Genomic DNA, 56,651 nt, shown 5'->3' with positions numbered 1-56,651 from the left:
GACCATCCTGAAGAGCCCCGATGCCGGCTACGACATCGTCTCCTCGGGAGCGTACGAGTTTGTTGAATCCGTCGAGGCGGGCAGCAGCGACAAGGAAGTCATCGTCAAGACCAGCCGGCCGGTGTACCCGCTGGAGGACCTGTTCTTCGGCCTGATCCACCCCGCTGTCAACACTCCGCAGATCTTCAACGAAGGCTTTAACGGGGAATTGCACCCGGAGTGGATGGCAGGCCCGTTTAAGCTGGACCAGTACGATACCGCAGCCAAGACGGTAACCCTGGTGCCCAACGAGAAGTGGTGGGGCAACAAGCCGGTCCTGGAAAGCGTGGTGTTCCGCCAGCTCGAGACCAGCGCCCAGATCGCTGCCTTCAAAAACGGCGAGATCGACGCGATGTCAGCCAACACCATCGCCCTCTACAAACAGCTCGAAGGCACCAAGGACTCCGAGGTCCGCCGCGGCCAGCGTCTCTTCGCCGGCGGCATGAACATCAACGCCCAGAAAATCACCGATGTCGCAGTCCGCAAGGCGATCTTCGCGGCAGTGGACCGAGAAGCACTCCGCAAGGTGCGCTTTAACGGCCTGAACTGGGAAGAGCCCAGCTCCGGCTCCATGATGCTCCTGCCCTTCTCCGAGTACTACCAGGACAACTACCCCGTGAAGGAAACCGGTCCCGATGCTGCCAAGAAGGTGCTGACCGACGCCGGCTACACCGCGAACGCCAACGGCATCATGGAGAAGGACGGCAAGCCCGCCGCCTTCAAGATCAGCAACTTCGGTGACGATCCCACCACCCTCGCCTTCACCCAGACCCTGCAGAAGCAGCTCCAAGCCGGCGGCATGGATGTTGGCATCGACCAGCGCGCCTCCGCCGACTTCGGCAAGGTGATTGGTGGCCGCGACTTCGACATGAGCGTTTCCGGCTACACAGTCGGTCCGGACGCCACGTCCGCCGTCAAGCAGTACTACGACTCCAAGACCAACGAAAACCAGCTGGGCGATGCCGAACTGGACAAGAAGATCGCCGATCTGGCATCCATCGAGGACAACGCCGAGCGCAACAAGGCGGCAATGGAAGTTGAAAAGGAGCACATGGCGAAGTACTTCTCCATGGGCGTAGTGATGAACGGTCCGCAGATCTCCTTCGTCCGCACTGGCCTGGCCAACTACGGCCCGTCCCTGTTCCAGAGCCTGTCCCAGGTTCCGGACTGGACCACCCTCGGCTGGGAAAAGAAGTAAAACCCCGCCTCAGCTGAAGAGCAACTGACTACGGCAAATACGGCAACACGGCGAGGCCGGCATCTCCTGGAAAATCGGGGGTGCCGGCCTTAACCGTGCCCGAACCGCCGCCCCCCTTTCCGAACGCTCCATCACTTACCGCGGCTTTTCCCGGAACGCTCCATCACGTCCCGCGGCTTTCCAGGGACGCTCCATCACGTCCCGCGGCTTTTTCCGGAACGCTCTCTCACCTTTGAACACTTCGGGGACCGGCGCACACGTGCCGGAGTACCGTAGCCCTATGACTGACTCCGCCGCTCCACGCACCATCCGCACGGCCGTCGTCGGCTACGGCCTGTCCGGCAGCGTCTTCCACGCGCCCTTGATCGGGACGGACGCGCGTTACTCGTTGGACGTCATCGCCACGTCCAACGTGGAGCGGCAGAAGGCAGCCACTGCCCGCTACCCCGGCGTGAGGACAGTGCACGACGGCGATGCTGTCCTGGCGCGCGCTGCTGACCTTGACCTCGTGGTCCTGGGCACCCCGCCAGCCACGCACTACCCGCTCGCCAAGTCAGCGCTCGAGGCCGGCCTGGATGTGGTGGTGGATAAGCCGTTCGCGGTGACCAGCGAGGAAGGACAGGTGCTTGTTGCCCTCGCCCAACAACTGGGCCGGGTGTTGACGGTGTTCCAGAACAGGCGGTGGGACGGGGACTTCCTAACGCTCCGGAAACTCCTGGCGGCGGACGCCGTGGGGAAGGTGACCAGGTTTGAGTCGCGGTTCGAGCGGTGGTCTCCCGCCATCGCCAAAGCGTGGAAGGCGCACGCCACCGTCTCGGACGGGGGCGGCGTCTTGTTCGACCTCGGCAGCCACCTGATCGACCAGGCGCTCCTGCTGTTTGGTCCCGCGACGGTGGTCCACGCCGAGCTGAGGGCCCGGCGCGCGGACGAGCGGGCGGACGACGACGTCTTCCTGGTGCTGCGGCACACCTCAGGAGTGCTGAGCCACCTCACAATGAATATGCTCTGCGCGCAGCAGGGCCCGCGGTTCCGTGTGTTGGGTTCCGTCGGCGGCTACACCAAGAACGGTGTGGATCCGCAGGAGCCGTACATCGTTGCTGGCGGCAGCCCCTTGGACGCGGAGTACGGCGAGGAGGCACCGGAGTGGGCAGGGCTCCTGGGCCGCGACGGCCACCTGGATGCCCTCCCCACCGAGCGGGGCGCCTACCCTGAGTTCTACCGGCTCCTGGCGGACAAAATCCTCGACGGCGGAGCCACCTCACCCCTGCCGCTCCCGGTAGACCCCGCAGACGCCGTCGAGTCCCTCAAACTAATAGAAGAGGCGCGCGAACTGGCCCGCGGCAGGGTTTAAACGACAACGCTGGACCACAGACATCCGGCAGCGTGCCCCCCACCAGCTCCCTAACCTCACAAGCTCAGCCAGGGAACCCTGCTGGCGTGGGCCCAGGCGACGAAGGAGCCAGCACGCAGAGGATGTGTGTCGTCCAGCGCAGCGGGTCGAGTCAAGACTTACGCAGAAACCAGTTCGTGCCAGTCCGCTACGAGGGGCAGGTTGTGCGCTTCGGACACGGAGTGGTGTGCCACGTGGCCTGCGGCTATGTTGAGGCCGGCGGCGAGGGCGGGGTCGCGGTCGAAGGCGGCCTTGACGCCGAGGTTGGCCAGGGACACGGCGTACCGCAGGGTCACGTTGGTCAGGGCGTAGGTGGAGGTGTTGGGGACGGCGCCGGGCATGTTGGCCACGCAGTAGAAGATGGTGTTGTGGACCTTGTAGGTGGGTTCCTGGTGCGTGGTGGGGCGGGTGTCCTCAAAGCAGCCGCCCTGGTCCACGGCGATATCCACCAGGACTGAACCGGGCTTCATGCGGGCCACCAGCTCGTTGGTTACCAGCTTGGGGGCCTTGGCGCCCGGGATGAGGACGGAGCCGATTACCAGGTCGGCGTCCACCACGGACTTTTCGATCTCGTAGGAGTTCGATGCCACCGTCTTCAGCCGGCCCTGGTACTGGGCGTCCAGCTCGCGCAGGCGGTTGATGTTGATGTCCATGATGGTGACGTCGGCACCCAGGCCCAGCGCCATGGCGGCTGCGTTGGTTCCGGCAACGCCGGCGCCCAGGACAACCACCTTTGCGGGCCGGACGCCGGGCACGCCGCCCAGCAGCACGCCCTTGCCACCGGCGGGGGCCATCAGGGAAGCGGCGCCCACCTGCACAGAGAGCCGGCCGGCTACCTCGGACATGGGGGCCAGCAGCGGGAGGGTGCGGCCTTCCTGGACGGTCTCGTAGGCGATGGCGGTGACGCCGGAGTTGATGAGCTCACGGGTAAGTTCCGGCTCGGCGGCGAGGTGGAGGTAGGTGAAGAGGATCAAGCCCTTGCGGAAGCGGTGGTACTCGGCGTTGATGGGTTCCTTGACCTTCATCACCATGTCCGCACGTGCCCAGACGTCGTCGGCGTCGTTGACAATCTCGGCGCCGGCGATGGCGTATTCCTCGTCTGTGATCCCTGAGCCCAGTCCCGCGCCGCGTTCCACCAGCACGGTGTGGCCGTGGGTGCGGAACTCGTGGACGCCGGCGGCGGTGATGGCCACCCGGAATTCGTTGTTCTTGATTTCTTTGGGGACACCGATGATCATCGTGGGCTCCAGGTTCTCGGCTGGTAAGCCGGAAAGTGCGGAAGATTCTGTGTTTCCACGATAAATCCGATTGTGAGCCAGCCGACATGTGAAGCAAGGGTCGGTGAATTAAGAACCCCGCCATTCCGCGGATTACAGCACAAGAGAATCGACATTTGTTTAGCCTCTGGGCGTCATGTGTCGCCTCATGTCCGTTCGTGCAAGCAGGCGGAAAAGCAGTAGTGTTGGGCCATGCAGCAGCAGGGCGTGGAGCAACTGGTCGAGCAGGTGGCGCAGAAACTGGGCCGCGGCTTGTCCCTGGAAGACCTGGACGGCGTGCTGCTGGCGTACAGCTCCAACCAGTCCCACGCCGACCGGGTCCGCGTGAACTTCCTGCTCAGCAAGAAGGTACCGGCCGATGTCAGCGCCTGGCAGCTGTCCCACGGTATTGCCACGGCCGTCCGCCCCGTCGCGGTTCCCGCAAACCCTGACCTTGGAATGCTGGGCCGCGTCTGTGTCCCGCTGATGGTCCGCGGCTTCCGGGTGGGTTACCTCTGGGTGCAGCAGGACTCTGTGGAGGAGAATCCGACGTCGATCCTCACGCAACTGCCAACGGTCACCAACGAGCTCGAGATGCTCTCCGGTTTGCTCCTCGATTCGAACACCGCCGAGTCCGAATTCCGGCGCGGGCGGGAGCGGGAATTCCTTTCAGCTTGTGCGGGGGAAGCAAATGCGGTGGCGGCGGTGGCCGGCTGGAAAGAGGTTCAGGGCCGCGGGCCGTGGCAGATGGTTACAGTGCTCGACGCCGACGGGTGGGCGGGTGGGCCGGATCCCATCGCCTCAACCCTGATCCACCGTTCGGCAGCACTCCAGGCAACGGTGGGTGTTGATGCCGCCCTTTTCAGCGCCGGAACGGAGACCCACTCCGTGGTGCTGTTCCGCGAGTCATCGGGCCGCGCAAACCACGCCCAGGTCCTGGTCCACTACCAGCTGGAACTGGCAAAGCGCTCCGGCCGGCCGGTTCACCGCATCATCTTAGGTATCAGTGAAGGGTTTGCCCGGCCGCGGGAGCTCGCCGAGGCCTACCGGCAATCCAAGCTCGCTGCACAGGCCGCCGCAGTGGACGCCCAGCTCGGGGAGCTCGTGGACTGCCGGTCCACCGGCGTCTATCAGCTGCTGGCCTCTGCCGGGGGAGGGGCCGGCGCCTGGGCTGACTCCGGGTCCGTCTACTTCCGAACCCTTGAGGACCACGACCGCAACGGTGAACTGATCCCGGTCCTGGAACTGCTGTACGACAACGACGGTTCCGTCCAGGATGTTGCCGCCAAACTCCACCTGCACCGCAGCAGCATCTACAACAGGCTGGGCCGGATCCGGCAACTGCTGGGGGTGGATCCGCTGAAAGGGATGCCCCGCCTGGAACTGCATGCTGCCCTTAAGATGCGGCGCTGGGCCCTTCGGCCCCGAATCTGAGGTCCCCGTCAGCCTGGTCCGCAACCGCCTTTTTCTGCCGGTCCTTCTTCTGCCCCTCCAGCCACGCCATGATCGCCGCCAGGGGAATGCGCCGGTGGCTGCCCCGGTACTCCACGGGAATCTCGCCGCGGTCCGTCATGTTGCGCAGGTAGGTGTGCGAGATTCCCGCGAGTTCTGCAGCCTTTGACGTGGTCAGCATTTCCTCCACGCTGCTGACGGTCACAGCCTCGCCGCGGCTGAACCGCTGCAGGAGGTCTACCACGGCGTCCCTCGCCAGGGGCGGCAGGCGGTGGACAGTGCCGTCCACAAAAACGGTGATGTCGTCGCTGCCGGCCAGGGCCTGCTGCAGCTTTACGGCGTCGTCGGGCGGAAGGGCGCCGGCCATCCTGGGAGCAATCAGTGCCATGGCCCCAGCCTACCGGTGGATCACCGGCCTGCCGATGTGACAGGTTCACTCGTGCGTCCCGGCCTGCCGGTGGCTTTCCAGCTCCGGCGGTATGCTCGGCTGATGGCATTAACTGGTGGCCGGGACGTTGAATCCGGCGGTTTGCAGGGAAGGCTCTACGCCTCCGTCCAACCGGCAGAGATGGGAGCCCGGCCCACTTATGTGCTGCTGCACGGCATCGGTGTCTCCCACCGCTACCTGGCCCGGCTTCACGAGGAACTGGCAGAAGCAGCGGACGTCTATTCCTTCGACCTGCCCGGCTTCGGGAAGTCGTCAAACCCCGGGCGCCAACTGCAGGTTGAGGAATTTGCTGCCTTCGTAGGGGACGTCCTGACGGAGGCCGGGGTGGACAATTACGTGCCCGTGGGCCACTCGATGGGCACGCAGTTCGCGGTGGAACTGGCGCTGCAGGAACCTGAGCGGGTATCCGGCGCAGTCCTGATGGGGCCAGTGGTGGAATCGAGCAGAAAATCGGTGATCCGGCAGGCGATGGCGCTGACGCGGGACGCGATGTTCAGCGAGTCCCTGGCCTCCAACGCCATCGTGTTCGGCGACTACTTCCGGGCGGGCCCGCGCTGGTACCTGACCGAACTGCCGGTGATGATGGAATACCCGCTGGAGGAACGGCTGGCCGCGGTCAGCCAGCCCGTGCTGGTGCTTCGTGGAACCAAAGATCCCATTGCCCGCCGGCCCTGGTGCGTGCGTCTCGCAGAGGTGGCCCAGCAGGGAACGGTGGCCGAAATTCTGGGCCAGGGCCACGTCTTCCAGCACACTGCACCGGAAATCGCGGCCCAGGCCATCAGCGGCTGGGTCCGGGCCGTGAACGGGTTCGGCGTTACTGCCTGACGGACCCCCGCCGGCAGGGCGGGGGCCGGCAGCGTCAGAGTCCCAGTTCCTCCAGGACGGGCAGCCTTTCGCGCACCCACGCCCGGGCCTCCGTGGCGCTGGGCGCGGACAGGGCGAGCTTGGCGAGCTGCTGCGCTTCCTCGAGGGTCACCGTCTTAAGCACCGCAGCGACGGCGGCGAGGGAGCGGGCGGTCATGGACAGCGTGCTCACGCCGAGGCCGGTAAGGACGACGGCGAGCGCCGGGTCCGCAGCTGCCTCACCGCAGACGCCGACGGGTTTGTTGCTGCCCTCGGCGCGTGATCCCTCCACCGTCAGCCCCACCAGGCGCAGGACGGCCGGCTGCCAGGGGGTATTGAGGTTGGCGAGCGGGCCGAGCTGGCGGTCGGCGGCCATGGCGTACTGGGTGAGGTCGTTGGTGCCAAGGCTCGCGAAACCCACTTCGCGGAGGATGGCTTCCGCAGTAAGGGCAGCAGAAGGAACCTCCACCATGACGCCGGGGGTCTTGATGCCGGCATCGGCACACATGGAGGCGAAACGGGCTGCCTCTTCCGCCGTCGAGATCATCGGGGCCATGACCCACACGTCCGCTTCGGACTGCTTTTCGGCCAGCGCGATGGCTTCCAGTTGACGGTCCAGGACGCCGGGGGTGGTGAAGTCGGTGCGGTAGCCGCGGACGCCGAGGGCGGGATTGGGTTCGGTTGAGTCGGTGAGGAAGGGGAGCGGCTTGTCGGCGCCGGCATCGAGGGTGCGCAGGACCACTTTCTTGCCCGGGAAGGCATCAAAGACCTTCTTGTAGGCAAGGGCCTGCTCTTCAACACTGGGTTCGGTGTCACGTTCCAGGAAGCAGAACTCCGTGCGGAACAGGCCCACGCCCTGGGCGCCGAGCTTGGCGGCCGCCTCCGCGTCCTTGCCGCCGCCCACGTTGGCGAGCAGGGGGACCAGGTGGCCATCCGCCGTCGAGCCCGTGCCGCTGAACTCGGCCAGCAGCGAAGCCGTGGCCGCCCACGCCTCTGCGGCCGCGCGCAAGGCTTCGTCCGGCTCGGAGGTGACAGCGCCGGCGGCGCCGTCCAAGTACACTTCCGTGCCGTCCGGGAGTTCGTCCACCCCTACTGCCGCGACGACGGCGGGCAGGCCGAGGGAACGGGCGATGATGGCGGTGTGGGACTGGGGTCCGCCGCCTGAGGTCACCAGGGCCAAAACCTTGTTCGGGTCCAGGGTGGCGGTATCGGCCGGGGCCAGGTCCTCGGCCACCAGGACAAAGGGGGTGCTGGACGCCGGGATGCCGGGTGCGGGGACTCCGCGCAGTGCGGCGACGATCCGGGCGCGCACGTCCAGGACGTCGGTGGCGCGCTCGGCCATGTAGCCCCCCAGGTTGTGGAGCATTTCGGAAACGGAGGAGCCGGACTCCCAGATGGCGCGTTCGGCCGATGTTCCGCGGGCAACGAGTTTGGCGGCACCCTTGATCAGCATGGTGTCCTTGGCCATCAGTGCCGTGGCTTCCAGGACTGCCTTGCCGTCGCCGGTGGCATGGGCGGCGCGCGCTTTGAGCTCATCGTGCACGGCCTGCGAGGCCGCCTTCAGCGCTGCTGTGGCTTCCTCGGCGGTGGTGCCTGCTGCCAGTTGCTCGCCGGCCGGAGGCTCGCTGATGGGTTTGGGCATCTGCCGGACGGTGCCGATAACGCGGCCTGGGCTGACGCCTACTCCTGGGAAGTTCTGCACTGAAGGTCCTCATTCTCTGCCGGTTGCCAGGCCCGCCGGTATTGTCCGGCGCCATGCCGGTCCGCCGGAGGACTGCTACGTCCGGAGGCGGGAAACGTGCCTGAAAAAATTGTATGTGATTCAGTTCATATAGCATTGCTATAGGTGCTAGGGTAGCGGTTATGAGTTTGGATGGCCAGCTTCCCCCCAAGATGCGGCTGCTGCGTGCAGCCGCCGAGCTGCTGGCAAACTCTGCGGGAGCGCCTGTTTCCACCCGCCAAATCACCCAGCTGGCAGGGGTGACGGCTCCCACGCTGTACCACCACTTCGGTGACAAGGAAGGGCTGTTCGACGCCGTCGTCGCCGCAGGGTTTGAAGAGTATGTTGCGGGCGAAAGGGATTTCGCCCCCTCCGGACAGCCGCTCGAAGATATCCGGAGAATGTGGGACAACCACGTGCAGTTCGGGCTCAACCAGCCGGAACTGTACCTGGTGATGTTCGGCAACATCCGCCCGGAAAGCCGCCCCGCCATCGTTGCCGATGCCGAGGCGCTGATGGAGGAGATGCTGAACAAGGCAGCGGTGGCAGGCCAGCTGAATGTCCAGCCCCGGGAAGCGGCCAGGTCCATCCTGGCCGCGAACGTGGGCGTGACGCTGATGCTGATTGCGGAGCCCGCCTCCGACCGGAACCTCGAATTGTCCACCATGACCCGGGACGCCATGATTTTCGCGGTGTCCGCCGAGCCGGCCAGCGGCGCGGCCCCGGACGACACCGGGAAATCATCGGTGGTGGTGGCAGCGATCGCCCTGAACGCCGCACTTCAGGCCTCGCACTCAGACCAGCTCTCCAGCTCGGAACTCAAACTCTTCCTCGAATGGCTTCACCGCATCTCCACCAGCCCGGCGGGCTGAAAAGCGCCAACAGTTCTATCAGTACGTCGTCGTAAGTATCGGACCATCCTGCGGAGCAGCGGGAATGACGGTTAGGAAAGCACATGGCAACAGAGACAGTTGCGAAACCCCGCACCAGTATGCGGGTTGGCGTCCAGAAGTTCGGGACGTTCCTGTCCGGGATGATCATGCCCAACATCGGCGCCTTCATCGCCTGGGGCATCATCACAGCCCTCTTCATTGAGAAGGGCTGGCTGCCTGTTCCACAGCTGGGCGGCTTCGGCGAGACAAACGGGGTGCCGAACACCGGCCTCGTGGGACCAATGATCACTTACCTGCTGCCGCTGCTGATCGGCTATACCGGCGGCAAGATGGTCTACGACGTCCGCGGCGGCGTGGTGGGCGCCATCGGCACCATGGGTGTGATCGTGGGTGCCGGCATCCCCATGTTCATCGGCGCAATGATCATGGGCCCGCTGGGCGGCTGGACCATGAAGAAGATCGACTCGATCTGGGACGGCAAGATCCGCCCCGGCTTCGAGATGCTGGTCAACAACTTCTCCGCCGGCATCTGGGGCGGACTGCTTGCCCTGCTGGGCTTCTACGGCATCTCGCCGCTGGTTTCGGCGTTCAGCACCGGCGCGGGCAACGTGGTGCAGTTCCTGGTCAACAACGGCCTGCTGCCCCTTACCAGCATCTTCATCGAACCGGCCAAGGTACTCTTCCTCAACAACGCCATCAACCACGGCGTGCTCACCCCGCTGGGCGTCCAGCAGTCACTGGAGCAGGGCAAGTCGATCCTGTTCCTGCTGGAAGCCAACCCCGGCCCCGGCTTCGGCATCCTGCTCGCCTACATGTTCTTCGGCCGCGGTGCCGCCAAGGCCTCCGCTCCCGGTGCCGCCATCATCCACTTCCTGGGTGGCATCCACGAGATCTACTTCCCGTACGTGCTGATGCGTCCGCTGCTGATCCTGGCGGCCATTGCCGGCGGCATGACGGGCATCGCCACCCTGGCCATCACCGGTGCAGGCCTGGTGGCTCCGGCCGCGCCGGGGTCCATCATCGCCGTTCTCGCGCAGACTTCGCGCGACAGCTACGTGGGCGTCATCCTGGCGGTCCTCCTGGCCACCGCGGCGTCCTTCCTGGTGGCCTCGGTCATCATGAAGACCACCAAGCACAGCGATGAGGGCGACCTCAGCGCGGCCACGTCCCGCATGGAGCAGATGAAGGGCAAGAAGAGCTCCGTATCCTCCACCCTGACGGGCGCGGGTTCCGCTGCCGGTGGCGGCGGGGTTGCTGTTCTGGCCGGACCTGTGCGGAACATCGTGTTCGCGTGCGACGCCGGCATGGGCTCCAGTGCCATGGGCGCCTCGGTGCTGCGGAACAAGATCAAGGCGGCCGGGTTCCCCGACGTGAAGGTCACCAACGCCTCCATCGCCAACCTCAACGACGACTACGACGTTGTGGTCACCCACCAGGACCTGACCGAACGCGCCAAGCCGGCCACCTCCAGCGCCGTCCACTATTCCGTTGACAACTTCATGAGCAGCCCGCGCTACGACGAAATCGTGGAACTGGTCAGGGAGAGCAACACCGACGGTGCCTCCGTAATGGAAGGTCCGGACGCCGGTGCGGGAACACCGGGCGGAGCGTCCGCATCCGGACCGGCGACGGGACTAGCGGCTGGAACTGCAGCTGGAGGAGCCGCCGGCACCGCCGTCGGAACGTCCGAAGCCGAACCCGCGGGGACCGGAACGTCCGAAATCCTGGCCCGGGAGAGCGTAGTGCTCCGCGGAGCAGCTACCACCCGTGATGCCGCCATCGACGAAGCCGGCCGGCTCCTGCTGGCCCGCGGTGCGGTGGATGAGGACTACGTCAGGGCCATGCACGAGCGGGAACAGTCGGTGTCCACGTACATGGGCAGCTTCCTGGCCATCCCGCACGGCACCAACGCGGCCAAGGACCACATCCGGAAGTCCGCGGTGTCCGTGATCCGTTACCCGGAGGGCATTGACTGGAACGGCAAGCAGGTCAAGTTCGTGGTGGGTGTCGCCGGCATCAACAACGAACACCTGCACATCCTGTCCTCCATCGCGAAGGTCTTCACCAACAAGGAACAGGTGGCCCGGCTGGAGGCCGCCACGTCAGAGGACGAGGTCCTGGAGCTCTTTGGAAAGGTCAACGCATAGTGAAGGCGGTACATTTCGGGGCCGGAAACATCGGGCGCGGCTTTGTGGGCCTGCTCCTGCACAACGCAGGCTATGAGGTGGTGTTTGCCGACGTAGCGGAGGACCTCATCGCCGAACTCGCCAAGGCCGAGAGCTACGCCGTGCATGAAGTAGGGGAGAACCCTGCGGTGCGGACGGTGAACAACTTCCGGGCGTTGAATTCCACTACGCAGGAGGCCGAGCTCGTTGCAGAAATTGCGACGGCGGACATCGTTACCACCGCGGTGGGCCCGCACATCCTGAAGTTCGTGGCGCCTGTAATTGCCAGGGGCATCGTGGCAAGGGGGGCAGAACTGGCTCCGCTACAGGTCATGGCCTGTGAGAATGCCATCAACGCCACCGACATCCTGGCCAAGGAAGTGGCTTCCCAGCCGGGGGCCGCCGCAGGGGCGCTGGACGGCAAAGCGGTGTTCGCGAACACTGCAGTAGACCGGATTGTGCCAAACCAGGAAGCAGGCCAGGGCCTGGATGTCACGGTGGAGACGTTCTACGAATGGGTCATCGACCGTACTGCTTTTGCCGGTGCCGCCCCCCAAATCCCGGGTGCCACGTTTGTGGACGACCTCTCGCCGTATATCGAGCGGAAGCTGTTCACGGTGAACACCGGCCACGCGTCGGCGGCCTACTTCGGGTTCGAGGCGGGCCTGGAGAAGATATCCGACGCCATGGCGGACCAGGACGTTGCCGAGGACGTCCGGGCGGTGCTGGAGGAGACCAAGCAACTCCTGGTCTCCAAACACGGTTTCAGTAACGATGAGCAGGAAGCGTACGTCCAGAAGATCCTGGTCCGGTTCTCCAACCCGTACCTGCCGGACACGGTGAACCGGGTGGGGCGTGCCCCGCTGCGGAAGCTGAGCCGGCACGAGCGGTTCATCGGCCCGGCCGCGGAACTCGCTGAACGCGGGGTGGTGCCTGAGGCACTTCTGGGAGCCATTGCCGCAGCCCTCCGATTCAACGATCCCGCTGATACCGAGGCAACAGAGCTCGCCCAAATCCTCGCTTCCGCCAGCCCGGCTGATGCCACGGCGAGGATTACAGGCCTGGAGCCCGGGCATCCGTTGTTCAACGCCGTCTCCACCCTGGTGGAGGAACGCCAGGCGGAACTCGCCCAAACCCCCGCCTAGACGCTCTCCCAGTTCCTGCGGGTTTTTCGGCAACCCTCTCGCAATTACGACGCCGGCACTTCCCCAAGTGCCGGCGTCGTTGTGTGTGATCTCTCCCACTTATGACTCGATACTGCCACTTCCGTTTTGAAGTTAGCCTTCCCTTACTTATAGGCTCTGGACCATTAGGCAACGAAGTTGTGACGTATTACCCGAGCGGAGAAAACGTGAAGAAGAGGCTGTCGAGCTACCTGGGGGCACTTGCGGCGGGAGCGGCGCTTTTGACCGTCACCGCTTGCGGAGGAAGCGCGACGGCGACTCCCGCTGACGAAGCAACCACCATCACCGTGGAGCACGCCCAGGGCACTACCGCCAACGTCCCGGTGAACCCGGAGAAGGTTTTCACGTTCGACCTCGGCGTCTTGGACACGCTGGATGCCCTCGGTGTTGAGCCCGCAGGCGTGCCGGAAGCTGCCTACCCGGAAGCGCTCAGCAAGTACGCCGATGCGAAGTACAGCAAAATCGGGTCGCTGAAGGAGCCCGACTTCGAGGCCGTCAGCGCCGGCGAACCGGACCTCATCATCATCTCCGGCCGTACCGCGGGAGCCTATGAGGAACTGAGCAAGATCGCCCCCACTATCGACCTGTCCATCGATGCTGCCCAGCCGATGGAAAGCTTCAAGGCGCAGACCGGAAAGCTGGGAACCATCTTCGACAAGGCAGCCGAAGTGGAAGAAAAGCTCGCCGCAGTGGACGCCACCATCTCCGACACGAAGGCCAAGGCCGCCGACGCCGGCAAGGGTTTGATCGTCCTGACCTCCGGCGGAGAGTTGACGGCTTACGGCGCCGGCTCGCGCTTCGGCATCATCCACGACGTCCTGGGCGTCCCCACGGCAGCAGACGTCAAGGTTGACGGCAGCCACGGCGAGGCAATCTCCTTCGAATACATCAAGCAGGCCAACCCGGACATCCTCTACGTCATCAACCGCGACACGGCGGTAGGCACTGAAGCTTCCGCCGCCAACCCCATCCTGGACAACGAGCTCGTCCAGTCCACGAACGCCGCCAAGAACAACAAGGTCATCAACCTTGATCCCGCCGGCTGGTACATCGTGGGTTACGGCCTGAACAACGTCAAGGCAATGGTGGACGCCGTCGCCGAGTCCGTGGCCTAACGCCACCCAACTGAGCACCAAGCTCCATGACCGCCACCGCCGTGCGCCCGCTTGCGCCGGCAACCCGCAGCCTGGCCCGCCGCAGTGCAGGCCTGGCTGCGGCCGCAGTTTCCGTCCTTGCCCTCGCGGCCGCCAGCATGTTTGTGGGCGTCAGCGACGTCTCACTTCCGGCCCTCCTGTCGGGCGAACCGGCCACGGTGGAGGTTTTCTGGATTTCCCGTGTGCCACGGACCCTCGCCGTGGTGCTCGCCGGCATGGCGGTGGCTGTCGCCGGCCTGATCATGCAGCTCATGGCCAGGAACCGCTTTGTGGAGCCCTCAACGGTGGGGACGGTTGAATCAGCCACCCTCGGGATCCTGGTGGTTACCGTCTTCGCCCCGCAGGCCCCGGTGCTGGCCAAGATGCTGGTGGCCAGCGCCTTCGCCATGCTGGGAACCGCGCTCTTTTTGGCCATCCTGCGGCGGCTCCCGGCCCGCAACACCCTGCTCATCCCGCTGGTGGGAATCATGCTGGGTGGGGTGATTGCTGCCGTCACCACGTTCTTCGCCTACCGCTACGACCTGCTGCAGACCCTCAGCAACTGGATGATGGGCGACTTCTCCGGGGTCCTCCGTGGCCGGTACGAGCTGCTCTGGATCGTCGCCGTCCTGATGCTGCTGGGCCTCCTCGCCGCCGACCGTTTCACCGTGGCGGGAATGGGCCAGGACTTCACCACCAACCTGGGACTCAACTACGCCCGGACCATGCGGCTGGGCCTGGTTATCGTCTCGTTGATCTCGGCGGTTGTGGTCACCACCGTGGGCGCAGTCCCCTTCCTGGGACTCGTGGTGCCCAACATCGTGTCCCTCATCTTCGGCGACAACCTGCGCCGCGCCGTTCCCTGGACAGCCCTGTTCGGTGCCGCCTTCGTGCTGGCGTGCGACATCATCGGCCGGACCATCCGCTACCCCTACGAGGTCCCCGTGGGAATGGTCATGTCCGTGCTGGGCGCCATTCTCTTCCTCGCCCTGATCCTGAGGAAACGCAATGCGTGAAAGCACAACGCTGCTGCCACCCGCCAAAAGCCCTGGCAATGTGAAGGGGCAGGCCGTGGGGGCAGCGCACAAGCTCAAAGCCGCCATCCGTAACGCCTCCCCCCGACTGGTGGTGGGAGTCCTGCTCGCGGCCGCTGCCGCCGTCGTCTGCCTTTTCCTGTTCTTCGAACTCAAAGGCAATATCGCCTATATCCTGCCGCGCCGAGCCATCAAAGTGGCCGCGATGCTGCTGGTGGCCGTTGCCGTAGGGGTGTCCACCCTCCTGTTCCAGACCGTTACGGCCAACCGGATCCTGACGCCGTCAATTATGGGCTTCGATTCGCTGTACATCCTGGTGCAGACGGTGATGGCGTTCACGCTCGGGGCCGCCGCGGTGGTGGCCGCCCCGCCCGCGCTGCAGTTCGGCGTTGAAGTGCTGCTGATGGTGGCGTTCAGCGCGCTGCTGTACCGCTGGATGTTCACCGGCCCCACCCGCTCCCTCCACCTGCTCCTGCTGGTGGGCGTCATCCTGGGCAGCCTGTTCCGTGGCCTGTCCTCCCTGCTGCAGCGGTTGATGGAGCCGAGCGAATTCATCATCCTCCAAGACCTGTTCTTCGCCAGTTTCAACAATGTGGATCCCGCGCTGCTGGGCGTCTCCACGGTCATCGTTGCTGTTGTCTGTGCTGTTGTCTGGCGGGCGCGCCACACGCTGGACGTGCTCGCGCTGGGGCGCGACGTGGCCATCAACGTGGGTGTGGACCACCGGAAAGTGGTGATGCGGGTCCTTCTGGGGTGCTCGCTGCTCGTGGCGGTGTCCACAGCGTTGGTGGGGCCAGTGACGTTCTTCGGGCTGCTGGTGGTGAGCCTGGGCTATCAGCTGTGCCGCGGCTTCAGCCACGCCTGGTTGCTGCTCATCGTGGTGCTGATTGGCGCCGTGGCCCTGGTGGGCGGGCAGTTGCTCCTGGAAAAGGTGTTCGGCTTCGGCACCGCCCTGAGCGTGGTCATCGAATTCGCCGGCGGCATCCTGTTCCTCTACCTCCTCCTGAAAGGCTCCCTGAAATGACCATCGCGGTCCGCAACGTCTCCAAGAGCTACGGCGGGCAGGCGGTACTCGACGACATCAGCTGCGTGATCCCCGAGGGCGGCATCACCTCGATCATCGGCCCTAACGGGGCGGGAAAGTCCACCCTCCTCTCGCTGATCAGCCGGTTGCAGCCGCTCGAGGCAGGCACAGTGTCCGTGGCCGGCCTGGATATCGCCGCCACAGACAGCCGGGAGCTGGCGCGGACCATGGCCATCCTGCGGCAGGAGAACCACCTCACCATGCGGCTCACCGTCCGGGACCTTGTGGCTTTTGGCCGCTTCCCCCACTCCGGCGGCCGGCCCACTGTGGAGGACCTCGCCAAGGTGGAGGAAGCCATCGCCCACCTGGACCTGACGCCCATGGCGGACAAGTTCGTGGACGAGCTCTCGGGCGGCCAGCGCCAGCGCGCGTTCATCGCCATGGTGCTTGCGCAGGACACCCGGTACCTGCTCCTGGACGAGCCGTTGAACAACCTGGACATGAAGCACTCGGTGGAAATGATGCGGCTCCTGCGCAGGCTGGCTGACGAGTTCGGCAAGACCATCGTCCTGGTGGTCCACGACATCAACTTCGCGTCCTGCTACTCGGACACCATCCTGGCCATGAAGGACGGGCGGCTGGTCCACCAGGGCAGCCCCCGCCAAATCATGCAGCAGGCCATGCTCCGGGACGTGTACGACATCGACATCCGCATCGAGGACATCGACGGCAACCGGATCGGCGTCTACTTCGCCTGACGTTCCCCACGCTCTCTCACTTGATGCGTCCTTTCCGGCGACCCTCTCTCACTTGACGTGGGTTTTCCGGCGACCCTCTCTCACTTGACGTGGGTTTTCCGGCGACCCTCCTCCACCTTCTGCACGAAAAGCACAAACCCTCCCGCACTAAAAAACGTGGGGGAGGGTCTGCCGTTGAGCTGCGGAAGGTGAAGGAGCGTTCGGTGAAAGGCCCCGTTAAGTGAGAGAGCGTTCCGTGAAAACCCCCGTTAGGTGAGAGAGGGTCTAGCCCTTGGCGGAGCCCTTCGCCACAAACAGCATCTCTGCCTGCTCCAGCGACATGCCGTTGGTCTCCGGCACTTTGAACATCACAAAGAAGAACGACGCCGCCGCGAACAGTGCGTACATGGCGTACGTTAGCGGGAGCGAACCGGCGGCCATAACCGGGAAGCTGAGCGTGATGGCAAAGTTCGCCACCCACTGCGCAGCCGCGGCAAGGCCGAGGGCCCGGGCACGGATCCGGGACGGGAAGATCTCGCCCAGGAGCACCCAAACCAGCGGGCCCCAGGACGCGCCGAAGCTGACCACAAACACGTTGGCCGACACCAGGGCCACCGGACCCCAGGCTCCAGGCAAAGAAATCTCGGTGCCGGATCCAACTGCGGAAGCGAACGCCAGGGCCATGGCAGCAAGGGACACGGCCATACCCACCGAGCCCGCCAGCAGGATGGGCCTGCGGCCGATGCGGTCCACCAATGCGATGGCCACGAGGGTTACCAGGATGTTGGTGACGGAGGTGGCCACGGAGATGGTGAGCGAATCTTTTTCCTGGAAGCCCACCGCCTTCCACAGCGTGGTGGAGTAGTAGAAGATCACGTTGATGCCAACAAACTGCTGCAGCACGGACAGGATGATGCCAACCCAGACAACCGCCTGCAGGCCGAAGGTCTTGCCGCGGAGCGAGCCTTTCTGGCCCGCCAGCTTGTCCTCTTCGATTGCTTCACGAATTTCGCGGATGTGCCGGTCGGTGTCCTCCGCCGGGGCGATGGAGTCAAAGACTTCGCGGGCTTCCTCTTCCTTGCCCAGGAACACCAGGAACCGCGGCGATTCCGGAAGCGTGTAGGCCACCCAGCCGTAAACCACCGCTGGCACCGCTGCGGCCAGGAACATCCAGCGCCAGGCCTCGATCCCCAGCCAGAACGCCTGGTCGGCGCCGCCGGCGCTGGTGGCGAAGAGCGCGTCCGAGAGCAGCGCCGCGAAGATGCCTGTGGTAATGGCGAGCTGCTGCAGCGAGGCCAGGCGGCCGCGGACCTTGCGCGGCGAAATCTCGGAAATGTACGCAGGGGCGATGACCGAGGCAAGGCCGATGCCCAGCCCGCCCACCAGGCGCCAGAAGATCAGGTCCCAGACACTGAAGGCGAAGCCGGTGCCGAGGGCGCTGACCAGGAAGAGCAGTGCGCCCAGCTTCATGGCGGGGATGCGTCCGTAACGGTCGGCGACTTTTCCGGCCAAGTACGCACCGGCAGCACAGCCCAGCAGGGCGATGGCCACGGCGAAGCCTGTGACAGCCTCGGACAACGCGAACTCGTCCTTCATGGCATCCACTGCGCCGTTCACCACGGACGAGTCGAAGCCGAACAGGAATCCGCCCACCGCACCTGCGAGCGCCAGCCAGATCACCCGCCGCGGTATTTTGGCGGTTGTCTGCTCCTGGGCAGTGGGCATGGTTCTCCCTTGGTTTGGGTTCGGGTGGACGCGGTGTGCGGACGTCGTCGGCTGCGGAACCGGCCACCTGGCCGGCGCACACGCGCTAAACAGTGTTCCACGCCACCGCGGACTGTTCCAGTCGACAGGAGCCTGCTTGCCCCGGAACAGAGGACGACGACGGCGGGAGGCGTCCGCCGTCGTCGTCACATGGTGCGGGGCAGGGCAGGTCAGTGAACCGCAGCGGGCTCCTGCTGGGCTGCCTTGGAGTCCGTGAGCTTCTTGTTGGGCAGTGCGAAGCTGATCAGGAATGCGATGCCGGTGAGCACGGCCGCCGTGAGCATCACGGCGTCGATGGCGTAGGCGAAGCCCTCGGTGATGGGGCGGGTCAGCGTGCTGTTGGCGGTGTGAAGCCAGCTGGTGTCGTTGAGGGATTCGTTGGAGGCGCCGTCCCGGAAGAACTCGTACAGCTTGGCATTGGCGGGGTCTCCGGCCACCGCAGGATCCTGAAGGACTGCCTGGTACTCCGCGCTTCCCATCGCGGACTTCATGGTGTCGGCGATCCGTGTGGCGGCCAGGCTGAACAGCATGGAGATGAAAACGGCGGTGCCCACCGCGCCGCCCATGGAGCGGAAGAACGCGGCGGAGGAGGTGCCCACGCCCATGTCACGGCGCGGGACGGACACCTGCATGGCAAGGGTGAGGGGCTGCATGCAGAAGCCCAGACCCATGCCGAAGAACACCGCGATGACCCCGGGAACCCACAGGCCGGTGTCCACGCCCAGGGACAGGCCCATCACCAGGGCGGCGGCCGTGAGGATGGCCGTGCCCATGATGGGGAAGATCCTGTAAGTGCCGGACGCCGAAATGGTGCGGCCGGCCGTGATGGAGCCGCTGAGGATGCCGACGGTGAAGGTGATCATCATCAGGCCGGCCTCGGTGGGGGTGAGGCCCTTGACCAGCTGCAGGTACATCGGGAGCATGGCGATGGCCCCGAACATGCCGATGCCGATGATGAAGTTCAGCAGCGACGACAGGCCGAAGGTCGCGTTACGGAAGAGCCGCAGCGGGATCAGCGCGTAGTCGCCGGCACGCTTCTCGGCGAGCAGGAACCAGGCAATGCCCACCACGCCCAGGCCGTAGCAGAGGAAGGAGTTCAGGGACGCCCAGCCCCAGCTGCGCCCCTGCTCCGCCACCAGCAACAGCGGCACGATCGCCAGCGTGATAGACGCTGCGCCCCGGTAGTCGATCTTTTGCTTCACATGCTTTGCCGGCAGGTGCAGGAACAGGAACACCACGGCCAATGCGGCTAGGCCGATGGGCAGGTTGATAAAGAACACCCAGCGCCAGCCCTCGAACCCCAGGATGTTGGCGGAACCGGCGAAAGCGCCCCCCACTACGGGGCCAAGCACCGAAGAGACGCCGAACACGGACATGAAGTAGCCCTGGTACTTGGCGCGGTCCTTCAGTGAGACGATGTCGCCGATGATGGTCAGGGCGAGGGCCAGCAGTCCGCCGGCGCCCAGGCCCTGGACGCCGCGGGCCAGTGCCAGTTCGGTCATGGAGTGGACCGAGCCTGCGTACAGGGACCCTGCCAGGAAGATGACAATGGCGGTCAGGTACAGAGGGCGGCGGCCGAATATGTCGCTGAGTTTGCCGTACAGCGGGGTGCTCACCGTGGACGTAATGAGGTACGCAGTGGTGGCCCAGGCCTGGAGCGAGAGCCCGTCCAGGTCATTCGCGATGGTGTAAATGGACGTGGACACAATCGTTTGGTCCAGCGATGCCAGGAACATGCCCAGCATCAGGCCCACCATCACGGTGACGATTTGGCGCGGGGTCAGGGTGTCTCCTGCGGCGCGCGCGGCAGCGGGTTTGGGCATGGGTGCTCCAGGGGAAGAAAGGAATCAGGCGGATAGTTGCTTTCAGTAACTATGTTACGCGCAGGTCTATTCCCCGTAGCCAGAAATTTCTGCTGCCGGAGCTAGCGCTCCACGAGGATGCCGTCCGGGTCGCACCAGATCATGGCCCCGGTCCGGATGGTCACACCGTCGATCTGGACGTCCACGGCGACTTCGCCAGCCCCCGCCTTCGCACTCTTCCGCGGGTTGCTGCCGAGGGCCTTCACGCCGAGGTCCAGCCTGGCGATCGCTTCACGGTCGCGGATTGCTCCGTTGATGACGACGCCGGCCCAGCCGTTTGCCACGGCGCTTTCGGCGATCATGTCCCCCATCAGGGCTGTGCCCAGCGAACCGCCGCCGTCCACCACCAGCACGTTGCCGTTGCCCGGGGTTGCCAGGGTGGACTTCACCAGCGCGTTGTCCTGGAAGCAGCGGATGGTGCGCGCCTGTCCGCTGAAGTGTGAACGGCCGCCCAGGGACTGGAACTGCAGTGATATCGAGGCCAGTTCCTCACCGCGCTCGTCGTAGAGGTCCGCGGTGTTGACGGCGGTGCTTGCCGCCGGAGTGGACGCTGCGCTCATGTGGTTCTCCTCGATGCTCGGGCTGCCGCCAGTGGTCGCCGCGCGCCCTCTGACAGCGGCGGTAAAGCCCACGATAGTCTGATTCCCTAGCCAATCAGCCGTACGGGGGAAACGCCATGAGCCTGTCCAACACTCCAGCTCCCCCTGACCGTGGCACCGGGCCGGACGGCGCTGCTGCGCCGTTCGCGGAGCCCACACGCAAGGTCACGCCCCGGTGGGTCACCGGACTGGTCCTGGTCAACGTGGGGATTAACGCCGCCTTCTTTGGACCCATCAACATCTTCATTGGCCAGCAGGCCATCAGTATCGATGAACCCAGCAAGGAAGCGGTCCTTTCCCTTGCCACGGCGTGCGGCGCGGCGGTCTCGCTGGTGGCGAATCCGCTCTTCGGAGCACTCTCGGACCGCACCACGTCCCGCTTTGGCCGCCGCGCGCCGTGGGTGCTGGCGGGCGCAGTACTCGCTGCCATTGCGCTTCTGGCGATGTCCGGTGCCACCACAGTGGCGCTGCTGGTGGCCTTCTGGTGCCTGATGCAGCTTGGGGCGAACGCGGCGTACGCAGCCATCACGGCCGCGGTTCCGGACCGGGTCCCGGTACCCCAGCGTGGCAAAGTTGGGGGGCTCGCCGCCATGGGCCAGACGCTGGGAATACTCACGGGCGCGGTGTTCGGCGCCGTGGTGTCCGGCAACTTCATGGTGGGCTACTGGCTGTGTGCCGGCGCCCTGCTGCTGTCGGTACTCCCCTATCTTGTGCACCGCAATGACCCAGTGCTGCCCAAAGGCGTCCTGCCCCGGTTCCGGCTGGCTGCTTTCCTCCGGGGGTTCTGGATCAGTCCCCGGCTGTACCCGGATTTTGCCTGGGCCGGGCTCACCCGCTTCCTGGTGAACGTGGGCAACCAGCTCACCATCGTCTACCTGCTCTTTTTCCTGCGGGACATCCTGAAACATGAAGATCCCCCGGCAGGGGTGCTCGTTCTCACCGGCATTTACGCGGTGATGGTGATGGTTACCGCGGTGGTGGCGGGCCCCTGGAGCGACAGGGTGGGGCGCCGGAAGCCGTTCGTGATCGGGTCTTCTGTCATCATTGCCATGGCCGCCCTGATCATGGCCTTCTTCCCGGTCTGGCCCGGGGCGTTGGCCGGCGCTGCCGTATTGGGCGTCGGCTTCGGGGCTTACGTCGCGGTGGACTACGCGCTGCTCACGCAGGTCCTGCCCCTGGCGTTGGACCGGGGCAAGGACATGGGCATCATCAATGTTGCCAACTCGCTGCCCCAGGTGGTGGCGCCCGCGCTCGCTTTGGTTGCTGTCACGTACTGGGGCGGCTACAGGTCGCTGTTCCTCGCTGCCGCGGTCATCGGCCTGCTCGGGGCTGTTTTTGTGGTGAAGATCAAGGGTGTCCGTTGACCTGCCGGGATGCCGGAAGTAAGGCAGGCTGACTAATTACGGCACACTACCGTGCCGTATAGTTGAACCGGATTGCAGGCGGTCCGGGATGGGGACGCTCCCGGCTGCTGCACCGTCAAACACAACCCCGGAATACTGATGCCTGAGACCTTTCCAGACCATCCGCCCATGACTGCCATGCCCTCAGCTCCACGCCAGCGCCTGCGCTATTCGCGCATCCTTGAAGCCGCCGGCGGCTTTGCGCGGAAGGGCCTGGACGCCGTGGAACTGCCCGAGGTGGCGGCGAAGGCCGATGTACCCCTGGGCACGCTGTACCGGCACTTCCCCACCAGCACCCATCTGATGCTCGCGCTTTACCGACACCAGCTCGGGGAGCTGCAGGTTGCCGGGCGGACTTCTGCGGCGCGGTTCCGGGGCCGGGCGCTGGGCGGACTGGTGATGGAGCTCTTCCACATGCGCGTCATGCAGCCCGCGGTTGAACAGTGCTTGAGCCGGGGCGTCTACCTTCCGGACAGGGACACCACAGCCCTCCTGCGCGAAATCGACGCGCTAAGTGAAAAAGTGGTGGCCAATGCCTGCGGCGACGCCACGGCCGCCAGGGTGCTCCTGCTGACCGTCACTGGTCTGGTCCAGTCCGTCAGGAACCGCCGCCTTTCACTCTTTGAGGCCGAGGAGGACCTTAAAAAGGCCTGCGCACGGCTTGCTCCGGCCACTGAAGGCAGCTACACACTCCATCAAAGCGCGTAATCGGTCTAGACCAATCGCCCCTTAAATCGGCCTTATTGCCGTGACGTGGGCCACAAGAGTCGTTGCAGAACCGTTTTGGCGCCGGTGCCGGCAGTCAAATCGCGCAGAACCACCTCACGCCGCTGCCTACCATGGTCGAACGGAGCAGCAGGGCGCATCCCCGACGCTCCTTCCAGACCCGCCACCCCTGGGTTTCCGCCGCACCCCTCCGCCTTAGGCCTGTTTGGGCCTGGGCCCCACGCGCCGTGTGCCCACGGCGAGCACCAGGAGACAACGACGTGTCCATTGACGCAATTGCAGCCACTGACAATTCCGCAGCCACCGCGCTGAGCGAAGCTGAGATCTTCGACGCCCACCAGGGCGGTAAGCTCTCCATCGCCAGCACCGTCCCGCTGTCCAACAAGCGGGACCTGTCCATCGCCTACACCCCTGGAGTGGCTGAGGTCAGCCGCGCCATCCACGCCAGGCCCGAACTCGCCCGCACCCTCACGTGGGCCGAGCGCCTGGTGGTCGTCGTGAGCGACGGCACCGCGGTCCTTGGCCTGGGCAACATCGGCGCGAGTGCTTCCCTGCCCGTGATGGAGGGAAAGTCTGCCCTGTTCAAGACCTTCGGCGACCTGGACTCCATTCCGCTGGTGCTCAACACCACGGACGTGGACGAAATTGTGGAGACCCTGGTTCGCCTGCGCCCCAGCTTCGGTGCGGTCAACCTCGAGGACATCTCCGCTCCCCGCTGCTTTGAGCTTGAGGAAAAGCTCATCGAAGCGCTGGACTGCCCCGTGATGCACGATGACCAGCACGGCACCGCCGTCGTTGCCCTCGCCGCGCTGACCAACGCCGCCAAGGTCACCGGCCGAGAACTGGAAACCCTGCGCGTGGTGGTCTCCGGCGCAGGAGCGGCAGGCATCGCGGTTGCCGAAATCCTGCTGGCAGCCGGCATCACCGACGTGGTCCTGCTGGACTCCCGCGGCATCATCAACAGCACCCGTACGGACCTGGCCGCGGACCAGGCCAGCAAGAAGGCCGACATCGCCGGCCGCAGCAACCCCCGCAGCCTCGAAGGCGGCCCCGCCGAGGCCCTGGCCGGAGCCGACGTCTTCATCGGCGTCTCGTCCTCCAAGCTGGACGAGGAACACCTCGCCCTGATGAACCAGGACGCCATCGTTTTCGCCCTCTCCAACCCCGACCCTGAGGTGCTGCCCGAGGTGGCCGTGAAATACGCCGCTGTGGTGGCCACCGGCCGGAGCGACTTCCCGAACCAGATCAACAACGTGCTGGCCTTTCCGGGTATCTTCCGCGGAGCCCTGGACGCCGGGGCGCGCCGCATCACCCCTGCCATGAAGCTTGCAGCTGCGTATGCCATCGCGGAGCTCGCGGCGGAGGACCTCTCGGCCGACTACATCGTGCCCAGCCCGCTGGACCCCAGGGTCGCCCCGGCCGTCACCGCGGCTGTCGCAGCCGCCGTGGAAGCGGAGTAACTTCCTTTCCCCTGCGGAAATTACGACGGCGGTGCCTCCCCTGAGCGGGAGGCACCGCCGTCGTTGGCTAAGCGGGCCGAACCATAGACTGGGTCCATGAACTCCGAGACCGTGGTGACCGTCCTGTGCGGCCTGGCAATTCTTGTAGGCGTGGCAGGCACCGTCATCCCGGTGCTTCCGGGCAGCATCCTGATCGGTGCAGGCCTGCTGGCATGGGCCATCTGGGGCGGAGCAGGCACAGCGGGCTGGGTTGTGTTCGCCATTGCCATGGTGTTCGTGGTTGCCGGCATGGCTGCGGGCGCCGTCCTCACGGGCAGGAAGCTCAAGGAGCATGCCATACCCAGCAGGAGCATCGCAGCCGCGCTTGTCACGGGCGTCGTGGGAATGTTCATCATCCCCGTCGTGGGGCTTTTCGTCGGTTTCGCTGCCGGCCTCCTGCTCTGCGAGTTCCTTCGGACCCGGAACATCAGTACAGCGGCGACCTCCAGCTGGGCCGCACTCAAAGCAACCGGGCTGGGCATGCTCGCCGAGTTCGGGCTGGCCTGCCTCGCCGCCAGCACGTGGGTGGTGGGCGTGTGGATCGCCGCCGCCAACGGCTGAAGCGCTTGCGGGCCGGACCCGCCAGGGCGTAGAACGGCAGCATGACCGAGCGAAGTTCAGCACGTGAGCACGTGTCCGCGTGGATGGAAAAGTACCAGGCCGCATGGACCAGCAACAAGCCCGAGGACATCCGTGCACTCTTTACCGAGGATGCACGGTACGAGACGCGTCCCCATGACCCGCAGGCGTGGCAGCGGCAGGATGGAATCGTCGACGGCTGGCTCGCCGCCCGCGATGAACCCGGCGACTGGACCTTCAGCTGGGAGCTGCTGGGCACGGACGGTGACACCGCCTTTATCCAGGGCGTGACCACCTACTCGGGCGAACGCCCCACGTATGACAACCTCTGGGTCCTTCGCTTCGACCCGTCCGGGCGGGCTTCCGCCTTCACCGAGTGGTTTATGGAAAGGCCCTGAGTTAGAGGCCCAGTCCGCCCAGTTTGTCCCCGAGCCCGCCGGGAAGCTTCCCCAGCAGGTCGGCGGGGTTGATGCCCAGCTTGGACAGGAGTCCGGCATGCTGGTCGGTGTCCACCTGGTCCGGCAGCTCGGACTCGGCCTGGGCTGCCTTGTCATTGTCTCCCTGGTTCCTGAGGAGCTCGAGGATCTGGGACTTGTCGATTTGCACGGCATTCTCCTGTTCTGATGAGGAAACTGCTAAGGGTGGTTACCACCCTTACGGAATTGTCCTGAGCAGGCAAGGCCCTCAGGCGGTCCCGTCCCTGCGCCGCCATCTTCAGGGGCCGCCCCGGCTGTCAGGAGTCCCGGTTAGCATGGAAAGATGACCGCCGGGGATACTGCACCGATCTATTGGGACAGGCGCGACCTCACGCCCTTCGGCCAGCCCCAGCTGCGCACGCCCGTCCATGACCTCGCCGGGGGAGTGGGCGGCCTGCTCACCGGCGTACTGGGCGGCCGCAACCCGGCGTTGCTCTCTGTGGACGGCGAGGTTCCGCGGCTGAAGCGGATGCTGCCCAAGCCGGCCAAGGCGGTGCACGAGGCGGTCTTCACGAGCCGCCAGCCCGAACAGCTGATCACGCTGGCGCGCGCCTACCCTGGGTGGGCCGGCCTTTGCTACCTCATGTCCGGGCTGCTGGTCTACAAGCAGGGCGGCTACCTGCGCGCCTCCGAGCTCCTCCAGCGCGGGCTGACAACCAGGAATGAAGACGAAGCCAACCGCTATTCATCCACCTACCTCACCAGGATCGTCACGCGCATCGAGCTGGCCGAGCGCGTGGAGATCCCTGTCCTGTTCAGCGAGGAGTCCGTGTTCCTGGCACTGGCTCACGCGCTGCGGGAGACGGGGCGCACTGAGGCGGCGCTGGACGCCTTGACCGGACTGCCGCCGTCGCTCCCCATGGCCTTGGCGCGCTGCTCGCTCGCCCTGGCCCTGGGACGGAGCCGGACGGTGATCGACTGGACCGACGGGCTGCTCAACGCGGACGACCTCTCTGCAGCACTGTTGCTGGTGCGTGCGCGGGCCCTGCGGCGGGAGGGCCGGCTGGATGCGGCGAACCAGGCGCTTGCAGAGGTCCTGCGACGGCGGAAGACCCACCTCACCCTGCGGAACGACGCCCTCACGGACCGGGCACTGCTGCTTCTTGATTCCAGCCGCAGGTCACTCAACCCGCGCGACTGGGGACGGCGGCACGAGGATCCGGTGCCGCAGCGGGAAATCGCAGCGCCGGTTCCCATCCGCAAAGACGAGGAGATGCGCCGGATCTGGGAACAGGATTGGAAGAAGCTCAGCGACGAGTAAGTTCGCCCTTGCTAGCTCCCCGAGAACCGGGATCCGGAAACCATCGGCAGGAGCTGTTCGCCGAGCAGTACGGCGCCGAGCGCCACCATGATCACCCCGCTGGCCAGCGTCACCATCCGGGCGGCCCCCGGCCTGCTCTGCAGCAGGGTACGGGACAACAGGGCGACGGCGGTGTACACGAGCCCTGCGAGCAGCACGAACGTCAGGCCCAGCAGGCCCGACTGCACCGGGACAGGCAGGGACGCTTCAGCGCTCACGAACTGGGGAACGAGCGCCACATAGAAGAGCAGGCCCTTGGGGTTGATGCCGCTGGTTCCCATGCCCTGCAGGAAGGTGCGGAGCCGGGTGCTGCCGTCATTGCCGGCCCCGGCCGAAAAGCTGGCTGCGCGCCAGGAACGAAGCGTGCTCACCCCCAGCCACATCAGGTACCCCGCGCCGGCCAGGGTAATCCAGCCGAGGACGCCAGGCATTCCCGTGAGCAGGGCAGCAAGTCCCGCCACCAGTAAGGCTGTATGCAGGACGTATCCGCTGCACAGCCCTGCAACAGCGGGCACAAAGCTGCGCTGCCTCAGGCCCGCAGCGATGGAATACGCCCAGTCCACGCCGGGCGTGCAGGCCAGGGCCGCGGCTACCAGCACAAAGGCCAAAAACAGCTCCGCGTTCATCGTTTCTCCTGCCAGGTGGTCCGTCAGGAGAAACCTTAGATACTTTTGCTCCGGAAGTGCTTTCCCTTTTCGCGCGCAATGCAGCGCTGGCGGTAAGATCTTTGCGTGATTGACCATATTGACCGAAATATCTTGCGCCACCTCAAGGAGGATGGCCGCATGACAGCCACCGCACTTGCCGGCAAGGTCGGTCTAACTGTGGCCCCTTGCCACCGGCGGCTGCGCGATCTGGAGCAGTCGGGCGTCATCCGGGGCTATCGGGCGGACATCGATCCATCGGCTGTGGGGTTGGGGTTCGAAGCGATCGTGTTCGTGACCTTGCGGCAGGTGGACCGCTCCACCATGGAGGTCTTCGAAAACCGGGTCGCAGATAATCCGAACATCGTGGAGGCCCAGCGGCTTTTCGGTTCGCCCGATTACCTGTTGAAGGTTATCGCCGAGGACCTGCCCGCCTACCAGCGCTTTTACGACGCCGAACTCACCTCCCTGCCGGGCGTGGAACGGCTCACCTCCACCCTGGTCATGAAGAACCTGAAGTCCAACGCGGGGCCGCCGGTCTAGCCGTGTCAGTTGTTGAGCAGGCCGGTGGTGCGGTAGGGGATGACCTCGCGGAGGAACATGCTGGTGGAGGTCCGCACGATGCCCGGGCAAAGCCTGATTTCCTCCGAGACCCGGTAGAGGTCGTCCGGGCTTGTCGCGACCACGCGGATCAGCAGGTCGGTATCGCCGGCCGGCGCGTGGCATTCCAGCACCTCCGGAATTTCGCGGAGCGCGGCAATGGCCTCGTTCAGGTGGCTCTGGTCCAGTTCGGCGCTTACGGAAGCGGCCACTCCGCGTCCCAGCGCGGCGGGAAGCACCCTGCTGCTGTTGGGGCGCAGGGCTCCCGACGCCGTCATCCGTTCCAGCCTGCTCTGCACCGTTCCGCGGGCCAGGCCCAGCCGCTGGGCCAGCACCATGATGGGGACGCGCGGGTCTTCGTCCAGCCCCTGCAAGATGCGCTTGTCGGTGGCGTCCAGTTCCTGCACAGCCCGGCCCTTCGTTCAGGATTCAACACCGTTACCCCGGTTCAGGAGCGGACAAAGTCAGCTAGGCCAACTGTATTAGCCGGAAGGCACCAGGCCTAGCTGGCGGGCAATTACCACGGCTTCGAGCTGCGAATGGACTCCCAGCCGGGAATGGATGGCCTTTACATAGCCCCGGCAGGTGTTTTGGGAGATCCCAAGGGTCTTGGCATTCGCTCGCACATCCTTACCCTCCGCCATCAGCCGCAGCACTTCCATCTGCCGCTTAGTCAACAAGGGGACGGCTGACACAGGCTCTGGTGGCTGCGCCTGTTCTCCGAAAGCCGCCAGGATCTGCGGATCGACTTCGATGATCCCGGCATGCGAATGCCGGACCGTAGCAAGGAGCTTGGTAAGGGGCGTGTCCCTGGCCAAGAACGCGGAGGCACCGGCAGCGGCTGCCTGCGCCAAGCCCTGTCTCGTGGGCTCGCTGGCCAGCATCACCACCCGTATTCCCGGCAGCGCAGAAACGATCTCTGCAGCAATTGCGGGGCCCCGGTGGTCCAGCTGGCCCCAGCCCATGACCACGACGTCCGGCTGAAGAGTTCGGCACATATGGAGGCCGAGCGATGCGTTCCTGGCGTAACCCAGGCCCTGCAGGTCCGGTTCACGGTCAACTGCCAACGTCAGCAATTCCGCAAATGAGGTGTGGTCATCAATTACCAGGACAGTCGTTTGGGATACGCCGCTGTCAAGAGCTTCTGCCGTCATTGCCATTTCCCCAATCACCGGTTCCTGCGCGCATCTTTGCGCATCAAGTACACGGTTCCCCTAAATCTTGTTATGCCAAAGTATGCTCCGCTTCGAGCCCCGGGGTATAGGTGAATGACCCCCTTCCTGAGGGTGAAAACCCCCTATTTTGGGGGTTCGCCTAACTAATCTTGGGACTGTTTGCCGGTGCTGCGCAGGGGGAAGCTTAGAGCACTGGCAATGAGGCCACCACCCTGCAGCTTGGATGAGCGATGACCGGTTTGTTTGCACGATGGAGTTTCCAATTCCGGCTGCTGATCCTGGCATTGGCCGCAGGAATAATAGCGATGGGATTCTGGTACTTTCCCAGGTCCTCAGTAGACGCGTTGCCCGAATTCGAGCCTCCCCAAGTTGAGATCCAGACCGAGGCCTTGGGACTGTCCGCCCTTGAAGTCGAACAACTGATAACTTCACCGATGGAAGTGGACCTCCTAAATGGAGTCGCGTATCTGGATGAGATCCGGTCGCAGTCGGTTCCGGGCCTTTCCTCCATCCAGTTGCTCTTCGAGCCGGGGACGGACTTGCCACGGGCGCGCCAACTTGTTGCCGAGCGCCTGGTTCAGGCCCACTCGCTGCCGCGGGTTTCCGCACCTCCCGTCCTGATGCAGCCGAAGTCCTCCACCAGCAGGGTCATGATGGTCCGGCTGTCGTCGTCGGACGTTCCGCTCATCGACATGTCCGTCCTTGCGCGATGGAATATCAGGCCACGCCTGATGGGTGTTCCCGGGGTTGCGAACCTTTCAATCTGGGGCCAGCGTGAGCAGCAGATGCAGGTGGAAGTGGACCCCCAAGCGCTTCAGGCGCGGGGGGTAACACTCAATCAGATCATTCGGACAACGGGCAATGCGGTCTGGGTATCGCCACTGACGTTCCTCGAGGCCTCAACACCGGGAACGGGCGGCTTCCTGGAAACGGATAACCAGCGCATCGGGATCCAGCATGTCCTGCCGATCACCACACCCAGCGACCTGGCGCAGGTCAGCGTCGAAAACGTGACAGGCGCTCCGCTCGTACTTGGCGATGTGGCAACGGTGAAGGAAAACCACCAGCCGCTTATTGGTGACGCAGTGGTGGATGAGGACCCCGCCCTCATGCTGGTCATCGAGAAATTTCCTGAGGCCAACACGGCTGAAATCACAGCAGCGCTCGAAGCGGCATTGGAGGACTTGAAGCCTGGCCTTTCGGGAATCAACGTGGACACAAGCGTCTACCGGCCTGCAACTTTCCTTGAGTCCGCGGTGCAGAACCTGGGCACGGGCTTCATCGTCGGTTTGTTGCTGGCGGCCCTCCTCCTCGGACTCTTCTTCAAGTCCTGGCGGATGGCCCTTGTGGGTCTAATTGTCCTGACAGTATCCGCGGCGGCAGCTTTGCTCTTGCTGTTCGTGCTCGGCATCGGGCTGAACGTCATGGTCTTCGCCGGGCTGGTTCTGGCTCTGGTCGTGGTTGTGACCGACCTCGTGACTGACCTGAACGGGTTACGCCGGCGGCGGGAGCTTTCCACCCCCGGTTCAGGACGGCGGGCGGCGGCTGCGACTTCCACTGACGTCACGGACGGCGGGAGCATGGACGGCGGCCCGGCGGAGGCAGAGGTGAAGACGGAGCCACGGATGGCACTCATTACTGCCGCCCTCCAGCAGACCCGCAATGCAATCATCTTCGCCGGACTCACCATGGTGCTCGTCCTGCTGCCCGTGCTGTTCCTGACAGGGTTGAACCGGGCCCTTTTCGTTCCCTTGGTCCTGTCCTTCCTGCTGGCGCTCGCGGTCGCCCTGGTCGTTGCATGGCTCCTGACCCCGGCATTGGCCCTCACCTTCTTGGGGGGCGAGGAGCGCGCTCCGATGCTCCCGGGCAAAATTAGGGCAGGTATCCGGACAGCATCCGAACGGAGCGCCGCGAAATCCCGGTGGGTGCTGGCGGCAGGTGCTCTGCTCGTAGTAGCTGCGGTAGCGGGGGTTCCGCTCCTGGCTGCCGGGCAGCCCTCGGTAACTGCACTTCAGGACCGGATCCTGCTGGTGGAGTGGGACGGGATGGCAGGGACGTCGAATACCGAAATGAGCCGGATATCCGCACTTGCCAGCAAAGAACTGGAGAACATCCCGGGAGTCGCCAATGTAGGGGGGCACGTGGGCCGTGCCATCACTTCCGACCGGGTAGTGGGGGCAAATTCAGGCGAGCTCTGGGTAACCATGGAGGCGGACGCCGACTACGTGAATGTGGCCGAGGCTGTGCAAGAAGTTGCGGCAGGCTACCCAGGGATCAGCGGCAGCGTCGTCACATATGGTCAGAACCGGCTCGATGCGGAACGCAGCCGGTCAGAACATGAGTTCTCGGTCAGGGTCTTCGGGGTCGATCCCCAAGTCCTGCGGGAAACCGCGGAAGACGTCAGGGAGATGATGTCCACCACGCCTGGTCTGGTTGACCCGCAGTTGTCCCTTCCCCAGCTCCAGCCCATCACCGAGATCGAGGTTAACCTGGACAAGGCACAGCAGGCTGGCGTCAAACCAGGTGATGTGCGGCGTGCAGCGGCCACTTTGCTGCAGGGTGTGGACGTCGGCTTCCTTTTCGAGCAGCAGAAGGTCTTCCAAGTGGTGGTCAAGGGAACTCCGGCGACCAACTCGAGCCTCACCAGCATTCAGGAGTTGCTCATTGACAAGCCTGGCGGTGGCCACGTGCGGCTCGGGGAGTTGGCGGATGTCCGCATTGCGCCCAACGAATCGGTTATCACCCACATCGATACCTCCCGCCACATCGACGTGGTAGCCCAAGTGGACGGCAGGTCCACCGGGGACATCACATCAGATGTCAACGCCAAGCTGGCCAACCTTGATTTCCCCATGGAGTATCACGCACAAGTACCGTCCCAATACTCGGAGCGGCAGGACACGATGCAACTGGTCCTGGCCGTCGCCGGAGCAGCCTTGATCGGTGTCCTGGTCCTCCTCCAGACCGCGCTGGGAAGCTGGCGCGTGGCACTGGTTGTATTCCTTGCACTGCCCCTCGCCCTGGCAGGCGGTGTCTTGGGCGCATTCGTCACAGGCGGGATCGGCTCCCAGGTGACTCTCCTTGCCTTCGCGGCGCTGTTGGCCATGGCCGTGCGTGACTCCATCCTGCTGGTCCGGCGCGCCCAATCGCCGGGCGCTTCCAACACTGCGGCAACTGTAGAGGCGCGGGAGGAGGCCCCCGAACAGGGTGGTTCGCGCTCCTCAATTCTGCAGGCAGCCCAGGAACGCGTGGTCCCGCTTGTGATTGCTGCGGTTATCAGCGCTGCATTCCTGATCCCCTTGGTGGTACTGGGGGGAGTGGTTGGCAGGGAAACTATCCTGCCCTTGGCCGTCGTGGTATGGGGTGGCTTGGTGACACACGCCCTGCTTGTTCTGTTTGTCCTTCCAACCCTCCTGATCCTGTTTGGCACTGGCGCTCCGGAGGATCCCCTGAAGCCACAAGGCCCCACCGACGCCGCGGGGCGCACTGTAAGAACGGAAGTATCATGACGACTGCGAACGTGCCTTGGAAGCGCCACCTGTTCGGTGCCATGGTTATGGCTTGCCTGGTCTGTGGCCCTGTGGCCGCATGCGGGGAAGTGCCTGAGGCGGCGCCGGCCGCAACCGGGCTGGAAGCGGCCACCCTGGAGGAGGTTGACGGTCAGGAAGTCAGCCGCATCACCTTGACGGAGAAAGCTGCAGAACGGCTGGGGGTGGCAACAGGCGCGGTGGAAACCGTCGAGGGTAAACTCCAGGTTCCCTACTCGGCCCTGATCTATGACGCCACTGGCGGCACCTGGGTCTACACCAACCCGGAGCCGCTGGTGTTTGTCCGGGCGCCCGTGGCGGTTGAACGGATCGAGGCCCCCGCCGTGAAGTTGGCCAGCGGGCCCCAGCCTGGCACCAGGATTGTAACGGTAGGCGCAGCCGAACTCCTGGGTGCTGAACTGGATACGGCGCACTGACCAGCTATGCGCAAGCTTATTGCTTTCAGTCTCAAGTTCCGCTCGGTGGTGGTAGCGCTCGCCGTCGGAATCATGATGGTTGGTGCCGTCCAGATCAGTTCAGCTTCGGTGGACGTGTTTCCCGAGTTCGCACCGCCCCGGGTGGAAATCCAGACAGCAGCCCTGGGCCTGACGGCCGCGGAAGTGGAGGAGCTGGTCACGGTTCCGCTTGAGGACGCACTCAACGGCTTGGAGGGGCTGGACGAGCTGCGCTCAAAGTCGGTTTCCCAGCTGTCCTCAGTTCTGATGATTTTCGATCCCGGTACTGATCTGCTGAAGGCGCGGCAGCTGGTTGCGGAAAGAGTCGCAACGGTCACTCCGACGCTGCCCAGCTGGGCAACGCCACCGGTGATGCTGCAGCCCTTGTCCTCCACGAGCCGGGTTATGAAGATCGGCTTGTCCTCGGACGAGCTGAGCTTGATCGAAATGTCCATGTTGACCCACTACAAGCTGCGGGCACACCTGCTCTCCGTTCCGGGGGTGGCCAACGTTGCCATCTGGGGTGAACGGAAGGAAACGCTCCAGGTGCGCGTTAGGCCTGACCGGCTGCTGGCCGAAAAGGTCTCCCTGGAACAGGTGATGTCAACCACCAATGACGCCATGCACGCCGGACTGCTGAAGCACTCATCCGGCAACATGGTAGGCACGGGCGGTTTTGTAGACACCCCGAACCAGCGCCTTGGCATTTCACACGTCCTGCCCATCCGCACTCCTGAGGATCTCGCCAAGATCACTATCCTGGAACGCGACGGGAACCCCCTGCGGCTGGGCGACGTGGCCGACGTCGTGATGGACCATAACCCCCTGATTGGTGACGCCGTCATCAATGACGGCGAAGGCCTGATGCTCATCGTGGAGAAGCTGCCGTGGGGCAACACCCTGGAAGTAACCAGGGGAGTGGAGGAGGCGCTGGAGCAGATGGCTCCGGCATTGTCGGGAATCGACGTCGACACCGCCATTTTCAGGCCGGCCACCTTCATAGAACAGTCGCTCGAAAACCTGAGCTTGGCTCTGCTGCTGGGAATCGTGCTGGTCATGATGGTGCTGGGGGCCTTCCTTTTCCAGTGGCGGACGGCCCTCATCAGCCTGATTGCCATTCCCTTGTCCCTCATCACAGCAGGCGTGGTCATCATGATGACCGGCAGCACGGTGAACACCATGGTGCTGGCCGGTCTGGTCATCGCTGTCGGCGTTGTGGTGGATGACGCCATCATCGATATCGAAAACATCATTCGCCGGTTGAGGCAGCATCGGGAAAGCGGGAGCGGCCAATCCACCGCATCCGTTGTGCTTGAGGCTTCCATGGAGGTCCGCGGGCCAATCGTGTACGCCACCCTCATCATTGTGGTGGCCGCGGTGCCCATCTTCTTCCTTGAAGGCCTAACCGGGGCTTTCTTCCGTCCACTGGCCAGCGCTTATACATTGGCAGTTTTCGCCTCCATGTTGGTGGCGCTCACGGTCACTCCAGCCCTTGCGCTCATCTTCCTGCGCAAGGCTCCGCTGGATCCGCGGGACCCGCCATTGGTCCGGGTCCTCAAGCGCGGCTACCACAAGGTCATGTCCAGGGTTATCCGGCGCCCAGGGCCTGGCTACCTCGCTTTTACCGCCCTGACTCTCTCCGGCGTCCTGGTGGCCCCGTTGCTGGGCCAGGCACTGTTGCCTTCGTTCAAGGAACGCGACTTCCTCATGCACTGGGTGACCCAACCGGGCACGTCGCTGGCCGAGGAGGTCCGCATCAGCGAACGGGCCTGCAGGGAGTTGCTGGCGGTAGAGGGAGTCCTGAACTGCGGCGCCCACATCGGGCAGGCGCTGGCGGCAGATGAGGTGGTGGGGGTGAACTTCGGTGAGAACTGGATCAGCGTGGATCCCGCGGCCGACTACGACAAGACCCTGGCCGCCGTGCAGGAAGTGGTGGACGGATATCCCGGGATTCACCGCGACGTGCAGACCTACTTGAAGGAGCGGATCCGTGAGGTCCTCACCGGCGAAGGCGACGCGGTCGTGGTCCGGGTTTACGGCGATGACCTGGAAACCCTGCGCGAGCTGGCCAAGGAAGTCGAGGAGGTGATGGGTGGCATAGACGAGGCCGTCGAGGAGCACATATCGCTGCAGGTGGATATTCCGCAGGTGGACGTCGAGGTCAACCTCGAGGCGGCAAAGCGTCATGGCATTAAGCCCGGCGACGTCCGGCGGGCTGCGGCAGCGATGGTCGCCAGCGAGGAAGTGGGCGACCTGTGGCGGGAGGGCAAGGTCTTCGACGTCCGTATCTGGAGTCCCCCGGAGACCCGCTCAGATGTAACCAGTCTCGGCAACCTGCCCATCGATACTCCATCCGGAGTGCCGATCCGGCTCGCCGAGGTGGCGGACGTAAGGGTTAACGCAACTCCGGGCGTTATTGACCGGAACAACAACTCCCGCAGGATCGATATCAGCGCCAATGCGGCATCCGATGGTGAACTGGGTGCCTTGGTGACGAAACTGCAGGAAGAGCTCGCCGAGGTGGAATTCCCCGCCGGCTACCACGCCGAGGTCCTTGGGGAGTTCGCGGAACGCGAAGCTGCCACCCGCCAGCTCCTGACCTTTGCCGCGGCTGCTCTCCTGGTCATTTTCCTGCTGCTCCAGGCATCATTTGGCAGCTGGCGGTTGGCTGCGTTGATCATGTTTACACTCCCTGTGGCGCTCGTCGGCGGAATGTTCGCGGCCTATCTGAGCGGCGGCGTTCTCTCGCTCGGCTCGATCGTAGGGTTCCTGACGGTTCTGGGCATCGCGGCACGCAACGGCATCCTCCTCATCAGCCATTGCCAGCACCTTGAAAAATACGAAAATGAGAAGTTCGGGCCCGAGCTGGTGCTGCGGGGTGCGGGGGAACGGCTCTCTCCCATCCTGATGACGACGCTCGCCACCGGGCTGGCGCTGGTGCCGCTGATCATGATGGGCACTATCCCAGGCCATGAAATCGAACATCCCATGGCTGTAGTCATTGTCGGCGGACTGGTGTCCTCAACGCTCCTCAACCTTTTCATCCTGCCGTCCCTGTACCTGCGTTTCGGGAAACGGCGGACCAAGGCCGAGCCACCCGCTGCCCCGGTGCCCGCACCGGTGGGATAGGCCGTTGGACAGAAATGGAAGCATATCGATCAATTCGCATCCTGCATGCCGTGAGACATTGGTCAAATTGATCAACGAGAACAGTGCCTGTTGGTCCTCCCTGCCTGTTTTATGCTCAAATAGTGGCAACGAAGGCAAAAGCTACCGCTGATTCCCTCAGGCTTACAGGTTCCCGGCACACCACCCGGAAACTGGACACCGCTTCCCGCAAGGAAGCCGCCGCTGATTGACACTTGTTCACACCTCGGTCATTCTGCAAACACTGCAAGAGCCCCTGAGCTACCGACGTCGGTTCTTCCGAAGTCAGTAGCTGAGGGGCTCTTGTGCTGTCCCGGCACATTTCCTTCCCGCATAGGGTTGACCCATGACCTCCGCAGGCCGCTTTGCCCCCAGTCCCTCCGGTGACCTCCATGTAGGGAATCTTCGGACGGCAATCCTTGCCTGGCTGTTCGCCCGGTCCACGGGCCGGAAGTTCCTGCTCCGGGTGGAAGATCTTGACCGCGCACGGGCCGGAGCCGAAGCTGGGCAGTTGCGGGACCTGGCGGCCATTGGTGTTAGTTGGGACGGCGAGGTGGTTCGCCAGACTGCGCGCGGCCCGCTCTACGCCGCCGCGGTTTCGCGGTTGGAGGCTGCCGGACTGACGTACGAGTGCTTCTGCACGCGGCGTGAAATCCAGGAGGCACCGTCCGCTCCGCACGCGCCGCAGGGTGCGTATCCGGGGACCTGCCGGCATCTGGACCCCGCAGAGCTTGAGTTCAAGCGCTCGACGCGGCCCGCTGCCATCCGGCTTCGCGCCGAGGTCGCGCACTACAGCGTCCGCGACCTGCTTCACGGCACCTACACCGGCATGGTGGATGACTTCGTGCTGCGGCGCAACGACGGTGTGACGGCCTACAACCTCGCAGTGGTGGTGGACGACGCTGAGCAGGGCATCGATCAGGTGGTCCGCGGCGACGATCTCCTCCCGTCCACTCCGCGGCAGGCGTTCCTCGCAGCGCTCCTGAATATTCCATCTCCGGAATATGTGCATGTTCCGTTGGTGGTGAATGCAGCCGGCGTCCGGCTGGCAAAGCGGGACGGTGCGGTGACGCTCCAGGATCTGGCAGATGCGGGGAGCCCCGCCGCTGCCGTGCGGGACCGGCTGCTCGAGTCGCTGGGACTGCCTGCCGGTCCGCTTGAGAAGGCCCTGCGGGCCTTCGACCCGTCCGCCCTGCCGCTGGAACCGTGGGTGTGGAGGGGGATGGACGTTACGGGCCTCGAGCCTCGGCTTCATCAGGACGCTGCGTGCACCGACTGATCGTCAGCTTTAGTTGACACCCGATTGAGCGTCAACTAATGTTGACGCAATGGAGGTGGATCGCATGAAGACCCTTGTGGGATCAATGGATGGAATGGGGCCGGCAGAGGCCCTGCACGCCGTCGCTGAGCTGCAGAAGGAAGTGAGCCGGACAGAGTCCTCGCTTGTCCGGAGCGCAAGGCAGGCCGGATTGTCCTGGGAAGCCATTGCGCAGTGCCTGGGGGTGAGCAAGCAGGCGGTTCATCGGAAGTACGGCAAGCAGTAGGCGCGCAGGCCGGTTTCCGCCGGTTCAGCCCAAGCCGCCTCTTCAGCCTAGGCTTAGGTCATGTCAGACCAGCATGCCGCGGAGCAGAGCCCGGCGCCCAGATTCACGGTTGAGACCGCCAAGGTACTCGCCGAGGTGGCCCACAACCGGCAGAAGGACAAGCTGAAGCGCCCGTACCGGGAACATGTCCTCGCCGTTGGCGATGCCCTCGCCGATTTCGATGACGATATCCGGATCGCCGGGTACCTGCACGACATCGCCGAAGACACTCCAATGACCCGCCAGGCGCTGCTGGACATGGGCGTGTCCGAGCGGGCTGTGGAAATTATCGAACGCGTCACCAAACGGCTGCACGAAAACCCGGACGACTACGAGGCCGGGATCCGCGAAATCGCTGAAGACCATGATGCTGCGTTGGTCAAGATCGCCGACAACGCCCACAACTCACTGCCCGAGAGGGTTCAGGCGTTGGCGGAGAAATGGCCGGACAAACCGCCTGTCACCAAGTACCGCGATGCCCGTCCCGTACTGTACGCCGCCGTCGAGGTGGAGGAGGTCCGGAAGATCCTTGCACGGGTCAACCCGTGGCTGCTGGAAGAGCTGGACAACCAGCTGGACGAGGCAGACACCACCGACTACGAGAACCTGTCCTACGGGGAACCGGATGCCGCCGGTGGCGCGGGCCTGGATGCTAGGACGGCCGGGGAGCAGTAGCCTCGAGCTTTTCCAGGGCGTGATGCAGTCGGTCGGAACCGCGGCGCTCATCGACGACGATCGACATGCCGAGCGCCAGCACGATTACCAGCATGCAGGCCGGGACCGAAACTCCGGCTGCCGCCATGCCGACTGATGCGGCCAGGGCCGCCAGCACGCCTGCTGCCACGATGATGACTGTCCGGTCCGGGCCCACCATCACGCTGTACAGCCAGGTCAGCGAACCCTTGAACAGTGCCACCGGAACCGCGATGCTGGCCACCGCAACTGCGCCGCTGATGTGTGCCTCGTGGTCGATGAAGTACGCCGCCACGTGCAGCCCGGCGCCGGTGGCGGCAATCGCGGCGAAAATAGGGATGTGGCCGTAGCCGAACAGGAAAGACCGGTGGCGCCGCAGGTGCAACGCGCGTCCGGTGGGAAGCATGAAGTAAATCCACCACATACCGAAAGCCAAGGCTGTGCCGCCAAAGCCAACCAGTGCGGCGTCCACGCTCCAGCCGTGGTTGGCCACGATGGCGCGGAGCGTCTCGATCGCACCGATGAGGCATTCACCCAAAGCGATGATGGCCAGCAGCCCGTACCGCTCGGCAATATGGTGGGCATGCCACGGGGTCCGCGCTTTGCGTTCGGCGGCGTACGGGGTGGCCATCTCCAGGACGATCAAGGGCACAATCATGAAGAATGTGGTGGGAACGTCCGCCTCGACGATCAGTACCGCAATCCAACCGAGCTGCACCACCGCAAGGTATTTGGCGTAGCGCAGGCATGTCTCGCGGCGGGCAGGATCCTGCCTGGCTGCGCGAAGCCATTGGGCAACCAGTGCCAGCCGCATGATCACGTAGCCGCCCACGATCACCGCGTTGTCCACATGTTTTCCCTCCACCAGCGAATGGAACATGGGCTCGATTCCCATGGCAAGGATCAGGACGCCAACGATCTGGATCAACGTGACCACGCGGAAGATCCAGTCATCGGTGTCGTAGGCGCTGGCGAACCACGTGAAGTTAATCCATGCCCAGATGACGGCGAACATCGCGAAGGAGAACCCCATCAGCCCGGCAACGATGTGTGCTTCGGCGATTTCATGGGCGAACTGGCTGCCGGCAACGCCGAAGGCGATTACGAAGGTCAGGTCGAAAAAGAGTTCAAGCGGTGTGGCGGCTCGGTGCTTTTCATGCGGATCGCGGCCGCCCATGCGCGCCATTGCATGCCGGAGGGGGTTGGAGGACATGCATCAAACGTTACTGCCTTACACGCGGCCCAGGGCGTCGATGTCCTCCAGGAAGTCCTGGTGCACTTCGGCACTGACCGTGGTGCGGGTGTCACCAATTGCGTCCAGGTAGTCCTGGGTGGAGGGCCCCTTCCGCACCGCCTCCCGGACGGAAAGTGCGCCGCCGGAAGCGAGCCCGCCGTCGTCGTACACTGCCTTTTCCAGCGCACGCTGGGAGGCGCTGCGGGCGGCGTACTCGATGTCGGCGGGAGAAAAGCCCTCGGTTTTGTCCACCAGCAGTTCCACGTCCACGTCATCCACCACCGGGGCGGGGATGAACCGCTGCCACATGGCCTCGCGGGCCTGCCGGTCGGGAAGGCCGATGGGGATGACGTAGTCGAACCGGCCGTGGCGCAGAAACGCGGAATCCAGGGCGCGGATGAAGTTCGTGGCGCACACCAGCAGCCGGCCCGGCTGTTCACGGAACGCCGGGATGATCTTGAGCAGCTCGTTGGTAACCCCCTGCAGCGGCGACGGCGGCTCGCCCGAGCGCTGGGACGCGATCTCCTCCACCTCGTCGATGAACACCACGGCGTGCTCCAGTTCGGCGATCTCCAGAAAGGTCTCGCGCAGGGCGCCGGCCAGGCCCTGCGGGTCTGCGGCCAGCCGGGAGGGGAACACCTCAACGAAGGGCCATTCCAGGCGGGAGGCGATGGCCTTGGCGAAGGTGGTTTTGCCGGTGCCGGGCGGGCCGAAGAGCACCACGGCACGGGGCGGGACGACGCCGAATTCGTCCGCGAGGTCGGCCTCGGCCAGGGGGAGGACCAGGCGGCGTTCCAGCAGTTCCTTTTCCTTGCGCATGCCGGCCACGTTTTCCCACAGGTCGCGGGCCAGGACTCGGCCGCCGAGCTGGCCCAGCGCGCCGAGCTCCTGCCGCTGGACGGGGATGGTCCGCTCGAAGTAGCGCAGGTTTTTCTTGAGAGCGAACCCGCGGCCCAGGAAGGCCTCCACACGGGTTTCCGATTCGGGCATGAGCGCCGAGAGTTTGTTCAGCCCATGCGGCGCCATCCGGCTTTCGACGGCGGCCAGCAGCGAGGTGCCGATCCCGCGGCCACGGTATTCGGGCAGCGTGGCCAGGAAAACGATCCAGCCCTGGTCGTGGGCGGCGCGTCCGACGGCGGCCCCCACCACCTGCTCGCCCTGCACCGCCACCACGGCATGGTCCTTTTCACACGATGCGAGGACCTCGGACAGTGCGTACACGGGTTCGACGTTGTGGGATTTGAGGGTCTCCCAGAGGTGCAGGATCCCGTCGAGGTCGGCCGAGTGGAAATCCCTGATCCGCCAGTTGGTCATACTGTCTCCCGGTTGGTTCGTCGTTGAACTGCTCCTTACGCCACCCCCGCGGGCGCCGGCGCCAAGGGGCACTCTGCTGAGCATAGGGGATCGGCCCCCGGCCCGGAGTCGCCGGGGCGTTGCGTTACGCCAGGAAGGTTCGGGCGGCTAGAGCTTCGCGGCGCCCTTGTCCTTGGAGCCTCTCCAGAGATGGTGGTGGCGGTGGCTGCTGTCGGCATGCACCACCAGGACCGGGCAGGCGGCGTGCGAAACGCATGCTGAGCTCACTGACCCAAGGTGCATGCCAATGAAGCCGCCGTGCCCGCGGCGGCCCACCACCAGGAGTGCGGCGTCAGCGCCGGCTTCCACCAGTTTCGCCGGCGCCGGGCCGCGGACTATGGCCTGGGTAATCTCCACGGGGGCATCCGGCCCGAACGCTTTGCCGAGAGCCTCGGCCAAGGTCTGCCTTGCGGCTCCTTCAAAGGCGTCGAAGTCGGGCGGAACGTAGCCAGCGTAGATCTGGGGGAAATCCCAGCAAGCCACCGCATGGATCCGCGCGTCGAGTGCAGGCGCCAGCTTGGCCGCCAACCGCAGGGCCTGCACGGAGGAATCAGAACCGTCCACACCCACAACAATCTTTGCTTCCGGATTGTTCAACACGGTCCTCCTCGCAAGCCGTTGAAACGGCAGGATGGGGCGAGGATAAACCCGGGTTTGGCGTGCGTCAAGAGGGGTAGTCGCAGCCGTTGAGAGTAGATGGTGCGAGGAGTAGCGTGTGATTCACCTCACTCGAACCCATTCAGGAGCAACCATGCCACATCTGGGACGCCGGGGAGCTGCCATTACGGCGGTGCTGGCGATGAGCGTGACGACTGGAGTATTGGTAAGCCCGGCCTCTGCCCATTCATGGGAGGCCGACGACTCCGAAAAGGCCCCTGTCGCCAAGGGGTACGGCGGAGCCGTCAGCACCGTTGACCTGGACGCCTCCGCGGCGGCCATCGAAGTCCTTCGCAAGGGCGGCAACGCAGTTGACGCCGCTGTCGCCGCGGCAGCCACCCTCGGCGTAACCGAGCCCTACAGCGCCGGCATCGGCGGCGGTGGCTACTTTGTGTTCTATGACGCGGACACAGGCAGGGTCAAAACCATTGATGGCCGGGAAACCGCGCCTCAGGCGATGCCTCGGGACGCCTTCATTAACCCCGCCACCGGGACGCCTTATGACTTCAAGAAGCAGGCAACCAGTGGAATCTCGGTCGGCGTGCCGGGTACACCGGCAACCTGGGAACGGGCGCTGGACCGCTGGGGCAGCATGAGCCTCAGGGAAGCCTTGGAGCCTGCCATTGACGTGGCGGAGGATGGCTTCCTGGTGGATGAAACCTTCCGCCTCCAGACGCTGGAGAACAGGGAGCGCTTCCTGCCATTCGAGGCGACGAGGGAGCTTTTCCTGCCCGGCCCGGATAACGATGCACCTGCAGTCGGAGCCGTTTTCAAGAACGAGGATATAGCCGAGACATACCGCCTCCTCGGGCACAAGGGTGTCGACGAATTCTATGAGGGCCCGCTGGCGGAAGAGATCGTGTCCACGGTGCGCAATGCCCCCAGCACTCCGGGCCAGACTGCGTTGCCCGGACCTGCGGGCGTCATGACCACCGAGGACCTGGACGACTACAAGGCCCTTGACCAGGACCCCACCCACATTGTGTACCGCGGGTATGACGTCTATGGCATGGCGCCTTCGAGCAGCGGCGGCACTACCGTAGGCGAGGCGCTGAACATCCTTGAGGTGTTTGACCTGCCGTCCCTTCGGGAGGACAAGCCAAAGGTCCTTCATCACTACCTTGAGGCCAGCGCGCTCGCGTTTGCCGACCGTGGAAAGTACGTGGGCGACCCGGCATTCGTGGATGTCCCCACGGAGGAATTGTTGGACCCGGTGTTCGGAAAAGAACGGTCCTGTGCCATTGACCCCCATCGGGCGGCCACAAAGCCTGTGGCTGCAGGGGACGCGGGGTCATACGACGGCGTGTGCCCGGCAAGGCCGGCAGCGCTTACTGACGCCTCGGATACGGAAAACATCAACACCACCAACCTCACGGTTTCGGACAAGTGGGGCAACGTGGTGGAGTACACGCTCACCATCGAGCAGACCGGCGGTTCCGGCATTGTGGTTCCAGGCCGCGGCTTCATACTGAACAATGAGCTGACGGACTTCTCACCGGTGTACAGCGAAACCGACCCCAACCGTATCGAGCCGGGCAAGCGGCCGCGTTCGTCCATGTCGCCCACCATCGTGCTCGAGGACGGCGAACCGTTCCTGGCGCTTGGTTCCCCGGGCGGTTCAACCATCATCACCACCGTCCTGCAGACGCTGATTAACCGAATCGACCTGGGCATGAGCCTTGAGGACGCCTTGGCGGCTCCCCGCGCCTCACAGCGCAACACCGCAAACGTAACCGCTGAGCAGGCGTTCATCGACGCGCCGTACGGCAAGGACCTTGCCACACGGTACGGCCACAATTTCGCCGCTGCGGGTACGCCGGGTACTTCCGCAGCCGAAATCGGCGCAGCTACTGCCATCGAGTTCCTCGATGACAACAAGGTCATTGCTGTGGCCGAACCGGCCAGGCGTGGCGGTGGTTCGGCGATGGTGGTAAAACCATCCCACTAAGCGGGAGTTGAACAACAACGAACGACGGCGGCACCCCGGCTTCTCGAATTCGAGAACCTGGGGTGCCGCCGTCGTACGCCGTAGAGGGAATTACTTCTTGAAGGTGTCCGCCGGTGGGTTGGCGATCACGGGGGCGGTGCCGGTGTAGCCGTCACGGGTTTCGGCGATTTCGCGGATGCGTTTGCGGCAGGCGTACCAGCCGAAGACCATCAGGATGGAGGCGATGGCGGTGACGAGCATGGTGAGGGGGGATTCGATGAAGACCATGATCAGCACGCCTGCGAGGAAGAGGAGGGAGAGGTAGCCGGTGTAGGGGGCGCCAAACATGCGGAAGGAGGGGCGTTTGAGCCAGCCTTTGTTGGCCCAGCGGTGGAGTTGGATCTGGCATAGGACGATGGTGGCCCAGGTCATGATGATGCCGACGGAGGCGACGTTGAGGACGATTTCGAAGGCGTCGGCCGGGACGAGGTAGTTCAGCGGGACGCCCAGGAGGGAGACGCCGGCGGTGATGGCGATGCCGCCGTAGGGGACGCCGGCTTTGTTCATGCGGGAGGCGAATTTGGGGGCGGAGCCGTTGACGGACATGGAGCGCAGGATCCGGCCGGTGGAGTAGAGCCCGGCGTTGAGGGAGGACAAGGCGGCGGTGAGGACGACGAGGTTCATGATGACGTCCACGCCCTGGATGCCGATGGAGCCGAAGAAGGTCACGAAGGGGCTGACGCCTTTTTCGTAGGAGGTGTAGGGCAGCAGCAGGGCCAGGAGGATCACGGAGCCGACGTAGAACACCGCGATGCGGAAGACCACGGAGTTGATGGCTTTGGGCATGATTTTTTCGGGGTTTTCGGTTTCGCCGGCGGCGGTGCCAACGAGTTCGATGGAGGCGTAGGCGAACAGGACGCCCTGCATGAGGATGATCATGGGCAGCAGGCCGTTGGGGAAGATCCCGCCGTTATCGGAGATGAGGCTGAAGCCGACCTGCTGGCCGTCCACGGGGGTGCCGAAGATGACGAAGTAGGTGCCCACGATGAGGAACACGACCAGGGCTGCGACCTTGATCAGGGCGAACCAGAATTCCATTTCGCCAAAGACCTTGACCGAGACCAGGTTCAGGGCCAGGACCACGACCAGGGCGATCAGGGCCCAGGCCCATTGCGGGACCGCTGCCATCCAGGGAATGTAGTTGCCGAAGAAGTTCATGTACAGGGCCGCGGCGGTGATGTCCACGATGGTGGTGGTGGCCCAGTTGATCCAGTAGAACCAGCCGGAAACGAAGGCTGCTTTTTCGCCAAAGAATTCCCGGGCGTAGGAGACAAATGAACCCGAGGAAGGGCGGTGAAGGACCAGTTCGCCCAGGGCGCGCAGGATCAGGAACGCGAAGAACCCGCAGACGGCGTACGCGATAACCAGGGACGGGCCCGCGGCGTTGAGCCGGCCGCCGGCGCCCAGGAACAGGCCGGTACCGATCGCACCGCCGATCGCGATCATTTGGATCTGCCGCGGCTTGAGGTTCTTGTGATAACCCTTGTCCTCGGCATGCAACGCCGACTCAGAAGCATGCGCCTGTGGCGGGACGGTGTGGTCTGTGATGGGGGGATTAGTCATGGGGATGTCCTTTTAAGATGCCGTTTGATTTGGGGCCGGGACCGGTTTGCTGAGGTTGGCGAGGCGTTCGGGGCTGAGGAGTTCCTGCAGTTGGGTGCTGGTGAGGAGTCCGTGTTCGAGGACGAGCTCGGCCACGCCCTTGCCGGTGGCGAGTGCTTCCTGCGCGATGGCGGTTGCGGTGGCGTAGCCCAGGTGGGGATTCAGGGCTGTGACAAGGCCGATGGACTGTTCCACGGTGAGGCGGAGGTGTTCCGTATTGGCAGTGATACCCCGGATGCAACGGGCCGTGAGGGTGCGGCACGCGGCTTCGAGGTGAGAGATGCTCTTGTGGAGGCTGTGGACGATGACGGGTTCGAAGGCGTTGAGCTGGAGCTGACCGGCTTCGGCGGCCATTGTGATGGTGACGTCGTTGCCGATGACTTCATAGGCAACCTGGGAGACCACTTCCGGGATCACCGGGTTGATCTTGCCGGGCATGATGGAGGAACCGGACTGCACGGCCGGGAGGTTGATCTCGCCGAAACCGGCGCGCGGGCCAGAGGAGAGCAGTCGGAGGTCGTTGCAGATCTTGGAGAGCTTCACGGCCACGCGCTTCAGCACTCCCGAGAGGTGGACGAAGGCGCCCACGTCCTGGGTTGCTTCGATGAGGTCCGGGGCGGTGACCAGCGGGAGGCCGGTGATGCCGGCGAGGTGCCGGCAGGCTGCCTCGGCATAGCCCAGGGGTGCGTTCAGGCCAGTGCCGATCGCAGTGGCGCCGAGGTTGATTTCGTGGATCAGCAGGTCGGCTTCGGCAAGACGGAGCCGGTCCTCGCCGATGGTGATGGCGTAGGTACCGAATTCCTGGCCCAGGGTCATCGGCACGGCGTCCTGCAGCTGGGTGCGGCCCATCTTGACCACCGTGCGGAACTCCAGCGCCTTAGATGCGCAGGCTTCCTCGAGTTCGGCCAAGGCGTCCAGCAGCTCCCGGGCAGCAAAGATGGTGCCCAGCTTTACTGCCGTCGGGTAGACGTCATTCGTGGACTGGGACAGGTTGACGTGGTCGTTGGGGTGCAGGCGGGCGTAGTCGCCTTTGGGGTGACCGAGGATTTCCAAGGCACGGTTGGCGATGACCTCGTTGGCGTTCATGTTCGAGGACGTTCCGGCGCCGCCCTGGATGACGTCCACCACGAACTGGTCGGCAAGCCGGCCGTCCAGGATGTCCTGGCACGCCCGCTCGATGGCGTCGGAACGTTCAGCGTCCAGCAGCCCGAGCTCCCGGTTGGTGCGGGCCGCCGCAAGCTTGACTGCTGCCAGGCCCCGGACCAGGTGCATGTTGGATGAGAGCTTCTGGCCGGTTATGGGGAAGTTCTCCACGGCCCTGAGGGTGTGCACGCCCCAGTAGGCATCGGCGGGGACGTCGCGATCTCCGAGCAGGTCGTGTTCCGACCGGACGGGCGCGGCGGTGTTGATCGTGGTCATGGGGTCCTTACAGGGCTTCGTTGACGGGTATGGACATTGTTGATGTGGGCAGGAAGTCGGCGGCCTGCAGCAGGCCCACCTGGTGGCCGCCGCCGAGAACGGGTGCGGTTGCGATTGATGAGAGCGGCGTGGTGTCCACGCCCAGCGCGTCGAGGAGCTTGACCGTGGCAGGCATCCTGGCGCGGTCACCGCCGTCGGAAATCTTCACGGCAACGGCGGCACCGTCCGGCAGGCCCACCAGCTGCACGCCTTCGAAGCCGTCCTTGGCCACGGAGCCCGGGAGCAGGCGCATCAGCGTGGTGACGTCCCGGCCTTCCCCGGCCACCATGTCCGGGTGCTGCTGCATGGCGAGGCCGACGGCGGCTTCCGCACTTTGTGAAGCCGGCCCACCGTCGTCGTCCGCGGCAGCCTTCGCAATCACACCGAAGGCACGGGCCATGCCTCGCAGGGTGAGGGCAAACAGCGGGGTGCCGCAGCCGTCGGTGCTGGCGGCGAGTGGTGTCTCTATGGTCAGGTCCAGGACGGTCCTGGCAACCAACTGCTGCAGCGGGTGGGACGGGTCCAGGTAACCCTTGACCGGCCAGCCATTGATGGTGCAGGTGGCAACCATTGCGGCATGCTTGCCCGAGCAGTTTTGGGTGAGCTGGGTGGAGCGGCCGCCGTTGCGCAGCCACTCCTCCCGCTCACCCGCACCGTAGGGGAGGTCCCTGCTGTTTTCGAAGTCGCTGACGCTCAGCCCGTATTGTTCGAGGATCCGCAGGGCTCCCTGGCGGTGCTTTGCGCCGCCGGAGTGGCTTGCCGCGGCCAGGGCGAGCAGATCAACCGGCAGCTCGAGGCCGGCGCGCACCATGGCTACGGCCTGGAGCGGCTTGAGGGAGGACCGGGGATAAAACGGCGCCCGGGGAGCACCCACGGCCGCCACTGTTGTGCCGTCAGCTTCGAGTGCGATAGCTGACCCGTAGTGGACGCTCTCCACCAGTCCGTCGCGGGTGGCAGTAACCAGCGGCGTGTGCTGCGGGAGGGCGGCAGCACTGAGGGCAGGTGAAAGTGCAGGGGAGAGCATGGATTCCTTGGCTGGGGCTAGTTGTTCAGGATGGATTCGAGGGCAACGCCGACGGCGTGCAGGTGGTGTGCCATGGCCTCGCGGGCTTCCTCGGCCGAGCCTGCCTCGATTGCGGCCAGGATGTGCTGGTGTTCGATGTCTGAGGCGTGCTGCCGGTCCGCCACCATATTCAGGGTCTCGGACTGGTGGGCCAGAGCGCCACGGATGTCCGCCACCACGCTGGCGAATACCTTGTTGCCGCTGGCACGGGCGATGGCAGCATGGAAGCTCGAGTCCAGGGAAACCCAGGACTCGGGGTCGGTTTCGGTGGCCATGGCGGCGACGATGTGGCGAAGAGTTTCCAGCTCTTCGTCGCTGCGGCGTTCCGCGGCCAGTCCGGCTGCGGGTACTTCGATGTGCGGGCGCGCTTCGGTGAGGTCCCGGGCTGAGTACTGGCCCAAGGTGAGATCGTTGGCCACTTTGTTGGCGACGACGAACGTCCCCTTGCCCGTTTTGGTGACGGTGAGGCCAAGGGCAGTGCAGGAGCGGAGCGCCTCCCGGATGACTGACCGGCTTACCCCGTACTGCTGGGAAAGCGTGGCCTCCGAGCTCAGTTTGGCACCCACCGCCAGCCGTCCCGACTCGATGTCCTGCCGGATCGCATTGAACACCGCTTCGGCAGCACTAAGCCGGGCGAGCGGAAGGGCCGCAGGCTGTCCTGCTGTCCGGCTGTCTGACAGGTTCACGCCTTAAATATGGCAGGGGTCACAGCTGCTGTCAATGCGGGGCGGCTGGCAGTCCTTCCTGTCGCGCGGCTACAGCCCTTCAACCCACGCCTCTTGAAGGCGGGATGTTGCCCAGATCCGGCACGTTCGTTCCGGGGACGTCCTGTACAGCGAGAATGGGCGGCTATAGAGTTTGTGAAGCGCATAAATCGGAACGTTCGTACCGAAGGGAATGGAATTATCAAAACGTCCTTCTCCAACTATCTTGCTGCGGAAGTCCGTGCACGGCGGGCCGCCCTCCGGCTCACGCAGCACGATCTCGCCCAGTTGGCCGGGGTGTCAGAGCGTTTCGTGCGGTTTGTCGAACAGGGGAAACCCAGCGTCCAGCTGGACTCACTTTTGGCGCTTCTTGGGACCCTTGGCCTCGAGCTGCAGTTGACTACACGAACACGTACAGCCGCCCTTCACGACGGGACGGCGGCAGCTGCCCAGCGGGAGCAGACGTGAGGCACCGGATCGCCGACATCTATAAGGCGGGGGTCCTCGCCGCCCGGCTTGAACGGCACGACGGGGGTACCAGGTTCAGCTACCTGGCAAGCTACCTCAGCGCCGGTGGACCCGCCGTCGCCACCTCCCTGCCGCTGGCGAGCAGACCTGTGCTGTCCAGTGCAGGGGCCGCTCCGCCCTATTTCACCGGGCTGCTGCCTGAGGGCCGCCGCCTCAACGCCCTGCGTCGATCCATCAAAACCAGCGCGGACGACGACCTGTCCCTTTTGATCGCGGCCGGCGGCAACCCGGTGGGAGACGTCCAGATCGTCGGCCACGGGGAACCCTTGAACCCTGATGATCACGCGGTCCGCCTGGATCCACGCAGGCCTGTCGATTTCGATCAGTTGCTCGGCGACCCTGACCTGATTGATCCGGTAGCCCTGGCCGGTGTGCAGGACAAGTTGTCCGCCGGAATGATTTCCGTGCCGGTGGCCAGCACCGGGCGCCAGTTCATCCTGAAGCTCAACGCGCCGGAGTTTCCGCATGTAGTGGAGAACGAGTACGTCATGTTCGGCTACGCCGCCAGGCTTCGAATTCCGCTGAGCCGCGTCCGGCTGATCCGGGATGTTGCCGGGCGGCCGGGGCTGTTGGTGGAGCGTTTCGACCGCGTGCCGCTCCCGGAGGCAGGGTCCGACGGTGTGCGGCGCCTCGCTGTGGAGGACGGGGCGCAGGTGCTGAAGCTCTACCCGGCGGACAAGTACAACGTGGGGTACGGCCAGGTGTGCCATGCGCTAGCGGACCACTGCTCAGCACCGCTTCCAGCGCTTCGAAACCTGGCGATCCAGGCGGCGTATGCCTGGTTGACCGGCAACGGGGACTTGCATGCGAAGAACGTTTCGATGGTCCAGCAGCCCCACGGAGAATGGGTCATCGCGCCGGTGTACGACATCCCCTCCACGGTGGTTTACGGCGACAAAACCCTGGCCTTGGCCATGGACGGGAAGAGGACCGGGATTTCGCGCCGCCACTTCCTGGGCTGGGCCACAGAACTGGGACTCACAGACCGGGCGGCTGCCCAGGTTCTGGAGATTGCGCTAAAGGCGTCTGGCCCGCTGATCCACGATCTGGAGGCCGGGACGGCCTTCCGTGCCCTAAAGGGGCCCGGCCAAAAAGGTAACGACGACGGCGGCCCGTTTCCCGGCATGGTCACCAGGGCATGGGTCAAGGAGTTGAAGCACCGCCGGAGGTTGATGGAAGGCTAGGCCGGGCGGCGCATGCCGTCATGAACCCTCGTACCAGCGCAGTACGCGCAGAGCGCGGAGGGTGTTCCACCGGCTTGGTTGTCCGTCGCCGTCCTCCAGTGGGAAGTGGACCTTGCCGGGGTGGGTGTTTTCCAGCAGCCACCTGCCGTCCGGTTGTTGCTTTGACCGCAGCACCTCCACCGCCTCTTCGAGGCGTTCATCGCGGGCGCCGCCGGCGGCACGGAAATAGTCCAGCCCGCGAAGGACGTCGTAGAACCAGCGGGTGGGGTAGGAGAACTGAAGCCAGTCCCGGCTAATAAGCTCGCCGCTGGACTCCCGCCTCAGCAGCCGGCGAGCCAGGAGATACTCCTCGGCGCGGTGCCGCGCCTCCCGCGATTCAACGGTGCCTCCAGTGCTCCGTTCGTGCTCGAGAAGTCCGTCCAGCACGCAGATGGTGGTGTGGAAGGAGGAGCGGGTGGAGCCTCTCTCCGCCTCGCAGTTCCAGCCGCCGTCAGCCAGTTGTTCGCGGGTCAGCCGCTCCACCACTGCGTCCACGTTCTCTCCGAAGCATGCCCCGAGTGCCACGGTCATCCCATTGATGCACGGTTCCACTTCGCCGTCGAAGAAGCGCTGGTTGCCTTCCTCCCAGCGGCAGTTCGCGCGGACCAGCGCGATAGCTTGCCGGGCTTCCCGGCTGGAGGGGTCCAGGCCGAAGTCGCGCAGGAGCAGCAGGCTGTAGGTGGTGGCCGTCCATGGCTGACCATCGGGGTCGTCGTCGTAGGCGGGCCAGTAGGTACCGCCCGCCCACTGCCCGTCCGTGTCCTGCAGGGCGAGGAGCCTGGCGCCCCAGCCCTGGTTTGCCACCCGCTCCCGTTCGGCCTGAACCTCCTGAGGCGACGCGTCGGTGAGGTCGCGCAGGACCTGCCAGCGAATGGCGGGGTCGGAGTCGAGCAGCCAGTCGAGCACGTCCGGTCGCGTCACTGGCTTAGAGGTGCTGGATGCCTGCCCGCTGCATCGCGTCTTTGTAGATGTCTACGCTCTTGGCCAGAAGCTCTTCCTGCTTCGCCTCGGAGACAGCGAACGCCCGGCCGCCCAGGGCCGTGGCCTTGTAGACCTTGATGCCGCTGTTCTTGAGCGATGAATGGTAGGTCTTCTCGAACAGCGTGAGGAAAGTGGAAGCGTCAGTGCCGTGGGCAATGATGGCGGAAACGCGTGAGTTGATCTTCAGGAACTGGCGGAACGGGCGCAGGCCGTCGGTCTTTTCCTGCACGCTCAGCGCTGACGGCATACCCGGATCGCGTACCCACGGATAGGCGTTCCACGGCATCACGTAGCGCGGTTCGAGCTCAGCCAGTTCGTAGATCTGGGTGGCCCGGCGGGCCGCTTCGTCGTCGTTGTAGTGCGAGACGAAGCCGGATTCGGTGCCCTTTCCAGGGCTGACCTGCAGGCTGACGATCCGGCATTCATCCTCGTCGTGCACCGGGTCGATGTAGGGGACGATGGAACCCGGCTTCTTCTCCATCAGTTCGTCGCAAAGCTGGGTTACCTTCGCGATGTTCGGTTCCTGTAGCAGGGCTTTCTTTTCGTCCCAATCAATCGTCACGATTTCTCCCTCAGCAGCAAGGCGTCCAGAATCAGGCGTCTTAGGCCACTCTACGCTTCCGCGCATGGAGGAGGGCAGGGGAAATTGAGGCGCACCACGCCGTTACGCCCCCGTTCCTACTCTAGGGCGCGCTTGAGAGCCTTGGTGCGGCGCAGTAGAAGGCGTGCTGTTCAATATAGGAATGCAGTTCACCAGGAAGGGCCTGAAAGATGACCGCTTTGCGGGCTTTAGGTCGTTTCAGGACCTTGACGCCATGCGGGTCCCGCAGGGTACAGGCCTCTTCGCCGTTATCGCACCGGAAGGGTTCCAGCCGGAATTCCTGAAGAAAAGCACCGCCGGCGTGTTCAAGAAGAAGGACCCCTCACTGCCGGAACCCGCGCTCGCAGCCGAATGGGTGGATGCCGCCGCTGTGCTCTATCTGGGGAAGGCCGGTCCGGGCAGCAAAGGCAACCGAGGACTTCGGCGGCAGATCCAGGAGTTCCTGGACTTCGGGCAGGGCAAGCCGCCGGGGCATTGGGACGGCCGCCTGGTCTGGCAACTCAAGGACGCCGGGCAGTTGCTGCTCGCCTGGAAGGAACTGCCCGCCGAAGGCTTGAACAAGGCCGAAGCCGAGTACCACACGGCGTTCATTGAGGAGTACGGGCAGCTGCCGTTCGCGAACCTGGTGCGGGCGCGGGTCAAAGGCTAGGCAAGGCCGCCATCAGACTCCGGACAGGCAGCATCATGCCCCGCGGAGGCGTTCCATCTCGCGCCGGTCTTTCTTGGTGGGCCGGCCCGCACCACGGTCACGCTGCGGCAGGCCCAGCGCCGGGGCAACGGGGCGCGGCGGGGTGTGGTCCGTAAAGCAGTGGGACGCCGCCTCCGCACCTACGCGCTTGTTGATCAGCCGGCGCACTTCGAGGATCCGTTCGTAACCGGACATCCGGACCGTCACCGTGTCGCCGTTGACCAGTGTTGCCGAGGCCTTCGCCGGGCTGCCGTTCAGCCGCACATGGCCGGCGCGGCATGCGGCCGTAGCCGCAGAGCGGGTCTTGTAGGCCCGGATGGCCCACAGCCACGCATCGATGCGGACGCTGGCGGGGGAGGAAGGAAGACTGGTCATGGCTGGCACCGAGTATAGACCCGGCGCCCCTGCCCAGGAGACAAAGTATCCCGACCGCGGAACCAGACCTGCCCTTATAGCGGCCGCTACTCAACCCTTACGCTGACGCGCTGCACCGCGTTGTTGCCCAGTCCCTGGTAGTTCCAGTTCTGCTCCAGGGGCTGGGTGGCTCCGCTGGCATCCGTGGCGCGGCAGGCCAGCACATGCTCGCCCGGGTCCGCTACCCACGGCAGCGTCCACTTGCGCCACGCGAATCCTCCCGCGGGTTCTTCCAGGTGCGCCGGCAGCCATTTGTCATCGATGCCCACTTCCACAGCAGTCACCGCAGCCTGCCCGGACCAGGCGCGGCCTTGCAGCATCACGGGTCCCTGGGGCAGCACCCGCTTGCGGGTGAAGAATTCCGGGACGCCCGGCGGCACCATCAGCGAACGTACCCTGATCCGCGAAACCGGCGTCCCGGCGTCGTCCGCTGAATCCTGGTAGCGGTATGCCACCTGCTGCTGGTAGCCCGCGAAGGGGGCAGTGACCACCTCGATGGATTCCAGCCACTTCACGCTGGCCATGCCATACCAGCCGGGGACCACAAGCCGCAGGGGATAACCGTGCTGGGGCGGCAGTTCGTTGCCGTTCATTTTGTAGGCGAGTACGACGTCGGCGCGCAGCGCTTCCCGGATCGGCAGGCTCCGCGCGTAGTGGTGGGGGACGCCGCCCTGGATACCGGCATCCGCCCCGGTGAAGACCACTTCCACCGCGTTCTGCAGTACCCCCGCCTTGCCGAGGAGGTACGCGAGGGGAACGCCGGTCCACTGTGCGGTGCCCACTCCTTCAAGGACCCAGGGCTGGCTCATGGGCCGTGGTGAAAGGAGCGACCGGCCATTGCCCGCGCACTCAAGCGTGACGGGAACGGTGATGGCGGGATCCTTCCGCAACGCCGCCATGCTCAGCTCCAGCGCCCGCTCCACGGCGCCGCTGATCCGGAGGTGCCAGGCGGCAGGATCGATGTCGGGGATATCGAAGTGCGTGAGGATGTAGTGGAGTCCCGGCGGAGTGACGTCACGGCGGAGGGCCTCCAGAGGCATGGAGTGGTTGCGGGCGCCCAGCTGGAGTTCCTCCGGAGTGAGCGGGCCGGTAGTCGGCCCGCCCGGCACCGCGGCCGGTGCGCCGGAACCCTCAGCTGGAGGCGTGGACTGCAGGTTGTCGTGGATCTGCTTCATGGCGCTGCGATTCTGGTCGGCGGGAATTGTGCAGGGCTGGATGATGCCTTGCCACAGGTTTACGCCCGCCCCGCCGGCACGTCAACGGCCCGCCCCGGCGGTGGGGACAACTACAGCTGCGGCCGGGTCAGGAACTCCGCCAGGCTGAGGGGATCCTGGCCGGTCAGCCCATGTACATCAGGAGACACCCCCGCCAACTCGCCGGCCGCGATAGCCGTGTAGGTGCTCACCCAGGCATCCAGTTGCCATTGCGGTGCGCCGTAGGATGCCCGCGATGAGTAAGCCTCCTCCACCGTTTCCGGATGGTAGCCAACCGTCCGGCCCGTTCCTGCCGTGAGCACCTCGGCTGCCCCTGACATTGAAAGCTCTTCCGGGCCGGTCAGGTTATAGGTCTTGCCCTTATGGATGGCAGGGTCGCGCAGCACGGCAAGGGCACACTGGGCAATGTCCTCCCGGGCCGCACCGGAAAACGTACCCTCGCCGGCAGGCCCGCGAATCACGCCGTCCTCACCCGTCATCAGTGGCAGGAAGTCCAGGAAGAGGTTGTTCCGGAGGAAGGTGAACTCCATTCCGGAAGCCTTGATGTGTTCTTCCGTGGCGTAGTGGTCGCGGGCAAGGGTGAAGGTCGAGTCCGGTGCGCAGCGGTAGATGGAGGTGTACACCAGGTGCTCCACGCCGGCGTCGGCAGCAGCATCAACGAACGTGAAATGTTCGTCCAACCTGTCCTCTGCCTCCGCGGCCGACACCATAAACAGCACCTTGGCGCCTTCAAGGGCACGACGTGCTGCATCTGAATCTGAGTACGTGCACACCACCGCCGCGGCGTCCTCCAATTCGGGCGCGCGTGCTGCGTCCCGCACCAGCAGGCGCTGGGCGGAACCAGCCGCGGCGAGCTTCCGGGCCACTATTCCGCCCAGGCCGCCGGTTGAACCGGTAACAGCCAGGTCCGGCAGTTCCGGAGTGGAGTCCACCGGCTAGTGTTCCCGCTTGGAGGGGGACTTCGTTTGCGCGGGATCCCGTTCGGCAAGGGAGCCGATGGCGTCGTCGATCTTCTTCAGGACGTCCGGTTCCAGCCTCACCCCTGCCGCCTCCACGCTGTCCGCGATCTGCTCCGGCCGGGACGCACCAATGATGGCCGAAGCGACGTTCGGGTTCTGCAGCACCCAGGCGACGGCAAGCTGCGGCATGGAGAGTCCGGCTTCCTCCGCGATGGGCTTGAGCTCCTGGACCCCGGCCAGGACGTCGTCCCGCATCCAGCGTTCGATCATCTTGGCACCGCCCTTCTGGTCCGTGGCCCGGCTGCCTTCAGGGGCGGGCTGGCCAGGCAGGTACTTGCCGCTGAGGACGCCCTGGGCCATGGGGGACCAAACGATCTGGGACACGCCCAACTCCTCGGACGCCGGCACAACCTCGGCCTCGATGACGCGCCACAGCATGGAATACTGCGGCTGGTTGGAGATGAGCTGGAAACCGAGCTCCTTTGACAGGGCGTGGCCTTCGCGGAGCTGCTCCGCCGTCCACTCGCTGACGCCGATGTACAGTGCCTTGCCCTGCCGGACGATGTCCGCGAACGCCTGCATGGTCTCCTCCAGCGGCGTTTCAAAGTCGTAGCGGTGCGCCTGGTAGAGGTCCACATAATCCGTCTGCAGCCTGCGCAATGAGCCGTTGATGGATTCCATGATGTGCTTGCGGGACAAGCCCAGATCGTTCTTGCCCTTGGGTCCGGTGGCGCCAAAGACCTTCGTGAAGATTTCCAGGGATTCGCGGCGCTCGCCCTTCAGGGCTTCGCCAAGGACGGTTTCCGCAGCCGTGTTGGCGTAGACATCCGCCGTGTCAAAGGTGCTGATGCCTGCATCGAGGGCTGCCCTCACACACTGGGAAGCGACGTCGTTCTCCACCTGGGAGCCGTGCGTGAGCCAGTTGCCGAAGGTAATTTCCGAGACTTTGAAGCCACTGTTTCCGAGGTATCTGAATTCCATGGGTTTCACGCTAACCCAGATGGTTGCTCAGGGTAAGGGCTGTCTGCCCTTATGTGGGTTAACCGTGGACGCCTGGCGGTCGGCGCCGGTTCCCTTAGCGGTTGAATTTTTCGAAGAGGCGCCTTTGACCGCCTGCGCCGGACCGGATAATGACACCAGGGACCCGGTGTCCAACGGCGACAGCGGCCGTGGAGCCTGCGTTTTCTGGAACGACCGCGGCACCCGGCTTGGGCCGTGGGTGTCCAGGGCAGACTCCACGAGCGGAGCCACCTCCACCACCTTTTCGGCAGGCACACGGGGATCGGGCAGATCCCGAACAGACAGCTTGATTTCCGGTGCAGCCGCCCGAGCCCGCGCCATTGCCCTGGCATCCGCCTCAGCAACAGCGGAGGCCCAGTCCTCCGCGAGGACGGGAGGTTCGCGGCGCGCGGCCGTCAGCGCGGGGTGACGTACGAC

General features: G+C 64.8%; 51 protein-coding genes and 1 pseudogene (1 of these 52 running past the window's edge). 28 read left to right on the top strand and 24 right to left on the bottom strand.

The genetic code is table 11. The features are described from left to right. On the top strand, window positions 1-1,237 hold the 3' portion of the coding sequence (locus tag AC5RV1_RS16495) for an ABC transporter family substrate-binding protein (RefSeq protein WP_493995302.1). Its footprint begins 485 nt before the window's first position; the window shows 1,237 of its 1,722 coding nt (coding positions 486-1,722); its start codon lies beyond the left edge, outside the window; its stop codon occupies window positions 1,235-1,237. A gap of 280 nt (window positions 1,238-1,517) precedes the next feature. Continuing rightward, window positions 1,518-2,588: a Gfo/Idh/MocA family protein gene (locus AC5RV1_RS16490; RefSeq protein ID WP_493995301.1), complete on the top strand. Its 1,071-nt coding sequence runs from the start codon at window positions 1,518-1,520 to the stop codon at window positions 2,586-2,588. A gap of 158 nt (window positions 2,589-2,746) precedes the next feature. Here the strand turns inward: AC5RV1_RS16490 and ald are convergent, their stop codons facing one another. Then, window positions 2,747-3,865 (bottom strand): alanine dehydrogenase, encoded by a 1,119-nt coding sequence (ald, locus tag AC5RV1_RS16485; RefSeq protein ID WP_493945426.1) that lies wholly within the window; start codon window positions 3,863-3,865, stop codon window positions 2,747-2,749. Window positions 3,866-4,096: 231 nt separating this feature from the next. On the opposite strand from ald, the gene AC5RV1_RS16480 reads away from it, so the two are divergent. After that, on the top strand, window positions 4,097-5,317 hold the full coding sequence (locus AC5RV1_RS16480; RefSeq protein ID WP_493945425.1) for a PucR family transcriptional regulator: 1,221 nt from the start codon (window positions 4,097-4,099) through the stop codon (window positions 5,315-5,317). On the opposite strand, the gene AC5RV1_RS16475 is transcribed toward AC5RV1_RS16480, so the two are convergent. After that, the gene (locus AC5RV1_RS16475; RefSeq protein ID WP_493945424.1) at window positions 5,280-5,723 is read right to left on the bottom strand and encodes a helix-turn-helix domain-containing protein; all 444 of its coding nucleotides are present in this window, start codon (window positions 5,721-5,723) and stop codon (window positions 5,280-5,282) included. The genes AC5RV1_RS16480 and AC5RV1_RS16475 overlap by 38 nt on opposite strands. Before the next feature lie 102 nt (window positions 5,724-5,825). Here AC5RV1_RS16475 and AC5RV1_RS16470 point away from each other — a divergent pair, with 102 nt between their 5' ends. Beyond that, on the top strand, window positions 5,826-6,608 hold the full coding sequence (locus tag AC5RV1_RS16470; protein ID WP_493945423.1) for an alpha/beta fold hydrolase: 783 nt from the start codon (window positions 5,826-5,828) through the stop codon (window positions 6,606-6,608). A 34-nt stretch (window positions 6,609-6,642) separates the two neighbouring features. On the opposite strand, the gene ptsP is transcribed toward AC5RV1_RS16470, so the two are convergent. Next, window positions 6,643-8,328 (bottom strand): phosphoenolpyruvate--protein phosphotransferase, encoded by a 1,686-nt coding sequence (gene ptsP / locus AC5RV1_RS16465; RefSeq protein ID WP_493945422.1) that lies wholly within the window; start codon window positions 8,326-8,328, stop codon window positions 6,643-6,645. 161 nt (window positions 8,329-8,489) lie between these two features. Here ptsP and AC5RV1_RS16460 point away from each other — a divergent pair, with 161 nt between their 5' ends. The 7 genes from AC5RV1_RS16460 to AC5RV1_RS16430 all read left to right on the top strand — a co-directional run bounded on the left by AC5RV1_RS16460 (window position 8,490) and on the right by AC5RV1_RS16430 (window position 16,537). Beyond that, entirely contained in the window at window positions 8,490-9,218 is a 729-nt protein-coding gene (locus AC5RV1_RS16460) for a TetR/AcrR family transcriptional regulator (protein ID WP_256247314.1), read from the top strand. A gap of 83 nt (window positions 9,219-9,301) precedes the next feature. Beyond that, window positions 9,302-11,386 carry a PTS mannitol transporter subunit IICBA gene (locus AC5RV1_RS16455; RefSeq protein WP_493945421.1) on the top strand — a complete coding sequence of 695 codons (2,085 nt, stop codon included), beginning with the start codon at window positions 9,302-9,304 and terminating at the stop codon, window positions 11,384-11,386. Continuing rightward, a complete protein-coding gene (locus tag AC5RV1_RS16450; protein WP_493995300.1) occupies window positions 11,386-12,549 on the top strand; it encodes a mannitol-1-phosphate 5-dehydrogenase in 1,164 nt (387 codons plus the stop codon). The genes AC5RV1_RS16455 and AC5RV1_RS16450 overlap by 1 nt, the downstream gene beginning before the upstream one ends. A 206-nt stretch (window positions 12,550-12,755) precedes the next feature. After that, a complete protein-coding gene (locus tag AC5RV1_RS16445; protein ID WP_493945419.1) occupies window positions 12,756-13,703 on the top strand; it encodes a siderophore ABC transporter substrate-binding protein in 948 nt (315 codons plus the stop codon). Between the two features lie 26 nt (window positions 13,704-13,729). Then, window positions 13,730-14,737: an ABC transporter permease gene (locus AC5RV1_RS16440; RefSeq protein WP_493995299.1), complete on the top strand. Its 1,008-nt coding sequence runs from the start codon at window positions 13,730-13,732 to the stop codon at window positions 14,735-14,737. Beyond that, on the top strand, window positions 14,730-15,779 hold the full coding sequence (locus AC5RV1_RS16435; RefSeq protein ID WP_493995298.1) for an iron chelate uptake ABC transporter family permease subunit: 1,050 nt from the start codon (window positions 14,730-14,732) through the stop codon (window positions 15,777-15,779). Before AC5RV1_RS16440 ends, AC5RV1_RS16435 begins: the two co-directional genes overlap by 8 nt. Then, complete coding sequence (locus AC5RV1_RS16430; protein ID WP_493995297.1) at window positions 15,776-16,537, top strand: iron ABC transporter ATP-binding protein; 762 nt, start codon at window positions 15,776-15,778, stop codon at window positions 16,535-16,537. The genes AC5RV1_RS16435 and AC5RV1_RS16430 overlap by 4 nt, the downstream gene beginning before the upstream one ends. Window positions 16,538-16,801: 264 nt before the next feature. Here the strand turns inward: AC5RV1_RS16430 and AC5RV1_RS16425 are convergent, their stop codons facing one another. From AC5RV1_RS16425 to rraA, 3 genes are all read right to left on the bottom strand, one after another. Beyond that, window positions 16,802-18,241: a sugar porter family MFS transporter gene (locus AC5RV1_RS16425; protein ID WP_493995296.1), complete on the bottom strand. Its 1,440-nt coding sequence runs from the start codon at window positions 18,239-18,241 to the stop codon at window positions 16,802-16,804. A gap of 209 nt (window positions 18,242-18,450) precedes the next feature. Beyond that, window positions 18,451-20,103, bottom strand: coding sequence for an MDR family MFS transporter (locus AC5RV1_RS16420; protein WP_493995295.1), 1,653 nt, complete (start codon window positions 20,101-20,103; stop codon window positions 18,451-18,453). A 101-nt stretch (window positions 20,104-20,204) separates the two neighbouring features. After that, entirely contained in the window at window positions 20,205-20,702 is a 498-nt protein-coding gene (gene rraA, locus AC5RV1_RS16415) for a ribonuclease E activity regulator RraA (protein ID WP_493945413.1), read from the bottom strand. Window positions 20,703-20,818: 116 nt separating this feature from the next. On the opposite strand from rraA, the gene AC5RV1_RS16410 reads away from it, so the two are divergent. From AC5RV1_RS16410 to AC5RV1_RS16390, 5 genes are all read left to right on the top strand, one after another. Beyond that, window positions 20,819-22,105, top strand: coding sequence for an MFS transporter (locus AC5RV1_RS16410; RefSeq protein WP_493995294.1), 1,287 nt, complete (start codon window positions 20,819-20,821; stop codon window positions 22,103-22,105). A 138-nt stretch (window positions 22,106-22,243) separates the two neighbouring features. Next, a complete protein-coding gene (locus AC5RV1_RS16405; protein WP_493995293.1) occupies window positions 22,244-22,852 on the top strand; it encodes a TetR/AcrR family transcriptional regulator in 609 nt (202 codons plus the stop codon). A gap of 278 nt (window positions 22,853-23,130) precedes the next feature. Continuing rightward, entirely contained in the window at window positions 23,131-24,330 is a 1,200-nt protein-coding gene (locus tag AC5RV1_RS16400; RefSeq protein WP_493995292.1) for an NAD(P)-dependent malic enzyme, read from the top strand. A 96-nt stretch (window positions 24,331-24,426) separates the two neighbouring features. After that, the gene (locus AC5RV1_RS16395; RefSeq protein ID WP_493995291.1) at window positions 24,427-24,930 is read left to right on the top strand and encodes a DUF456 domain-containing protein; all 504 of its coding nucleotides are present in this window, start codon (window positions 24,427-24,429) and stop codon (window positions 24,928-24,930) included. A 41-nt stretch (window positions 24,931-24,971) separates the two neighbouring features. Beyond that, window positions 24,972-25,346, top strand: coding sequence for a nuclear transport factor 2 family protein (locus AC5RV1_RS16390; protein ID WP_493945408.1), 375 nt, complete (start codon window positions 24,972-24,974; stop codon window positions 25,344-25,346). 1 nt (window position 25,347) lies between these two features. Here AC5RV1_RS16390 and AC5RV1_RS16385 read toward each other — a convergent pair whose 3' ends face one another. Continuing rightward, window positions 25,348-25,554, bottom strand: a complete 207-nt coding sequence (locus AC5RV1_RS16385; RefSeq protein WP_163165253.1) for a hypothetical protein — start codon at window positions 25,552-25,554, stop codon at window positions 25,348-25,350. Between the two features lie 153 nt (window positions 25,555-25,707). Between AC5RV1_RS16385 and AC5RV1_RS16380 the strand changes: the two genes are divergently transcribed. Beyond that, the gene (locus AC5RV1_RS16380; RefSeq protein WP_256247330.1) at window positions 25,708-26,685 is read left to right on the top strand and encodes a tetratricopeptide repeat protein; all 978 of its coding nucleotides are present in this window, start codon (window positions 25,708-25,710) and stop codon (window positions 26,683-26,685) included. Window positions 26,686-26,696: 11 nt separating this feature from the next. On the opposite strand, the gene AC5RV1_RS16375 is transcribed toward AC5RV1_RS16380, so the two are convergent. After that, the gene (locus AC5RV1_RS16375; protein WP_493945406.1) at window positions 26,697-27,350 is read right to left on the bottom strand and encodes a LysE family translocator; all 654 of its coding nucleotides are present in this window, start codon (window positions 27,348-27,350) and stop codon (window positions 26,697-26,699) included. A 105-nt stretch (window positions 27,351-27,455) separates the two neighbouring features. On the opposite strand from AC5RV1_RS16375, the gene AC5RV1_RS16370 reads away from it, so the two are divergent. Then, window positions 27,456-27,911 (top strand): Lrp/AsnC family transcriptional regulator, encoded by a 456-nt coding sequence (locus AC5RV1_RS16370; RefSeq protein ID WP_104043726.1) that lies wholly within the window; start codon window positions 27,456-27,458, stop codon window positions 27,909-27,911. 5 nt (window positions 27,912-27,916) lie between these two features. Here the strand turns inward: AC5RV1_RS16370 and AC5RV1_RS16365 are convergent, their stop codons facing one another. Then, window positions 27,917-28,375 (bottom strand): Lrp/AsnC family transcriptional regulator, encoded by a 459-nt coding sequence (locus AC5RV1_RS16365; RefSeq protein ID WP_493945405.1) that lies wholly within the window; start codon window positions 28,373-28,375, stop codon window positions 27,917-27,919. Between the two features lie 75 nt (window positions 28,376-28,450). Then, window positions 28,451-29,122, bottom strand: coding sequence for a response regulator transcription factor (locus AC5RV1_RS16360; RefSeq protein ID WP_493995290.1), 672 nt, complete (start codon window positions 29,120-29,122; stop codon window positions 28,451-28,453). Window positions 29,123-29,373: 251 nt separating this feature from the next. On the opposite strand from AC5RV1_RS16360, the gene AC5RV1_RS16355 reads away from it, so the two are divergent. The 6 genes from AC5RV1_RS16355 to AC5RV1_RS16330 all read left to right on the top strand — a co-directional run bounded on the left by AC5RV1_RS16355 (window position 29,374) and on the right by AC5RV1_RS16330 (window position 38,530). Next, window positions 29,374-32,652 carry an efflux RND transporter permease subunit gene (locus tag AC5RV1_RS16355; protein ID WP_493995289.1) on the top strand — a complete coding sequence of 1,093 codons (3,279 nt, stop codon included), beginning with the start codon at window positions 29,374-29,376 and terminating at the stop codon, window positions 32,650-32,652. Next, the gene (locus AC5RV1_RS16350) at window positions 32,649-33,107 is read left to right on the top strand and encodes a hypothetical protein (RefSeq protein ID WP_493995288.1); all 459 of its coding nucleotides are present in this window, start codon (window positions 32,649-32,651) and stop codon (window positions 33,105-33,107) included. The genes AC5RV1_RS16355 and AC5RV1_RS16350 overlap by 4 nt, the downstream gene beginning before the upstream one ends. Before the next feature lie 6 nt (window positions 33,108-33,113). After that, a complete protein-coding gene (locus AC5RV1_RS16345; protein WP_493995287.1) occupies window positions 33,114-36,254 on the top strand; it encodes an efflux RND transporter permease subunit in 3,141 nt (1,046 codons plus the stop codon). A 364-nt stretch (window positions 36,255-36,618) separates the two neighbouring features. Next, window positions 36,619-37,551: a tRNA glutamyl-Q(34) synthetase GluQRS gene (gene gluQRS, locus AC5RV1_RS16340; RefSeq protein WP_493995286.1), complete on the top strand. Its 933-nt coding sequence runs from the start codon at window positions 36,619-36,621 to the stop codon at window positions 37,549-37,551. A gap of 64 nt (window positions 37,552-37,615) precedes the next feature. Continuing rightward, window positions 37,616-37,816 carry an AsnC family protein gene (locus AC5RV1_RS16335; protein ID WP_493945399.1) on the top strand — a complete coding sequence of 67 codons (201 nt, stop codon included), beginning with the start codon at window positions 37,616-37,618 and terminating at the stop codon, window positions 37,814-37,816. Between the two features lie 60 nt (window positions 37,817-37,876). After that, the gene (locus AC5RV1_RS16330; RefSeq protein ID WP_493945398.1) at window positions 37,877-38,530 is read left to right on the top strand and encodes an HD domain-containing protein; all 654 of its coding nucleotides are present in this window, start codon (window positions 37,877-37,879) and stop codon (window positions 38,528-38,530) included. On the opposite strand, the gene AC5RV1_RS16325 is transcribed toward AC5RV1_RS16330, so the two are convergent. The 3 genes from AC5RV1_RS16325 to AC5RV1_RS16315 form a co-directional block, all read right to left on the bottom strand. Then, on the bottom strand, window positions 38,508-39,761 hold the full coding sequence (locus AC5RV1_RS16325; protein WP_493945397.1) for a low temperature requirement protein A: 1,254 nt from the start codon (window positions 39,759-39,761) through the stop codon (window positions 38,508-38,510). The genes AC5RV1_RS16330 and AC5RV1_RS16325 overlap by 23 nt on opposite strands. Window positions 39,762-39,779: 18 nt before the next feature. Further along, a complete protein-coding gene (locus AC5RV1_RS16320) occupies window positions 39,780-41,096 on the bottom strand; it encodes an ATP-binding protein (RefSeq protein ID WP_493945396.1) in 1,317 nt (438 codons plus the stop codon). Window positions 41,097-41,243: 147 nt separating this feature from the next. After that, complete coding sequence (locus AC5RV1_RS16315) at window positions 41,244-41,735, bottom strand: universal stress protein (protein WP_493945395.1); 492 nt, start codon at window positions 41,733-41,735, stop codon at window positions 41,244-41,246. A 151-nt stretch (window positions 41,736-41,886) separates the two neighbouring features. Here AC5RV1_RS16315 and ggt point away from each other — a divergent pair, with 151 nt between their 5' ends. Then, window positions 41,887-43,740 (top strand): gamma-glutamyltransferase, encoded by a 1,854-nt coding sequence (ggt, locus tag AC5RV1_RS16310; RefSeq protein WP_493995285.1) that lies wholly within the window; start codon window positions 41,887-41,889, stop codon window positions 43,738-43,740. Window positions 43,741-43,830: 90 nt separating this feature from the next. On the opposite strand, the gene AC5RV1_RS16305 is transcribed toward ggt, so the two are convergent. Genes AC5RV1_RS16305 through AC5RV1_RS16290 form a run of 4 tightly spaced genes read right to left on the bottom strand, consistent with a single transcriptional unit; the run spans window position 43,831 to window position 48,588 of the window. Continuing rightward, a complete protein-coding gene (locus tag AC5RV1_RS16305; RefSeq protein ID WP_493945393.1) occupies window positions 43,831-45,342 on the bottom strand; it encodes an amino acid permease in 1,512 nt (503 codons plus the stop codon). Between the two features lie 12 nt (window positions 45,343-45,354). Then, window positions 45,355-46,800 carry an aspartate ammonia-lyase gene (locus AC5RV1_RS16300; RefSeq protein WP_493945392.1) on the bottom strand — a complete coding sequence of 482 codons (1,446 nt, stop codon included), beginning with the start codon at window positions 46,798-46,800 and terminating at the stop codon, window positions 45,355-45,357. Window positions 46,801-46,807: 7 nt separating this feature from the next. Next, window positions 46,808-47,863, bottom strand: a complete 1,056-nt coding sequence (locus tag AC5RV1_RS16295; RefSeq protein WP_493995284.1) for an asparaginase — start codon at window positions 47,861-47,863, stop codon at window positions 46,808-46,810. Between the two features lie 17 nt (window positions 47,864-47,880). Next, the gene (locus tag AC5RV1_RS16290) at window positions 47,881-48,588 is read right to left on the bottom strand and encodes a FadR/GntR family transcriptional regulator (protein ID WP_493995283.1); all 708 of its coding nucleotides are present in this window, start codon (window positions 48,586-48,588) and stop codon (window positions 47,881-47,883) included. 174 nt (window positions 48,589-48,762) lie between these two features. Here AC5RV1_RS16290 and AC5RV1_RS16285 point away from each other — a divergent pair, with 174 nt between their 5' ends. Both AC5RV1_RS16285 and AC5RV1_RS16280 read left to right on the top strand, forming a co-directional pair. Then, window positions 48,763-49,074 (top strand): type II toxin-antitoxin system Y4mF family antitoxin, encoded by a 312-nt coding sequence (locus tag AC5RV1_RS16285; protein ID WP_493995282.1) that lies wholly within the window; start codon window positions 48,763-48,765, stop codon window positions 49,072-49,074. Beyond that, the gene (locus AC5RV1_RS16280; RefSeq protein ID WP_493995281.1) at window positions 49,071-50,318 is read left to right on the top strand and encodes a type II toxin-antitoxin system HipA family toxin; all 1,248 of its coding nucleotides are present in this window, start codon (window positions 49,071-49,073) and stop codon (window positions 50,316-50,318) included. Before AC5RV1_RS16285 ends, AC5RV1_RS16280 begins: the two co-directional genes overlap by 4 nt. Window positions 50,319-50,336: 18 nt before the next feature. On the opposite strand, the gene AC5RV1_RS16275 is transcribed toward AC5RV1_RS16280, so the two are convergent. Together AC5RV1_RS16275 and AC5RV1_RS16270 are read right to left on the bottom strand one after the other, a co-directional pair. Further along, on the bottom strand, window positions 50,337-51,278 hold the full coding sequence (locus tag AC5RV1_RS16275; RefSeq protein ID WP_493995280.1) for a hypothetical protein: 942 nt from the start codon (window positions 51,276-51,278) through the stop codon (window positions 50,337-50,339). Window positions 51,279-51,282: 4 nt separating this feature from the next. After that, a complete protein-coding gene (locus AC5RV1_RS16270; protein WP_493945384.1) occupies window positions 51,283-51,900 on the bottom strand; it encodes a uracil-DNA glycosylase family protein in 618 nt (205 codons plus the stop codon). Between the two features lie 181 nt (window positions 51,901-52,081). On the opposite strand from AC5RV1_RS16270, the gene AC5RV1_RS16265 reads away from it, so the two are divergent. Then, window positions 52,082-52,588, top strand: coding sequence for a hypothetical protein (locus AC5RV1_RS16265; protein WP_493995279.1), 507 nt, complete (start codon window positions 52,082-52,084; stop codon window positions 52,586-52,588). Window positions 52,589-52,621: 33 nt separating this feature from the next. Here the strand turns inward: AC5RV1_RS16265 and AC5RV1_RS16260 are convergent, their stop codons facing one another. From AC5RV1_RS16260 to AC5RV1_RS16240, 5 genes and pseudogenes are all read right to left on the bottom strand, one after another. After that, complete coding sequence (locus AC5RV1_RS16260; RefSeq protein ID WP_163166413.1) at window positions 52,622-53,002, bottom strand: RNA-binding S4 domain-containing protein; 381 nt, start codon at window positions 53,000-53,002, stop codon at window positions 52,622-52,624. An 86-nt stretch (window positions 53,003-53,088) separates the two neighbouring features. Then, on the bottom strand, window positions 53,089-54,216 hold the full coding sequence (locus AC5RV1_RS16255; protein WP_493995278.1) for a sulfite oxidase: 1,128 nt from the start codon (window positions 54,214-54,216) through the stop codon (window positions 53,089-53,091). A gap of 110 nt (window positions 54,217-54,326) precedes the next feature. Beyond that, window positions 54,327-55,187, bottom strand: coding sequence for an SDR family oxidoreductase (locus tag AC5RV1_RS16250; protein ID WP_493995277.1), 861 nt, complete (start codon window positions 55,185-55,187; stop codon window positions 54,327-54,329). A 3-nt stretch (window positions 55,188-55,190) separates the two neighbouring features. Continuing rightward, complete coding sequence (locus tag AC5RV1_RS16245) at window positions 55,191-56,195, bottom strand: aldo/keto reductase family protein (RefSeq protein WP_493945380.1); 1,005 nt, start codon at window positions 56,193-56,195, stop codon at window positions 55,191-55,193. Window positions 56,196-56,222: 27 nt separating this feature from the next. Next, a pseudogene (locus AC5RV1_RS16240) lies at window positions 56,223-56,651 on the bottom strand (hypothetical protein); the annotation flags it as partial.

Source organism: Arthrobacter sp. Hb9-2, assembly GCF_059091165.1.
This window is presented reverse-complemented; position numbering and strand designations above follow the sequence as displayed.

Excerpts from the sequence above, each read along its gene's own strand:
- AC5RV1_RS16490 (WP_493995301.1), top strand. The coding sequence starts at position 1,518 with ATGACTGACTCCGCCGCTCCACGCACCATCCGCACGGCCGTCGTCGGC.
- ald (WP_493945426.1), bottom strand. The coding sequence starts at position 3,865 with ATGATCATCGGTGTCCCCAAAGAAATCAAGAACAACGAATTCCGGGTG.
- AC5RV1_RS16480 (WP_493945425.1), top strand. The coding sequence starts at position 4,097 with ATGCAGCAGCAGGGCGTGGAGCAACTGGTCGAGCAGGTGGCGCAGAAA.
- AC5RV1_RS16475 (WP_493945424.1), bottom strand. The coding sequence starts at position 5,723 with ATGGCACTGATTGCTCCCAGGATGGCCGGCGCCCTTCCGCCCGACGAC.
- AC5RV1_RS16470 (WP_493945423.1), top strand. The coding sequence starts at position 5,826 with ATGGCATTAACTGGTGGCCGGGACGTTGAATCCGGCGGTTTGCAGGGA.
- AC5RV1_RS16460 (WP_256247314.1), top strand. The coding sequence starts at position 8,490 with ATGAGTTTGGATGGCCAGCTTCCCCCCAAGATGCGGCTGCTGCGTGCA.
- AC5RV1_RS16455 (WP_493945421.1), top strand. The coding sequence starts at position 9,302 with ATGGCAACAGAGACAGTTGCGAAACCCCGCACCAGTATGCGGGTTGGC.
- AC5RV1_RS16440 (WP_493995299.1), top strand. The coding sequence starts at position 13,730 with ATGACCGCCACCGCCGTGCGCCCGCTTGCGCCGGCAACCCGCAGCCTG.
- AC5RV1_RS16435 (WP_493995298.1), top strand. The coding sequence starts at position 14,730 with ATGCGTGAAAGCACAACGCTGCTGCCACCCGCCAAAAGCCCTGGCAAT.
- AC5RV1_RS16430 (WP_493995297.1), top strand. The coding sequence starts at position 15,776 with ATGACCATCGCGGTCCGCAACGTCTCCAAGAGCTACGGCGGGCAGGCG.
- AC5RV1_RS16425 (WP_493995296.1), bottom strand. The coding sequence starts at position 18,241 with ATGCCCACTGCCCAGGAGCAGACAACCGCCAAAATACCGCGGCGGGTG.
- AC5RV1_RS16420 (WP_493995295.1), bottom strand. The coding sequence starts at position 20,103 with ATGCCCAAACCCGCTGCCGCGCGCGCCGCAGGAGACACCCTGACCCCG.
- rraA (WP_493945413.1), bottom strand. The coding sequence starts at position 20,702 with ATGAGCGCAGCGTCCACTCCGGCGGCAAGCACCGCCGTCAACACCGCG.
- AC5RV1_RS16410 (WP_493995294.1), top strand. The coding sequence starts at position 20,819 with ATGAGCCTGTCCAACACTCCAGCTCCCCCTGACCGTGGCACCGGGCCG.
- AC5RV1_RS16405 (WP_493995293.1), top strand. The coding sequence starts at position 22,244 with ATGCCTGAGACCTTTCCAGACCATCCGCCCATGACTGCCATGCCCTCA.
- AC5RV1_RS16395 (WP_493995291.1), top strand. The coding sequence starts at position 24,427 with ATGAACTCCGAGACCGTGGTGACCGTCCTGTGCGGCCTGGCAATTCTT.
- AC5RV1_RS16390 (WP_493945408.1), top strand. The coding sequence starts at position 24,972 with ATGACCGAGCGAAGTTCAGCACGTGAGCACGTGTCCGCGTGGATGGAA.
- AC5RV1_RS16380 (WP_256247330.1), top strand. The coding sequence starts at position 25,708 with ATGACCGCCGGGGATACTGCACCGATCTATTGGGACAGGCGCGACCTC.
- AC5RV1_RS16375 (WP_493945406.1), bottom strand. The coding sequence starts at position 27,350 with ATGAACGCGGAGCTGTTTTTGGCCTTTGTGCTGGTAGCCGCGGCCCTG.
- AC5RV1_RS16360 (WP_493995290.1), bottom strand. The coding sequence starts at position 29,122 with ATGACGGCAGAAGCTCTTGACAGCGGCGTATCCCAAACGACTGTCCTG.
- AC5RV1_RS16355 (WP_493995289.1), top strand. The coding sequence starts at position 29,374 with ATGACCGGTTTGTTTGCACGATGGAGTTTCCAATTCCGGCTGCTGATC.
- AC5RV1_RS16350 (WP_493995288.1), top strand. The coding sequence starts at position 32,649 with ATGACGACTGCGAACGTGCCTTGGAAGCGCCACCTGTTCGGTGCCATG.
- AC5RV1_RS16345 (WP_493995287.1), top strand. The coding sequence starts at position 33,114 with ATGCGCAAGCTTATTGCTTTCAGTCTCAAGTTCCGCTCGGTGGTGGTA.
- gluQRS (WP_493995286.1), top strand. The coding sequence starts at position 36,619 with ATGACCTCCGCAGGCCGCTTTGCCCCCAGTCCCTCCGGTGACCTCCAT.
- AC5RV1_RS16335 (WP_493945399.1), top strand. The coding sequence starts at position 37,616 with ATGAAGACCCTTGTGGGATCAATGGATGGAATGGGGCCGGCAGAGGCC.
- AC5RV1_RS16330 (WP_493945398.1), top strand. The coding sequence starts at position 37,877 with ATGTCAGACCAGCATGCCGCGGAGCAGAGCCCGGCGCCCAGATTCACG.
- AC5RV1_RS16325 (WP_493945397.1), bottom strand. The coding sequence starts at position 39,761 with ATGTCCTCCAACCCCCTCCGGCATGCAATGGCGCGCATGGGCGGCCGC.
- AC5RV1_RS16320 (WP_493945396.1), bottom strand. The coding sequence starts at position 41,096 with ATGACCAACTGGCGGATCAGGGATTTCCACTCGGCCGACCTCGACGGG.
- ggt (WP_493995285.1), top strand. The coding sequence starts at position 41,887 with ATGCCACATCTGGGACGCCGGGGAGCTGCCATTACGGCGGTGCTGGCG.
- AC5RV1_RS16305 (WP_493945393.1), bottom strand. The coding sequence starts at position 45,342 with ATGACTAATCCCCCCATCACAGACCACACCGTCCCGCCACAGGCGCAT.
- AC5RV1_RS16300 (WP_493945392.1), bottom strand. The coding sequence starts at position 46,800 with ATGACCACGATCAACACCGCCGCGCCCGTCCGGTCGGAACACGACCTG.
- AC5RV1_RS16295 (WP_493995284.1), bottom strand. The coding sequence starts at position 47,863 with ATGCTCTCCCCTGCACTTTCACCTGCCCTCAGTGCTGCCGCCCTCCCG.
- AC5RV1_RS16265 (WP_493995279.1), top strand. The coding sequence starts at position 52,082 with ATGCAGTTCACCAGGAAGGGCCTGAAAGATGACCGCTTTGCGGGCTTT.
- AC5RV1_RS16260 (WP_163166413.1), bottom strand. The coding sequence starts at position 53,002 with ATGACCAGTCTTCCTTCCTCCCCCGCCAGCGTCCGCATCGATGCGTGG.
- AC5RV1_RS16255 (WP_493995278.1), bottom strand. The coding sequence starts at position 54,216 with ATGAAGCAGATCCACGACAACCTGCAGTCCACGCCTCCAGCTGAGGGT.
- AC5RV1_RS16245 (WP_493945380.1), bottom strand. The coding sequence starts at position 56,195 with ATGGAATTCAGATACCTCGGAAACAGTGGCTTCAAAGTCTCGGAAATT.